The sequence below is a fragment of the Nocardioides sp. genome (assembly GCF_050246775.1).
Classification (GTDB): Bacteria; Actinomycetota; Actinomycetes; order Propionibacteriales; family Nocardioidaceae; genus Nocardioides.
Genome location: NZ_JBFWVK010000001.1, coordinates 586,393 through 642,441, shown reverse-complemented (window position 1 = coordinate 642,441; position 56,049 = coordinate 586,393). Strand labels below are relative to the sequence as shown.

The following is a 56,049-nucleotide window of genomic DNA, read 5'->3' as shown; positions in this document are numbered from 1 at the left end:
CCGACGTACACCGCGGTCGGGGTGATCTCGACGGCGTACGTCGTGTCGCCGCCGGTGTAGTTCACCCAGGACGGCACCAGCGTGGTGCCCGTGGAGGCGGTCTCGAAGCGAGCCGTGGTGTCGCAGGGGCCTTCGGAGCCGCCGTACGCGCCCGTGGTCGAGATGACGTAGAAGCTGCCGTCGGGGGAGAAGTCCACGTCGCGCATGTAGCTGTCGAAGGCCCGTGCTGCGCAGGGCGGGGTGTAGAAGGACGTCGCGTGGTTGGCCAACGAGGCTGCTGCGCCGCTCAGGTCGAGCATGAACACCTGGGCTCGGTTGCTGCCGTTGACCTGGGCGAAGTTGCCGACGGCGATGAGCCGGGTGCCGTTGGGGGTGATGTCGATCTTGCTGACCCGGGTGGCGCCGGAGTTGTGGACCCCGGTGATGCTGGCTCGCATGTAGGGCTGGAAGGCGCCGCTCGTGGGGTCGACGGTGGCCAGGACGGCCTGCGCCTGCCCACCGACCCGGGTGAAGGAGCCGGCGAGCCAGAGGCGCCCGCCGGCGAGGCGGAGGTCGCGGACCGCCCCGGAGACGGTGCCGGGGTTGAAGGCGCCGACGACCGCGCCGGTGGCCACATCGACGCGGGCGACCCGACTCCGGTTGACGCCGCCGATGGCGGTGAAGGCTCCCCCGACGTAGACCGAGGTGCCGTCACCGGTGGGCAGGACGACGTTGACCGCGCCGTTGGGGGCCGGGTTGAAGGTGGTGCTGATCTGTCCGGTGGTCGCGTTGAAGGCGAGTACGCCGCGCCGGGTGAGCACCGTCTGGCTGCCGTCGTTGCGCGCTTGGGTGAAGGTGCCGCCGAGGATGATCATGCTGCCGACCTGGACGACTGAGTTCACTCGGCCGTCGAGCACGTGCGGCGTGCCAGTCGCCGGGGTGGCGCTGACCAGTTGACCCTGTGGTGAGTTCACCGCCGTCACCGTGGGGCTGGTCGCGAGCAACAGCCCGCAGACGGCGAGGATGAGGGAGAGGACGATCCTGCAGGCATGACGCATGGGAGTCACCGACCAGAAGACGTGCACGACCCGGAGGCACGGGCTTTGCATTCGACAGTAGGTCTGCCCGATCGGGCATCACCATGGTCTAGTCGGGCCACGTCGCCCGGGTCAGGGGTCCACTGGGGGCGCTCCTCGGGTCAGACCTTGCGCAGCACCGCCGTGACCTTGCCGAGGATGCTGGCGTGGGTGCCGTCGATCGGGTCGTAGGCGGGGTTGTGGGGCATCAGCCACACCTGTCCGTCCTTCTTCTTGAACGTCTTCACGGTGGCTTCGCCGTCGAGCAGTGCAGCCACGATGTCGCCGTTCTCGGCGTGCTGCTGCTGCTTGATCACCACGTAGTCGCCGTTGCAGATGGCTGCGTCGATCATCGAGTCGCCGGACACCTCGAGCAGGAACAGGGTGCCCTCGCCGACCAGCTGCTTGGGCAGCGGGAAGATCTCACCGATCTGCTCCTCGGCCAGGATCGGACCACCGGCTGCGATCCGGCCCACCACGGGGACGTAGGTGGCCGCAGGCATCGCATCACCGACGCCCGTCTCGTCGAAACCGTGGTCGTCACTGGCCCCGATGGAGCGGCGCGCGGCCATCACCTCGGGCAGGAAGACCTCGATCGCGCGAGGACGGTTGGGGTCGCGACGGACGAACCCCTTCTCCTCCAGGACCCGCAACTGGTGCGACACGCTCGAGGAGCTGGTCAACCCCACCAGCTCGCCGATCTCGCGCATGCTCGGCGGGTAGCCGCGGTTCTCGATGTTGTCGCGGATGACGCTGAGGATGCGCTGCTGGCGCGGGGTCAGGCCAGTCGCGTCCGGCGGACCGTCGGGGAGCTCGCTGACCTTGGCCATCGGCGTCTTGGCTGCCGATGAGCCGCCCGTGATGGTCCCGTCACTGCCAGAAGTCGTCATGGCTGCACGCTAGACCGAATCGCCCGCCCGTTCAAACATCTGTTCGAACGGCGTGTCGTCCCCGGACGGGGGTCCAGGGGGGGGGTGGTTCATCAAGGTATGCAGCCGAACCTCCACTGACCGTGGTGAGTTGGACATGGGCAGTGGAGGTTCGTCGACATCCCATGATGAAACTGATCGGTCGTGGGGCTCGAGGGCCCGACACGCCCGTCGAACAGATGTTCGGGTGGTGCTTGATTTGTTCGAACACATGATCTAACTTCAAACATGTGTTCGATCGAACGTGTGATCGAGCGGTCACTGGATCCGATTGTCGGTGGTCGCCGATAGACATGTCTCGAGAGCAGATCCCCTTCCCCGGAGGTTCCGATGAGCAGCATGACGATCACCCCGCAGTTCCGCGCACCGACTTCGACCGTTCGCCTGACCCGTCGTGGTCGGCTGGTCGTTTTCCTCGTGTCTCTGGTGCTGGTGCTTGCCACGGCGTTCATCCTGCTCGGTGGCGCTTCGATGGCCACTGACAAGGCCGGGACCCCGGAGCCGACGACCCTCGTGATGGTGGGTGATGGTGACACCCTGTGGGACATCGCCTCGACCGTCGCGGCCGACGGTGAGACCCAGGCGATGGTGCAGCGCATCGAGAGCCTCAACCATCTCGACTCCTCCATGCTGATGGCGGGCCAGCAGTTGCTGGTGCCAGCGGAGTAGTCCCCAGACTCCTGCCGGTCGCTTCGACCCCGACCGGTGGGTGACAACTGAATACGCAGGGGAAGACGAGGACCGCAGAGCTTGGGGAAGCGCCTGCGGTCCTCGTTCCTATTTCATGGCTTCTATCGACGGTGCGTGGCGGGCGGCCTCACTCAGCAACAACTGTGCCGCTGTGTACGTCGCCATCACGAGACGCTCCATCCCAGGGGGCGGGTCCTCGATCAAGAACATCCGGGCGCCCAGGATGGCATCGGACAGCAGGAACAGCGCGGCTCCGGCCATTGCCAGCCTGCGGCTGTCGGCGCGCACTGCCGGTCCCAGGCGAATGGCGCTCACCAGGGTCGTGGTCAGGGTGGCGGAGTAGGCCACGACCGCGATGGCGAGCTTGGGGTCCTTGCGTGCGGCGGCCAGCGCGACCGCGGGGGTGCTGGCCGCCCAGATGCCGGCCACCAGCATCACGCCGCGTTCCTCGCGCAGTGCTCGCCGGGTCCGGCGCAGCCGATGGAAGCCCGTGATGTAGGCACCATGGCCGACGGCGAACGAACCAGCGCCTGCGAAGAACGCGGCCTCACCGTCCCTCAGCAGCGCCACGTCACCACCCCAGCCGAACGCCTGGGCGAGCAGCGTGGTGCGTCGCAGCGGCGACGGCCGCTCCGGTGCCGAGGTGAGAAGGGAGGCGGTGAGCAGCGGCATCAGCGCGGGTTTGGTGAGGCGGCGCAGGCGGTGGCTGCGCGGCGTACTCATTCCGGACAGCCAGGTGTCGGCCGCGGCCACGCCCACGTAGGCGGCGGTCAGCGCGCGAGAGGTGTGCTGCATTCCCGAAACGTAACCTGCCCGCTAATCTGCGGCTCGTGGCAGGCTATTCGGGCACCCCGTTGCCCCAGAAGATCGGCGTCAAGGATGGCCTGGTGGTCTTCCTCGACAACGCCCCTGAGTCCCTCGAGCTCACCGCGACCCATGCCCGGCTGCCGCGGCAGTTCGATGTCGCCCTGACCTTCCACACCTCCCGGGCGACGCTGACCCGCCGCCTTCCCCTGTTGATCGACCGGATGAGCACCACCGGGATGATCTGGGTGTGTTGGCCCAAGAAGGCCAGCAAGGTGCCCACCGATCTCAGTGACGACTTCGTGCGCGTGCACGGACTCTCGCTCGGCGTCGTCGACGTCAAGGTCGCCGCGATCGACGAGGTGTGGTCCGGGCTGAAGTTCGTACGGCGCCTCAAGGACCGGTAGCGGCGACCGGCTCACAGGAGGGTGCGACTGCTCCTGCCGGCCTGTGCATCGGTGCCGCCGTCAGGCTTGGGTGCCGCAGGGGAGTCCTCCTCCGTGCGCGGCTTCGTGCCGGCGAGGTAGCCGGCGATCGTGCCGAGCAGCGTGAACAGCGCACTCATGTTGGGGTTGTCGGCGGCCACGATGACGATGGCGATGAGAGCGATCGCGGACAGGGCGATGAGAGCCGAGACCTTGAGGTACGACGCGAAGACGAGGCCCCGGTCGGCCACCGTGCCCGGCGCGGGAGTCCTGCCCAAGCCGACGGTGAGCGCCATGGACACCAGGCCGAACACCAGGAACGCCAGGACCAGACCCGTGATGAACTTCCACATCGTGTCGCTGGCGGTGGAGGACTCGCTCGACGGGACCTTGAGGTCCTTCACGATCCACGAGACGGGCACGTTCTTGGTGGGTGCCCGGCTCAGGAAGATCGTGAAGCTGTCGTTCTTCGCGTCGATCTTCGTGCGCCGCACCAGGGGCGCCTTGGCGCCGGGCTCGGGTGCGACCGTGGTTGCGGCCACGCTGCTGGTGGAGGTCAGGTCGGCTGTCAACGTGACGGTCGCGCGTCGCTCCTGAGGGCCGACCGTGACGATGCCGGTGAGGGTCGTGGGTTCGTCGTCGGCCGTATCGCTCGTGAAGCTGCAGCCCGCGGTCGACGCCACGGCCGCGAGGACCAGCAACAGGGCGAACAGGCGCCAGGTCCTGTGTGATCCCGACGGTGCAGGTCCGAGTGGCTGCATCACATGCTCCTGACTGCCGCACTGAAGGTTGCGATGTTCCACAGTCCCGCAGGATGGGGGACCAGGTGCAATGACCCCATCGGGTGGCTTTTGGTGTCCAGCCCGATTCGTCCGACTCAGCGTTTGGCGCGTCGTCCGCCGGGCGGCGGTGGTGCGCCGGCGGGCCCGGGGTTCAGCACCCGCAGGAGGCGTACGACGAGCAGCAGGCCCACGAACAGGCAGGTGATCGCCCCCAGGGAGGCGACGCCGAGGAAGACCCAGGCGCCCGAGTCGCCGGCACGCGCCGTACGTCCGAAGTCGATGGCCGCCCAGACGAGGTAGCCCCAGGCGACCAGGCACAGGGTGGTGCCCAGGGCCAGCAGGAGGAGGCGTCGGTTGTTGCGCGGCAACTGGACTGCGGCGGAGCCACTGGGCTCGGCTCGGCGCGCTCCTGCGTGCTTGCCCGACCCCTCACTCATCACCCCATTGTGACCGATCCTCCGGACCACGCGTGACACCGGTGCGACACGCCCTCGGAGTGTTCTCGACACGCCCGGATTCACCACCCATCTGTGGCCTGACCTGCGGTTTTGTCGAGGTGCAGAAAAAGTCGGCCTCGTTTCCCCGATCTGCTTGCCAAGCCTTGTGGTGGGCACGTACGGTTACCACTACATCTAGTAGTTACACGGATGTAGTTATCCACATCTAGTTCACAGAGCAAGGGTGGAAGACTCACAGGTTGCTGGTTGTTATACACATCAGGGCCACAGTTATCCACAGGCACACCCCATAGCCGGAGGTGTCCTGGGGGGCCATTTGAGCGCGCGTGAGGAGGCGGCAACGATGCACTGCCCGTATTGCCGCAACACCGACACCCGCGTGCTCGACAGCCGGGTCTCCGACGATGGCGGCGCGATTCGCCGCCGCCGTACGTGTCCGGTGGACAACGGCGGCTGTGGGAAGCGGTTCAGCACCGTGGAGCAGATGCAGCTGACCGTGCTCAAGCGCTCCGGCGCGACCGAGCCGTTCACTCGCGAGAAGGCAATCTCGGGGGTTCGCAAGGCCTGCAAGGGTCGCCCGGTGACCGAGGATCAGCTCGCCTGCCTGGGGCAGGACGTGGAGGACGTGTTGCGCGCGGAGGGCTGGGCCGAGGTGCCTGCCCACGAGGTCGGGCTGGCGATCCTGGGCCCGCTGAGCGCGCTGGACGAGGTCGCCTATCTCCGCTTCGCGTCGGTCTACCGGGCCTTCGAGTCCGCCGAGGACTTCGAGACCGAGATCCGCAAGCTCCGCAACCCCGTCGAGGCCGAACTGTCGGTGCTCGATGACACGCTGGTCTCCACCAGCGGATAACCACAGACTGCCCGGCACGTAGTGGGGAAGCTGCGTGCCGGGCACACCACCCCTTCGGGGTCGAACCTTCCTCAGTTCGAAACGTCGTCGGTGCTCGAGTTCCTCGAGACCACCACAGCACAGCCCCACAGCCGGTTTGAAGTGAAAGAGGAGACATGACGGAAACGGTCGGTCAGCACACGGACCAGTCAGCAGACACCCAGGTCGGGGGTGGGCTCACGATCGAGCGCGTCTTCAGCACCGACGGCGTTCATCCCTATGACGAGATCACCTGGGAGCGACGCGACGTCGTCCAGACCAACTGGAAGACCGGCGAGACCGTCTTCGAGCAGCGCGGCGCCGAGTTCCCCGACTTCTGGTCGGTCAACGCCTCCACGATCGTGACGACGAAGTACTTCCGCGGGGCCGTCGGCACCGATGTGCGTGAGTGGAGCCTGAAGCAGCTCGTCGACCGGGTCGTGAAGACCTACACCAAGGCCGGTGTCGAGCACGGCTACTTCGCCACCGTTGCTGACGCCGAGGTCTTCGAGCACGAGCTCACCTGGCTGCTTGTGCACCAGTACTTCTCCTTCAACAGCCCGGTCTGGTTCAACGTCGGCACGCCGTCGCCGCAGCAGGTCAGCGCCTGCTTCATCCTTTCGGTCGACGACTCGATGGACTCGATCCTGAACTGGTACAAGGAAGAGGGCTTCATCTTCAAGGGCGGCTCCGGCGCCGGCCTCAACCTCTCGCGGATCCGTTCCTCGAAGGAGCTCCTCTCCTCCGGCGGCACGGCCAGCGGCCCGGTCTCCTTCATGCGCGGTGCGGACGCCTCCGCCGGGACCATCAAGTCCGGTGGGGCCACCCGCCGTGCGGCCAAGATGGTCGTGCTGGACGTCGACCACCCCGACATCGTCGAGTTCGTCGAGACCAAGGCCAAGGAAGAGGACAAGATCCGGGCCCTGCGTGACGCCGGGTTCGACATGGACCTCGGTGGCGCTGACATCACCTCCGTGCAATACCAGAACGCCAACAACTCGGTGCGGGTCACCGACGAGTTCATGCGGGCTGTCGAGGACGGCACGTCCTTCGGGCTGCGGGCGCGCGGGACCAACGAGGTCATCGAGACCGTCGACGCTCGGGAGCTGTTCACGAAGATCTCCGAGGCTGCGTGGGCGTGCGCCGACCCGGGCCTTCAGTACGACGACACGATCAACGACTGGCACACCAACCCGGAGACGGGCCGGATCACGGCGTCCAACCCGTGCTCGGAATACATGTCGCTGGACAACTCCTCGTGCAACCTGGCCTCGCTCAACCTGTTGAAGTTCCTCAAGGACGACAACACGTTCGACGCGCCGCTGTTCGCGAAGGCTGTCGAGTTCATCATCACCGCGATGGACATCTCGATCTGCTTCGCCGACTTCCCGACCGAGCCGATCGCCAAGACCACCCGTGACTACCGCCAGCTCGGCATCGGGTTCGCCAACCTGGGTGCGCTGCTGATGGCCACCGGCCTGGGCTACGACTCCGACGGTGGGCGGGCGATGGCTGCCTCGATCACCTCGTTGATGACCGGCCAGTCCTACAAGCGGTCGGCCGAGCTCGCCGCGATCGTCGGTCCCTACGCCGGCTACGCCCGCAACGCCGAGGCCCACAAGCGGGTCATGCGCAAGCACCAGGCTGCCAACGACACCGTGCGCACCCTGAGCAGCGACGACGCTGCCGTCCTGGCGCTGGCGACCGAGGTGTGGGCCGACGTGCAGGAGCTGGGCGCTGCCAACGGCTTCCGCAACGCCCAGGCATCGGTGCTGGCTCCGACCGGCACGATCGGCTTCATGATGGACTGCGACACGACCGGCATCGAGCCGGACTTCTCGCTGGTCAAGTTCAAGAAGCTCGTCGGTGGCGGATCCATGCAGATCGTCAACCAGACGATTCCGCGGGCCCTGGTCAAGCTGGGCTACCAGCCGGAGCAGGTCGAGGCGATCGTTGCCTTCATCGGCGAGAACGGCCACGTCATCGACGCGCCCGGTCTCAAGCTGGAGCACTACGAGATCTTCGACACCGCCATGGGCGCCCGCTCGCTGAAGCCGATGGGTCACGTGCGGATGATGGCCGCCTGCCAGCCGTTCCTGTCGGGTGCGATCTCGAAGACGGTCAACCTGCCGGAGTCGGCCACGGTCGAGGAGATCGAGGACATCTACCTGCAGTCGTGGAAGCTGGGCCTCAAGGCCACTGCGATCTACCGCGACAACTGCAAGGTGGGCCAGCCGCTGTCCTCGGGCAAGGGCGAGAACAAGGGCACCGACTCCAACGCCGCGGAGGCTGAGGCGGTCGAGACCAAGGTGATCGAGAAGGTCGTCTACGCCCCGACCCGCAAGCGGCTCCCGAAGTCGCGCCAGTCGCGCACCACGTCGTTCACGGTGGGCGGCGCCGAGGGTTACATGACCTCCGGTGCGCACGATGACGGCCAGCTCGGCGAGGTGTTCCTCAAGCTCGGCAAGCAGGGCTCGACCCTGGCGGGCGTGATGGACGCGTTCTCGATCGCGGTGAGCATCGGCCTGCAGTACGGCGTCCCGCTGGAGACCTACGTCTCGAAGTTCACCAACCTGCGCTTCGAGCCGGCTGGTCTGACTGATGACCCCGACGTGCGGATGAGCCAGTCGATCATGGACTACATCTTCCGCCGCCTGGCCCTCGACTACCTGCCCTTCGAGTCACGCGCCGGTCTGGGCATCTACTCGGCCAGTGAGCGTCAGCGTCACCTGGAGACGGGTTCGTATGAGCCCCTCGAGGTCAGCGAGGCGGAGTCGCTGAAGTCGGAGCCGATCACCGTCGAGCTGATCGACGACCTGGTGGCCGAGGCGACAGAGGTCGTCGAGGCCACGGAGGCCGGAGTGAAGGCCGCCCCGAAGCAGGTGCACACCAGCGCGGAGCTGATGGAGAAGATCACCGGCACCGCGGTCGACTCCCCGCTGTGCTTCACCTGTGGGACGAAGATGCGTCCGGCTGGTTCCTGCTACGTCTGCGAAGGCTGCGGGAGCACCAGCGGCTGCAGTTGATGTCGAATCTCACGGCCGTGTCACCGGATTCCCCAGTTCCTGTCACCGTCATCTCATAAGGGTGTCACTGGGATTCTCACGGACGCTGTCCCCGCTTCGGTGGGGCAGCGTCCGTGTGCGTGTGCGTGGGGGTCGGGAGCGAATCGCGGCGGCTGTTGTCGCGAGGGTGGGGTCTCGAGGGTTCGGCGTGCATCAGGCACGCGGCGCAAGACAGGTCTCGACAGCGGGGCGGCTCACCTGAGTTTCGATGCCCGGGGTCCCAGCCGCTGGATCTACGGACGCTTCGACCACGCGTGATCGAGGGACCAGGTCGCCTATCGGCATCGTCTTCGACGCGGGGAACGAGCGCTCCCTGCCCGGAGCCATAGCGTGAGTTAGCTGAGGGTGACCGACAGTGTCTGGGCGTCGTCTTCCTTGTGACTCGGTGATGCGCTTCTGTGGTGCCGTTCGACTCGACGGGACATCCACCGGAAGGCCCAGACATGGAGTCGACCGGAGCGGGATGCAGTCCTGCGGGAGTTCATGTGTCGTCCAATACCCGTTGTAGAACACAACCAATAACCTTTTGCAATGTGAGTCAATGATTCTGCCCTGAGGTATAGCGGTGCAATTCGACATTGCACTCTTGGGAACAAGCGGAGGTTTCGGACAAAAATGACTTACGCCGATAGCGCGAAGAGGGTTGACCTGCAGGTTTGCGTAATGCAAGGCTGCGGGCCGCACTTGGATCTAAGTGCGCTTTCGGATGAGTTGCGGGGGATACTCAAATGCAGACTCGAACACGAGAATTAGCCACATGTGCGGTCATTCTCGGTTCAATTGCGGTGGGCTTCGCAGCGCCGGCCTTCGCCGCAACCTGCCGGCGTTCGACTCGACCTGGGGCGAGGAGCGCATCAACTGCACTTCATACAACGACTCTGTCTACTCCGCCTCCAACCCGGTGACGGACGACTACCACTTCGACATCAACGGCATGGGATACGCGTGGTGCTCAGGTGGCACATGTGCCTACAACGTGACGACGGTCAATAGCGTCAAGATCTGGTGGTAGCCGCCAGGGCAAGGGTTCCCGTACGTCTAGGTCACGGCGGGTGAACAACTGCATGCTGAGTGCGCACGACCTGCGCTTCTCCTACGGCCGTCGCCGCAAGGTGGACGTGCTGACGGACTTCAGTTGGGGTGTTGCGGCCGGGAAGACCACACTTCTGCTCGGCCCCAACGGTGCAGGCAAGTCGACATTGCACAAACTGTTGAGCGGGTTTGAGCGGCCCCAGCGGGGCGCGGTAACGATCAACGGACGATCGGACCGCGAATCGCTGTACCGAAAGGTCGGGTGGATGCCGCAGGAGGTGCAGCCTGCGCGTGGGCTCACGGTTGCCGAGCAGGTCGAGTACGTCGCCTGGTTGGGCGGGGCGAGCTCTCGAGAGGCTCGGAGGCGGAGTGCGACGGCCCTGGAGGCGGTGGACCTGATGGACAAACATGATGTCCGAGCGGACCGGGTCTCTGGTGGGCAGCTGAGACGGGTCGGGCTGGCACAGGCTCTGGTCCGCAACGCTCCGGTCCTCCTCTTGGACGAGCCGACCGCCGGGCTCGATCCCGCGCAGGCGCTGAACTTCCTCTCACTACTCAGGGGTCTCGACTGTCCTGGCGGGATCGTGATCTCCACCCACCAGGTGTCCGACTTGGCCGAGGACGTCGACCGCATCACGGTCCTCGCTGACGGCGTGCTGCGCTTCGATGACGACGTTGCCGCGTTCCGGCAGTTGGGCGCCGGCACCGAGGGTGCCGGAAGTTCGCTGGCGCAGGTCTTCGCATCGATGATCGGCGGAGGGACCCATTGAGGCTCCTGGTCGCTGCGCGCCGGTCTGGTGTGCTGTGGTTCCTGCCGGTGCTGTTCGCTTTCGGCAGCCTGCATGCTGTGGACGCGTTGGCGACCCACAGCGGATATGCCGTCTCCGACATCGCCAGTTCGAGCTATGTCATCTACATCCTGTGCCCACTGTTGGCGGGCTACGCGGCCTTCTCCTCCAGGGAATGGGCTCGGTTCCATGCGCCGCTTCGGGCCAGTCGCAGTGGATTCAGGGTGGCGCTCAACGCCTGGGGGCCCCTCGCGTTCGGCGGACTCATCGTGGTCGTGAGCGTGGTCGTGCTGAGCGCATGGGTCGTTCCCCTGGACGCAATGACGTGGCTTGTTCTCATGCTCGACGCGGCCACGGTCCTCGCCTGCGTGCTCCTCGGCCTCGCCGCGGGCTGGGCGCTGCCGGTTGTCGTGGCGGCGCCAGTCGTGGCGATGGCGACCTTCGTGTGGATCTCCTACTTCCCTGCCACCGGCAACGAGTTCCTGCACTACCTGACCCCCACCCTGACAGGCTGCTGTGCTCAGTCGATCCAGCCATCCGCTGTGGCAGCCAGGTCGATCCTTCTGATCGCGACAACAGTGAGCGTCGGCGTCATCGTGATGTTGAGCCCCAGGCGCTGGAGCCGACGTCCGCGTTGGATAGTCGGCGTCACGGTCCTGCTCGTCGTGGGCACGGCATTCGGCCTGGCGGCAACTTCGTTGGAGCTGTCCGACGAGCACCTCCTGCTGACCACCGTCCAGCCACGCACAGGTGCCCTTACCTGCTCGACCACCGAGGAGGTCGAGGTGTGTGTCTGGCCTGACGGCAAGGCACAGGCGGCCGTGATCGCCGACATCGCCATCGACATGAACTCGCGCCTCTGGAAATGGGACTTTCCTGAGATCACCGAGGCGGGAAACGGACCACGGACAGGAGAACGAGTGATGGTCGAGTCCACGCCGACCATCAATTCAGCGACGGTGGGCTATTCACTCGCGAGGGGCTACGTGCGGCTCCACCTTGCGTGTGATCAGGGCGGTCGCCAGTTCATCGACCCACGGGTCGCGTTCCTCGCGATGGGAGCGGGGGGAGCAACGGCCAAGGACCTCACCGGCGAGTACAGCCCCGAAGACATAGCTGTTGCCTCTGGCTGGCTCGACCGCGCCGATGACGGCGCAGCTACCTCGAACTGGTTCTTCGATGACCACGACGCCGAGCAGTGCCGGTCCTCGTGATGAGCCTCTGGGCCAACCAGCGAAGGATCTGGATCCTGGTGATCACCGTCGGGCTGGTCGCCCCCGGTGCACTGTGGTTGCAGTCCCGGGCGTTCGTCATGCCGGCAATCATCGGATCCGGCGCCAGCGCCTTGTGGGCAACCTTCCTGCCACTGGTCTGGGCGGTGGCGGTAGCCGATGCGTTCAGCAGCAAGACGCAGGGGGCCGAAGCCCGCCCCGGGCCAAGGGTCGCAATCCTGGACCTGCTGCTGTTCCTGCTGGCGACCAGTACGGCGGCGACGGCAGCCTGTCTGGCCACCGGCGGGGAATCGGTGTCAGCGACCACAGCACACATCCTGATCATGTCCGGCCTGGCGGCCTCAGCGCTGATGGTCATCACCACGCCCTACGGACACACCGCATTCGCGGGCACCTACGTCCGGATCCTCCAACCCGACGGCAACACCACCTGGTCGCTGACCGTCGGCATCGCGCTGTGTGGCGGCGCATGCTTCTTGCTGTCGACTCGCCGAACCACCATCAACCTCGGCCAAACAGCCGGACTCGGCGGGTGACCCAGCCCTCGACCCGGCTTGCCTGTCCGTCCCACTCCACTGGGCACGTGGAAGGGCGGGACTCGACGGTCCTGCTGTGCTGAGTGGTGCGATGAGATTCCGAGTGACACCCGGATGACATTCGAGGCCCGCGTCAAAATGGTGTTCGGGACATTTACCCCACCCCAACAGTAGAGATTCCACCCACCTTCACGTGGCCGGTGGCACCCAAATCCGAGTTGTAAGTACGTTTGCACCTGCTCGCCCGGCCTTGGGCGCACTCGGGAGGCAAACAATCAAAGCCAATGTGACCGCCCTGGCCCGTAGCCGCTGGGATTGCGGTTGTCCCGCTTGGAGGATGTGGTGGCGCAGACGCAAACCAGGCGTGACGGCCAACGTGTCCAGCTGTTCTCGACAACGGGGTCAGCTGTCGCGGTGTGCACCTCGAAGCGTCCACATGCCTCCGAGCAGGATGAGGACGAGGGGGATGAGCGCGTCTCCCAGGCTTGGTGAGTCGACCATCAGCACGGCCCAGCGGTGGGGCTCTGCGGTGATGTTCTGCAGGCCGAAGATCCAGTTGGTGGCCACGAAGAGGAACGTCGCAACCACTGCTGTGTCGATGGAGCCAACGAGGGCCACGCCGATCGCGACTGCGGATCCCGCACACACGGCCCGCACCGGGTACGTGAGGTGGGTGTGGTTGAGTAAGGCAGAACCTGCGGCCGCGAGGGCGCAGAAGCCGACCGCCCAGCTCAAGCAGCACCCACGTCGCCAAATGATGGGCAAGGTTGTCGTGCGTTCCAGTGCTTCGAACCGGGGGTCGAGAACCAATGCAACGAGGCAGCCGGCCAGTCCCCACAGAGCACGTGTGGGTTCGGCCACAACATCGCGGAACGGGACGGGTGTGTGCAACGGCAGGGCGACATAGACGGCGACCAGGCCGAGAGCCCAGGCCATCACGAGGCCGAGGCGTCGAGTCCGCATCAGCATGACCAGGTCGCGGGCCGAGGTCAGCATGTGTTGTCTCGGGCCCATCGGGCGACTCGGAGCTCGTCCTGGTGGGGCCAGGGTGCGTCGAGGCCGTCTCCCACCAGGTTCTCCATTGCCGCGTCAAGGGAGTCGAGCTGGGCTGATGGCCAGGTGAGGCTGCACGGGTGGGTGCCGTACAGCACCTGGTAGACGACGTCTTGCTCAGTCATCGACGCGGCGACCCGGATCAGCTGTGGCCCGGACGAGGTTTCCGTGGGGTCGGGGACATCCAGACGTTGCTCGTACGGTCGCGGTACGGCGCCGGTGGCTGAGCGCCACCGCTCGTCGGCCTTGGTCAGCGACCCAAGCATCTCTTGAGCAGCCGCCTGGCTCTCGGGGAGCGCGCAGATCCGGGTCTCACTGTGCTGGGCGCAGACCAGGTCCACCGCGGGGTCCCGCTCGAAGCGCGCGGGTCCCATGCCCGAGACGAATAGAGCAGCAAGGGTGACGACGAAGGTCGCGCTACCGGCTGCGAGATACCCCCCTGCGCGAGAGTGCGGGCGGGCGGGGCGAGCACCCACGAGACATGCCACCGCCAGGAGGGTGAAGAAGCCGGTCTGACCCGCGAGTATGACTGGCCGTGCACGTACCCCCAGCAGGGGTGAGTCGATCCCGGCCAGGCTGACAAGGTTGGTGAACGGGCCACTCAGCAGCTGAAGCAGGGCGAAGTAGAGCGCGCAGCCCAGAGCGGGCCCGGTGAGACGGGAGGGCAGCCACGTCACGGCACTGAATCCCAAGGCCGACCCGGCCGCCATGCCGAGGACCGTCGGCACGGTTGGGCCGACGCGGAACGGCCCGACCGTGTCTCCTAGGTGGATCACGCTGAGCACTGCGACCCAACCCAGGTGGGTCAGGATCATGGTGCCGGCGACCATCGCAATCGGCATGACGGGCGTCCACAGGTCGCGGCTGGTCGCGCGAGTCTGGACGCGTAGCTCCACCCAGCGTCGCGAGTATCCAGCGCAGATCGCCGCCGCCACGATGAAGAAGATCACCCCGACACCGTTGACCACCTCGAAGTGGCTGACCCAGTTGACGCCCGTCGCTTGACGCTCCTCGGCGTAGGACACCCACTCGAGGACGAGCGTGACAGGGATCAGGATCACGACTCGGGACCGGACCAGCCATGACAGGCGAAGGAACCGCACCGGCCTAACCCACATCGTCGGTGCCGACGAACCGCAGGTAGGCGGCCTCAAGGGCCTCGGCTGACGACCCCCCGTCTGGATTGAGCTGATCTGTGAACTCTCGGATCGTCCCGGTGAAGGGAAGCCTGCCGTCGTGCATCACTACGATGTTGGTGGCGAGGTTGGTCACGTCCTCGAACACGTGGGTGCTGATCAGCGTGACGCTCGACGCGGGCCGCAGTCGCACAATTTCCCGGAACTGGTGTCGTTGCACCGGATCAAGCCCGGCAGTGGGCTCGTCCAGGATGAGCACCTCCGGCTGGTGCACGAGGGTCGTGGCCAGCATGGCGCGCTGGAACATCCCACCGGACAGCTCGCCCAGTCGGTTTTCGGCACGTCGAGACAGCCCTACCATCTCGATGCTGTTGCCCACGGCCTCGCTCCGCGCGTTGCGTGGCACCGCGCGCAGCCAGGCAAAGTAGGCCACGGCCTCACGCACGGTCATCCACTTGTGCCAATCTGGGCGTTGGGGGAGGAACCCCACAGCCCGCCGGTAGTGGCGCACGGTTCGTCGCGAGTCGACTGGTCGCCCGTCGAACTGGACCTTGCCACGCTGTGGCCGCAGGTCGGTCGCGAGCACCCTCAACAGAGAGGTCTTCCCAGCACCGTTTGGCCCGAGCACGCCGGTCACCCCTGGGGCGACCTCGACTGAGACGTCCGCCACCGCAATCGTGCGCCCGAAGGTGACACGCAGGTCCCGCACCCCGACTTGGGGCGCGGGACCTGCGTTGCTTGGGCTGTCGGTCACGGGTACTGATAACCGGCGTAGTTGCAGTTGTCGGGAGTGAAGGCGCCGTTGTGGTGGCAGACACCGGGCTTCGCGCGCCAGCGACCGATCTGAAGGTCGTCTTGGTGCAGGGTGCTGTTGCGCCATCCGTCGGCACTTCCGTACTTGTTCGTTTCGTCCTTCGCCACCGAGTAGTAAGCACAGTTGAGGCAGTCCTTGCCCTCCTCGTAGACCCGTGCGTACGTCGACCAGCCGTCAGCCGTAACGTCTCGGAACCGGATATCGGTCGAGATGTCGTTCAGGGTGTTCACCGGGTCGTAGGTCTTGCCTCCTGAGGCCTCGGAGACCTTGGTTCCGGACTCGACCACCTGGATCGCCCCGAAGGTGTCTGCGGCGTAGGCAGCTCCGGCCCCCGAGCTGAGCACTGTCAGCAACGCCACGAGTTTTAGTCCCTTTTTCAACGTATTCCCCCCGCAATTGATTAGGAATTCGCGAGCATAGCAGGACTAGGGTCCTGTGATTCTCTTCGCGGGACGATGAGAAATGCGAAAAGAGGCCTGTGCTCAAAGACGCGCTTATCAACGTGAAACACGCCAAAATAGAGCAAATGAGACATCGACACTTTGAGGCTCGGCAAGTTAAGAGTTCTTCAAACTGGGCAAATATTCTACGTGTAGTCCCGACCATGGCGATATTTCGCACCGATGACGTGGATTTGACCTACCCCAACCCAGCAAAGCCCAGCCATCCGTACCATCCCTTGACCAGCACCGGGCCCGAGCTGATCCTCAGGGACAGCACGGCGCGAACCGCTGAGCGTCGGGCGCGGTGTTCAGACCGGAGAGCTGGTCGATGAGGCGAGGTGCAGGTGCCGACGGCTGTCCTCCACGGCATGGCCGACCGCCTCATCGATGCCGGCGGCGCTTACGCCACAGCACTCGCCGTACCAGGTGCCGAGGCTTCACACCTACGCCGACATGGGGCACCAGCTGGTGACTTCGTTGTTCGAGGAGTACGTGCGGGTCAGCGCCCGTAACATCGCCATGGCGCGGTCGGACGCCTTCTCGCGGGCCTAAGGAGCCGATCGCACCCGTCGACCTCGAAAGGTGCGTCACGGTGCTTCCGTCAGCCCGACACCCCGGCCATTTCGCAGGGCGTGGCCGGAGGCTCATTCCGGGGCCCCTGGTCTCCTCCCGAAACGGAGCTGTGCTGCATCAAGTCGACACTGGCGGAGTTGGACTCCGAGTCGGTGGAGGAGGTGAAGGTGGCGGTTGGCCCACCGCTGGAGGCTCGCTCGAGCCGATGGTGTCCAGGCTGTGACGAGCGACCACGGGAGCGACGCTTCCGTGGTCGTTCGCCTTACGGCCGCAATGCCCCAAATGCATCACTTTTGTGTAAAACCTACGCAGACACGCCGATCCCTCCATATATTGACCATCGGGCCTACCCACGGGCCTGTCGCCTGCTGGCGTACCCACTCGAGTCCTTCCGGGGGATGAATGAGCAACCGTCGCCCTTCCCGCCACGGTCGGTCGAGGTCCTTGGCACTGTCAGCGTGGCCACTGCGCCGCAAGGTCGCCCTCGCCATCACCATCCCGCTGCTGCTCGCCGCGACCCTGGGTGGTCTGCAGGTACGCCGCGACCTCACCGAGGCCGCCAACTCCTCGACCAGCGCCCAGCAGGTCACCGTGCTCAGGCCGGCCGTCGCCTACCTGACCGCCGCCGAACGCGCCATGGTGGCCGCCCAGACCCCGACCGAGGCCAGCCAGGCTGAGCTCGCCAGCGCTCTCAAGGACGCCAAGGCCGCCGCCGCCGAACTCGCCAGCACCGAGGAGACCGCCGACCTGACGGCCGAGCAGCGCTACCAGATCGACGCGCTCCTCGACCTCAGCCGCGCCATCCGTGAGGGCGGCGCTGACTCCCTCAGCCCCGGCACCTGGCTTGCCCAGCTGCGCCAGCTGCAGTCCGGTGTCACGCAGCTCATCACCACCATCGTCAACGCCCAGATCGACCCCGAGCCTCGCCTGGAGCTGCTCGCCCAGACCCTCGGTGGCCGGTTCTCGCTCGCCATGCAGCAGGCGCTCGTGGTCACCGACCGAACCGGCGACACCGGGTCCCTCGACCTCTTCGCCGAGCTCGGCGTCGAGGGTGCCGCCATCGACCGTCTCGCCAGCGCCCTCGGCGACTCCGAGTCCACGATCGCCACCCTGCGCACCGACAACGCCCAGCGTTCGCGCACCGTCCGCACCGGTGGGGATGACCTCGGCGGCGCAGAGGCCTACGCGCCGTACGACGAACTCATCACCAGCCTCACCAACGGCATCGACACCCAGCTGGCCGCCTCCGCCAGTGACGCGCGAGCCCGCGCCATCACCAACGGCGGCATCACCGCGCTCGCCCTGCTCGCCGCCATCCTGTTGGCCCTGTTCGTCTCCCGCCTGCTCCTCACGCCGCTGCGCAAGGTCCGCGAGGGCACGCTCGCGGTGGCCAACGAGCAGCTTCCCGAGGCGATCGCCCGGATCCGCGCCGGCGAGGACCCCGGCAAGATCGAACCGATCGACGTCACCACCCACGAAGAGGTCGGCCAACTTGCCCGTGCCGTCGACGACATGCACCGCCAAGCCGTCCACCTCGCCTCCGGCGAGGCCAACCTGAGGGCCCAGGTCGGGGAGATGTTCGTGACCCTGTCACGGCGCAACACCTCCCTGATCAACCAGCAGCTCGGCCTCATCGAGAGGCTGGAGAGCGACGAGGAGGACCCTCGCCGTCTCGAGAGCCTCTTCCGACTCGACCACCTGGCCTCGCGGATGCGTCGTACGGCGGACAGCCTGCTGATCCTCGCCGACGCCCCGACCCTCGCCGTGGCCCAGGAGGACCTCACGGTGGCCGCGTCCCTGCAGGCGGCGACCGCTGGTGTGCAGGACTACCAGCGCGTGCGGGTCGGCTCGGCCAGCACCGTCCGGATCAGCGACGAGGCCGCCGCTGACGTCGTCCACCTGCTGACCGAGCTCGTCGACAACGCCCTGTCCTACTCCTCGCCCGAGACCACGGTGTCCATCGGGTCGATGATGACCACCGGCGGCGTCACCATCGAGATCGAGGATGCCGGGCTCGGCATCTCCCAGCTGTCCCTGGCCACCATCAACGAGTCGCTGCGCTCCGGTGGCGAGGTCACCCCCGACACTGCCCGCCGCATGGGTCTCTTCGTGGTCAGCCGCCTCGCCCGCAAGCACGGCATCACCGTCTCGCTGCGTCGCAACGAGCACAACGGCACGTCCGCGATGGTGCTGCTGCCCGACGCGATCCTCGACGTCGCGCAGCCCAGCCTCGTGCCGCCCACCCCGGTGGAGCCCCGTACGCCCCTCACCTCAGCGTCCGGCCTCCCCGTGCGTACGCCGAGTGCCGCACCACCGCCGGCACCCGAGCCGGACGTCCCGCCGACCCCGTTCACACCGAAGCCCACGTTCCCGGACGTGGCGCAGCCGGCCCCTGTCGCCGAAGCGGCACCGATGAGCCTCGAGGACCGGATCGCTGCCGCCCGTGGCCTGCCCCGGCGCCAGCCGGCGGCCACCCGGGAGAGCTTCCAGGCGATCACCTCGCCGATGGCCCCGCCCGCCGCCCCGGCGCCCGCGGCTCCGGCGCCGCCGGAGTCCGCTCCGGTGGAGAGCCCGCTCCCAGCACCCCTCCCGTTCCGACCCAAGGTCGAGGCTCCGGCCGCGGAGTCAGCTCTCGACTCGCCCCTGACGTCACCGCTCGACGCCCCCGTGGCCTCGCTGCCCGCCGACGACTCGTTCGACACCCCGATCTTCAAGGCGATGAGCTCGGCCTGGCTCAGCTCCAACGGCGGCGAAGCGCCCTGGAAGACCACCGAGATCGAAGCCGGCTGGGATCGGGCCGAACGCGTGGCCGAGTCCGAGCCTGAACTCCCGGTCACCCCGGCCGGCCTGCCCCGCCGCAGTCCCGGCACCCGCATCGTCCCCGGCGGGGTCACCAAGAAGGTCACGGCCACCGTCCGTGACCCCGAAGCGATTCGCCGGCGCCTGGCGGCCCACGCCGCCGGCGTCTCCCGCGGCCGCGCTGCCGCCGCCGATCAACACCCAACGGAAGGCCCCGCATGAACGAGCACGACGCCTTCGGAGACCAGGCGGTGGACCAGCCGCTGGATCACGATCGAGTCCTCGACTGGTTGGTCACCCGGTTCGTCAACGAGGTCAGCGACGCCGCCCACGCCATCCTGGTCTCTGCTGACGGGCTGCTCATGGCCGCCAGTTCCAGCATCCCGGGCGAGCGCGGCGAACAGCTCGCAGCCGTCTCCTCCGGGCTGGCCAGCCTGGCGGTCGGTGCCGCCCGCCTGTTCGACGGTGGGGCAGTGCTGCAGACCGTGGTGGAGATGGAGCAGGGCTACCTGATGTTGATGAGCGTCGGCGAGGGCTCGAACCTCGCCGTACTCACCCAGGCAGGCGCCGACATCGGTCAGGTCGGCTACGAGATGGCCCTCCTGGTCGAGCGGGTCGGTCGCATGGTCGCGGCCCAGCCCCGCGTCGTACCCGCTGCGGACGGCTGAGGGTGACGCGTCGTGACCGCAGCTGACGCCGCCGGGATGGACCCGGTCCCGACGGCTCGATTCGTCCGGCCCTACACGATCACCGCAGGCCGCACCAAGGCCTCCGTCCACCTCCCGGTGGAGGCGACCCTGCTGCGCGTCTCGGAGACCATCTCGGTCGAGTTGGCGCCCAATGCCCTGCAGGTCCTGGTGATCTGCGACCACCGTTCGGTGGCCGAGGTCTCGGCCCTGGTCAAGCAGCCGATCGGCGTCGTGCGGATCCTGCTCAGCGATCTCATCGAACAAGGCCTCGTCCAGGTGCAAGCCACCATCACCGAACGCTCGTCGAAGGACGAGCGCATCGAGCTCATCGAAAGGACTCTCCGTGGACTACGCACCTACTAGCGCCACGCGCAAGGCTGCGTCGACGAAGATCGTGATCGCCGGCGGCTTCGGCGTCGGCAAGACGACGCTGGTCGGATCGGTCTCGGAGATCGTCCCCCTGCGGACCGAGGCGCTGGTCACCAACGAGTCCACCGGCGTCGACGACCTCGCCGGTCTGCCGACCAAGTCCACGACCACGGTCGCCATGGACTTCGGCCGGCTGACCTTGGCCGAGGACCTTGTGCTCTACCTGTTCGGTACGCCGGGGCAGCGCCGCTTCTGGTTCATGTGGGACGACCTGTGCCTGGGCGCCATCGGCGCGATCGTGCTCGTCGACACCGCTCGTCTCGACGACTCCTTCTCGCCGCTGGACTACTTCGAGTCGAAGGGTCTGCCGTTCATCGTGGCCGTCAACCACTTCGACGGCACCGACCAGTTCACGCTCGACGAGGTGGCCAGCGCGCTGGCCCTGCCCGACGACGTACCCATCATCTCCATCGATGCTCGCGACCGGGAGTCCGCCAAGCGCGCGCTCGTCCGCGTCACCGAGTACGCCCTCCAACGACTCACCGAGTCCCTCTCCACGGCGGTTAACTGACATGTTGAAACTGGCAGGATCAGCCGCCGGGCTGGTCATCCTCTCCGCAGCCCTGGCCGGCTGCGGTTCAGCGGAGGGCACCCCGGCAGCGGCCCCCCTGAACCCGCAGTTCGTCACCGCGGGGTCACTGACGGTCTGCACCGACATGCCCTACGAGCCGTTCGAGTCGATGAAGGGCGGCAAGCCGATCGGCTTCGACATCGACCTGATCGACGCCGTCGCGGCCCGCCTCAAGGTGAAGCCCGTCATCGTCGACACCGACTTCGACGCCATCCAGTCCGGTGACTCGTTGAACTCCGCCGACTGTGACGTGGCGATCTCGGCCATGACCATCACCGGCGAGCGGGCGCGGGTGCTCGACTTCTCCAGCCCCTACTTCGACGCCTCGCAGGCCATGGTGGTCCCCAAGGACTCCGACGTGAAGACGCTCGAGGACCTCGACGGCAAGAAGATCGGCGTCCAGGGCGGCACGACCGGTGAGCTCTACGTCACCGACAACGCGCCCGGCGACGCCGAGATCGTGCCGTTCGAGGACGCCTCAGCCATGGATGTCGCCCTCAAGGGGGGTGAGGTCGACGCAGCCGTCTACGACAACACCGTCGTGGGTGACGTCGTGGCCCGCAACCCGGGCTTCCAGTTGGCCGCCGAGTTCGACACCGGCGAGCAGTACGGCATGGCCGTGAAGAAGAACGGCAGCGTCGACCTGCTGCGCACGATCAACGACGTGCTGGCCGACCTGAAGTCCCAAGGTGGGTACGACGAGATCTACAGCAAGTGGTTCGGGGTCGCGCCAGCCAACTGATGGTTGCGGGTGGTTCATGACGCGGGTGGTTCATGGCGCGGGTGGTTCATCAAGGTATGCAGGCCAACCGCCACTTCCCTCGGTGGATTGATCAAGGGAACTGCAGTTTCACCATGGCCCCATGGGGAAGCAGGGGCGCGAGGGGCTCAGCTGCGCGCTGCGCCCACGGGCTGACCAACAGCCTCCGCTGCCTCGGCCTCGGCCTGGGGGCCGGGCACGAGGTGGGTCTGTGCGCGGATCACCGGCACGAACACGGCCACGAGTGCGGCAAGCGCCGAGGTGACCGCCAACAGCCCGAAACCGTGGGTGTAGCCGGCCTCGATCGGGAGACCGTCGGCGCGGGCGCCTGCCGTAACGACGCTGGCGAGTACGGCGCCGCCGAGTGCGCCACCCACGGTCCGGATGTTGGCGTTCATGCCGCTGGCAACGCCGGTCTGGGTCTGCGGTACGGCGGCGACGACCAGGTTGGACATGGCTGCGAAGGCGAGACCGAAGGCGAGGCCCAGGATCGTCGTCTCCACGACGACCAGCCAGAGCTGGCTGTGCAGCACGGCGAGACCGAGGGTGCCGACAGCTGTCAGGGTCGCACCCGCCACGAGAAGCGGTTTCGAGCCGTAGCGGGCAGCCAGACGACCCGACAACACGCCGGCGATGAAGGTGGCGAGGGTTTGGGGCAGCAGGAGGAGCCCCGACTCCGTCACCGAGACTCCGAAGCCGTAGCCGGTCAGTTGCGGGGTCTGCAGGAAGGACGGCAGGAACGCGAACATCGAATACATGCCCATGCCGAACAGCAGCGCCACCAGGTTGACGGTCCACACAGTGGGGATGCGCATCATCTTCATGTCGACCAGGGGCTCGTCGCTGCGGGTCTCCGCGATCACCCACACCGGCAGGAACACGGCAGCAGCGGCGAACAGGCTCAGCACGCGCGCTGAGGACCAGCCCCAACTGTGGCCCTGACTGACGGCGAGGAGGAGGGCTACCAGCCACACCGACATCAGCACCGCGCTGCCGACGTTGATCCTGCCCGGGGTGCGCTCCGGCGACTCCGGCACCCACACGGCTGCGGCGATGGCGGCAACGAGGGTCATGACCATGGGGAGCCAGAAGAGCCAGTGATAGCTCAAGGCGTCCACCACGGGTCCGGCCAGCACGAGGCCCACACCGCCGCCGACGGCGAGCAGCGCGGCCGACGTACCCACTGCTCCGGCGACCTTGTCGCGCGGGAACTCGTCGCGGATGATGCCGAAGGTCAAGGGCAGTACGCCGCCGCCGATGCCTTGGACGGCTCGGGCTGCGATGAGTACGCCGATGCTGGGCGCGAGGGCCGCCATCAGCGAGCCGAGCGTGAGGGCGACGAGCGCGAAGACCAGCATGCGTTCCTTGCCGACCTTGTCGCCGATGCGTCCGATGATCGGGGTGAAGACTGACGCGGACAGCAGGTAGGCGGTGAGGACCCAGGTCACCGTCGCCTGGTCGGTGTCGAGCGCGGCCTGGATCGTGGGAAGGACCGGGGTGACCATCGACTGCAGCAGGGAGAACGAGGAGACACCGACGCAGAGGACCAGGAAGGTCACGCGGTAGTCGGTCCTGCGGTCAGTGCGTGCCATCGGGTCCCCATCGAGTCGTCGGGCTGAGCGGTCGCCGAACCACGCCATTGAGAGCCCGGGCAATGGTTGCAACCTTCAACGATGCCGATGCATTCCGAGCTGGACAGGGTTTGTGTGTGACGGTGCTCGCATCACCCGCGGTCGATTTTCACGTTCGGACTGCCCTCGCAGCCCCATTTGTGGTGGAACGTGACGTTCGTCCGAGCCTGTTTCCACAGGACGTGCATTCGGGTCTTCCCCACGAGCTCGCGGGCTCACTACCCTGCCGGTCTAGACCTCTGCTTGGAGGGGTCGGACTCGGGGGGAGGCATCTGGTGCGCGGGTTGGTCGGTTTGTTGTCAACGATTTTCTGTGTGGTGCTTTTGTCGGGCTGCGACGACGACACCGTTCAGTCGGCGCCCAACACCCCGGCGCCGACTCCGTCAGCGTCCGTTGATCGGCCGCCCGAAAAGGCGGCGTGGGAGAGGCACACGCGTGCCGGGGCCGAAGCCTTCGCGAGGCACTGGATCGATGTGTTCAATCACGCGATGACGACGGGGGACGCCGTTACTCTGGCGAAACTTGGGACGCATGCGTGCGAGAGCTGTCGCAACCTCACAAGGCACATTCATGGGATCTACGGCTCTGGCGGGCATGTCCGTTCAGACGGTTGGCGAGTCCTACAGGCCGTGGCGACGCTCGACGAGACGGATCGCGTGAGCGTTTCGTTGCGCGTGGCGCAGTCACCCGAATTGGTGGTTCGTCGTCATCCAAATCGACGGGAAAGGTTTAGTGGCGGTAAGAGGACCTTCGCAATGTCTCTGGCATGGCAGGACAGGTGGCAACTGGATCGGATGGACATCCAGTGAAGGCTGCCTGGATAGCAGCCAGGGTGGCGGGTGCCGCGATATTTGCCCTTGGGGCCGCTGCAGCCGCAAACGGCGCGGTGGATGATCCGACTGCGAGCGTCGGGAACAGCTCATTCAATGTGAGTTTTACCAACGCAGAAGAAGGCTTTACCTCTTCAGCGACCGGAGGTCCAGTCTCGGTTATTGCTCTCCAATCCAACTATGTTCCAGTCTGCGAACCCGGAGCCACGGGGATCTGCCACGGAACCGTGGCCTGTGGCGATGGCGGATTGATGTACCACGTCACCGCCCACTACTCCGACGGCAGCGAACGCTCCTGGGACCAGTGCCTCACCGACCCTCCACCCGCAGCGACACCCACGATCACGATGGCGATGATCCGCCGTGCGTTCGAGCAGGTGCCGCTGCCGGCGTCGGAGGTGACGATTCAGCCGCCGGGCGGGCAGACGCTGGTCAACCTCGCCACGATCTACTCGACGCACGCGGCCGAGTTCAGCACTGAGGTCACGGTGCTCGGCCAACGTGTGGAGCTCCGGATCCGCCCGGCGTCGTACACCTGGGATCCCGGGGACGGCTCCGCCCCTCTCACCACAGACTGGCCCGGCGTCCCCTATGACCCGGGGTTGGCGATGGACGGCTACATCAGCCACACCTACCGGGCCGCAGCCGAGGCCGTCCCGGTGCAGGTCGACACCACGTGGGCAGCTCAGTTCCGGATCAACGGACATGGAGCCTTCCAGGATGTCGACGGCACCGTCGCTATCGCCGGGCAGCCCGTCCAGCTCAAGGTCCGCGAAGCGCGCGGCGTACTCACGGGCGGGTGATCGCGGTGAGCACGAGGTACTCCCACTCCATCCGGCCGCCCCCGACGTCGTGACGACGAGCCAGGTCCGCAAGCTCGGCGTCGAGTGCCGCTACCTTCGCCGGATCGTCGGCGATGGCCCGGTACACCGCGATCGTCGGCCCATAGGTGGCCTTGAAGAAGTCCCGGAACGCCGCCCCGTCGGCAAAACTCCCCACAGTGAGCCGCTCCGTGCGTGCGGCGACGTCGGTCACCCGATCGCCGAGCAGACCGCGGACGTGCTCCTCACGACCCCACAGGGGCGGCGGCTGCACGCCCGCCGGCGGCGGCGGTGCGAACGGCTTCATGGTGGCGAACATCTGACCGATGAACCCTTCCGGCGTCCAGCTCAGCAGCCCGATCGTCCCGCCGGGGCGGCACACCCGCACCAACTCGTCGGCCGCCTCCTGATGGTGCGGCGCGAACATCACGCCCACACACGAGATCACCGCGTCGAAAGACGAGTCTACGAACGGCAACGCCTCCGCATCACCCTGTTCCCACTCCAGATCGATCCCTTGCGACTCCGCCTCGCGACGGCCCACCTCCAGTAGTTCCGGGGTCAGGTCCGAGGCGACGACGCTCGCACCGAGACGTGCCGCCGGCACGGACGCATTTCCCGACCCGGCAGCGACGTCGAGCACTCGGTCCCCGGCCCGCACGCCGGCTGCACTCACCAGCGTTGGGCCGAGTGCCGGGATGACATCGCTCGCCACGGCCGCATAGTCCCCGAGAGCCCACATCGCTCGATGCTTGGCCTTGAGGTCGGGGGCGATCGTTGCCTGGTGGTTCATGGTTGTTCTCCTGTGTCAGTTGGGAAGTCCAGCGTCGAACGCCCCGAGCCGCCGCTCCAGTTCCAGATCTGTACTGGCGATCACCCGCCGCCGTGGCGTCTACTGGAACGAACAGGCGAAGGAGGCCCTGATGTCGTCGTATGGCCAGTTCTGCCCGGTCGCCAAGGCCATGGAACTTCTCGACGAGCGTTGGACCCTGCTCGTGATCCGCGAACTGCTCGCCGGAAGCACCCACTTCAACGACCTGCGACGCGGCAACCCCAAGATGTCGCCCGCGCTGCTCTCGAAGCGGTTGCGCACCCTCGAGCGGGCCGGAGTCGTACGCCGTGAGCTCCACGACGGTCGCAGCAGCTACACCCTCACCCCTGCCGGCGAAGAGCTGCGCCCGGTCGTCGAAGGCCTCGGCGCGTGGGGCATCCGCTGGATCGGCTCACTCGGCGAGGAGGATCTCGACCCCCACCTGCTGCTGTGGGACATCCACCGGACCATCCCGCTCGAGGTCTGGCCGAGTGGGCGGACGGTCCTGGGCTTCGAGTTCGCCGACGTCGCACCCCGGATCGCCCGCTGGTGGCTGTGCGTCACCGACGGCGACGTCGACGTCTGTGACGCCGACCCGGGTTTCGACCTCTCCGCCACCGTGACCACTCGGCTGCGCACCATGATCCGGCTCTGGCGCGGGGACCTGCGCTGGCCCGGCGCACTGAAGGAGGACCTCGTCAGCATCTCCGGCGTCGCCGCACGCGACGTACCCCTGTGGCTCGGCCACATGAAGCTCGCGGCCGTTGAACGCCCCGCCTGACCCGGACCCGCGTGCCAGGCTCCTCGCCGAGCGCCAGCGGACCGTCGCGCGGCTCGCCCAACTCAACTCGGACTTCGACGGCATCGTGGAGGCATCTCGAGACACCAACGCCGACGACGAGCACGACCCCGAAGGGGCCACCATCGCTTTCGAACGCTCCCAGATCGACGCCCTCGTCCGTCAGGCCGAGCGCCAGGTCGAACAGATCGACCAGGCACTGAGGCGGTTGGACGCCGATGGGTACGGCATCTGCGAGGTGTGCGGTACGCCGATCCCGGTCGAGCGCCTGGAGGCCCGGCCCACCGCCCTACGCTGCATCGGCTGCGCGCGATGACACCCCTTCGACCTGTACATCTGCGACAGGTCGGCGGGATTGACAGGTACATCTGCGACCGGTCGATGTGCTCGGGATTCAGCGCGATTGGGCTGCTCGGCATACCGTTGTACCTTCGGGGCACTGCAGGCCCCGAGGAACGAAGGAAGCGTGCGGTCGGTCGAGCGCGCGTCAATCGATGGGACCCGCATTTGAACGGCAACACCACTCACCGGTTCAGCAACGCCGCCATCCTGGCCGTTGCCAACGTCGACGCCTCGCAGATCGTCACGTCTGCCGAGCTCGACGAGCGGCTCGCGCCGACCCTCAAGCGGGTGGGTCTGCGGCCCGGACTGCTCGAGCGCCTCGCCGGGATCAAGTCTCGCCGCTGGTGGGAGGAAGGCACCACGTTCGTCGACGGCGCCGCCACCGCGGCCGCCAAGGCGATCGGTGAGAGCGGTGTCGACCCCGCGAACATCGGCCTGATGGTCAACACCTCGGTCAGCCGGGTCCACCTCGAGCCCGCCACCGCAGTCGCCGTCCACCACGCCGTCGGCCTGCCCACCTCCTGCCAGAACTTCGACATCACCAACGCCTGCCTCGGATTCGTCAACGGCATGGAACTGGCGGCCTCCATGATCGACGGCGGCTTCGTCGACTACGCGCTCGTCGTCGACGGCGAGGATGCCCGTCCGGTGCAGGAAGCCACCATCGAGAAGCTCCTGCGCCCCGAGACCACGGCGCGTGACGTCCTGAGCCAGTTCGCCACCCTCACGCTGGGTTCCGGGGCGGCCGCCATGGTCCTGGGCCGTGCCGACCACCATCCCGAAGGACACCGGATCGTGGCCGGCGTCAGTCGCGCCGGCACCGAGCACCACGAGCTCTGCATCGGCGACAACGGCGTGATGGAGACCGACCTCAAAGGGCTGCTCGACGCGGGCCTGGCCCTGTCCACCGAGCTGTGGAACGAGGCGGCACCGGAGTTCGGCTGGGGCGCGGGCATGGACCGCTACATCATCCACCAGGTCTCGCAGGTGCACACCGACGCGCTGTGCAAGGCTCTCGAGATCGACCCCACGCTGGTCCCGCGCAGCTTCCCCGAACGCGGCAACATCGGACCTGTCTCGGTGCCGTTCACCCTGGCCACCCAGTCCGACACCCTCAGCGGAGGCGACCGGGTGCTCCTGATGGGCATCGGCTCGGGGCTCAACGCCTCCGTCCTCGAGCTGGTCTGGTGACCGAACCGACTGGTCTGGCCGGCCTGCCCGGACTGGATCCGGCATGGTCGCGGCAGGTCACCGTCACCGACGCCGGCGGCGTACCGCACACCTGGCACCTCCTCGACAACGGCGCCGAGCCCACCCACGGCACGCTGCTGTGCGTGCACGGCAACCCGACCTGGTCCTACCTGTGGCGCCGCCTGCTGGCCGGCGCACCCGAAGGCTGGCGGGTGATCGCGCCCGACCACCTCGGCATGGGGTGGTCCGAGCGTCTCGAGGACAAGCGCACCGTCGCGCAGCGCGTCCAGGACCTCGGTGACCTCACCGCGGCCCTCGGCGTCACCGGACCGGTGATCACCGTCGGTCACGACTGGGGCGGCGCCATCTCGCTCGGCTGGGCGCTCGCCCATCCCGAGCAGTTGCGAGGAGTCGTCCTCACCAACACCGCCGTCGCCCAGCCCGACGGCGATCGGGGCCCGGCCCTGATCCGGATGGCCCACGTGCCCGCTTTGCGGGAGTTCTCCTGTGTGCGCACCCCCCTCTTCGTGCGCGCCACCTCGGCGCTGTCGAGGCCGGCTCTGCCCCACGATGTCCGTGACGCGCTGGCCGCCCCCTACGCCACGGCGCTGCGCCGTCGCGCCGTCGGCGACTTCGTCGCCGACATCCCCTTCGCCGGCGCCCATCCCTCCCGCGAGGCCGTCGAGGCGATCGCCGAGGGCGTCCGCTCCCTCGACGTCCCGGCCCTGCTCCTGTGGGGGCCACGGGACCCCGTCTTCGGCGAGAAGTACCTCGCTGACCTCCGCGAGCGGCTGCCGCAAGCCCAGCTGCACCGCTACGAAGGCGCCAGCCACCTGGTCACCGAGGATGCTCCGCAGTACGTCGAAGCCATCACCGCCTGGCTGGGCGACCTTGCAGCACCCCCGGCCCGGCCGGACTCCGAGCCGGCGAGCACCGGGCGGCACCTGTGGTCCGCCCTCGAGGAGCGTTGCGACGACCCGGCCCCGGCTGTGGTCGAGGTCGGCGGCGCCACCGTGAGCTGGCGTGACCTCGACGAACGGGTCCGCGACCTGGCCGCCGGCCTGGCCGCGGTCGGCGTACGCCCCGGCCACCGGGTGGCGCTCCTGGTCGAACCGTCCGCAGACCTGACGGCGGCGGTGTACGCCGTCTGGCGGGCCGGCGCCGTCATCGTCGTCGCGGACAAGGGACTCGGCTTCACCGGGATGCGTCGCGCCCTGCGTGGTGCCGACGTCGACCACGTCATCGGCGCCGGACCGGGGCTGGCCGCAGCCCGCGCCATGCGCCTGCCCGGCAGCAGGATCGCCGCCCGACGTGCCAGCCGTGTCCTCGGCGCCATCCACGACCTGGCCTCGCTGACCGCACTGGGCCGCAGCGTGCCTCTCCCGGCAGAGCCCGAGGGCGACCAGGAGTGCGCCGTCGTGTTCACCTCCGGCGCCACCGGGCCGGCCAAGGGTGTCGTCTACCGGCATCGCCAGGTGTCGGCCCAGATGGAACTGATCCGCACCACCTACGCCGTGAAGCCCGACGACCGCCTGGTGGCCGCCTTCGCACCGTTCGCCCTGCTGGGTCCGGCGCTCGGCATCGGCTCGGCAGTGCCGGACATCGACGTGACTGCGCCGGGCACCCTCACCGCGGCAGCGCTCGGCGATGCCGCAGCGGCGATCGACGCGACGATCGTCTTCGCCTCACCCGCCGCCCTGCGCAACGTGGTGGCCACCGCCGCCGACCTCGACGCCACGCAGCGCCACGCGCTGGGTCGGGTCCGCCTGGTGATGTCCGCCGGCGCCCCGGTGCCCGTCAGCCTGCTCGAGGCGCTCCAGGACGTGCTGCCCACGGCTGAGGCGCACACGCCGTACGGCATGACCGAGGCACTCCCGGTCACCGATGTGTCCCTGGAGCAGATCCGCGCGGCCGGCACCGGTGCCGGTGTCTGCGTCGGGATGCCGCTGCCCGGCGTGAGCGTCGCCCTCAGCCCACTCGCTCCTGACGGTTCCTCGGACGGTCTGCTCTCGAGCGAAGCGGGCGTGACTGGCGAGATCTGTGTCAGCGCCGCCCACGTCAAGGACCGGTACGACGCCCTCTGGGCCACCGAGCGTGAGAGCTCCCGCGACCCCGGATGGCATCGGACCGGCGACGTGGGTCATCTCGACCTCGACGGCCGACTCTGGGTCGAGGGACGGCTGGTCCACGTCATCACGGCGCCGACCGGAGTCATCACCCCGGTCCCCGTCGAGCAGCGCATCGAGGGGCTCGACACGGTGCGTTCCGCAGCCGTCGTCGGGGTCGGACCGGTCGGCACCCAGGCCGTCGTCGTCGTGGTCGTGCCCGAGGCTGACGCGCCGCGCACGCTGCGCTCGGCCGACGCCTCACTGCGCAACGCGGTCCGGGCCCGAGCCGGGGTCGAGGTGAGTGCCGTACTCGTCACCCGAGCCCTGCCCGTCGACATCCGTCACGCCTCCAAGATCGACCGCCGTGAGGTCGCCCGACGAGCCGAGCGCGTGCTCGCCGGGTCACGCCACCTCCCGCGACGGTGAAGGTCCTCGTCACCGGTGCCAGCGGCATGCTGGGCCGGGTCACGGCACGGCAGCTGGCCGCACGTGGCGACGAGGTCACCGTGCTGCAACGCCGAAGCTCCGGGCTGGACCTGCGTGAGGTCCTGGGCGATGTGGCGGACCCTGCAGCGGTGGCCCGGGCCGTCCGGGGCCAGGACGCGGTCGTCCACCTGGCAGCCAAGGTCGACGTCGTCGGCCGGTGGGAGGCCTATGCGCACGCCAACATCGAGGGTACAGCGCAGGTCGTCGACGCCTCCCGGCGCGCCGGCGTAGCACGGCTGGTCCAGGTGTCCTCGCCGTCCGTGGCACATGCCGGACATGCCCTGGTGGGGGTAGGGGCCGGGGCGGCCGATCCGGAGCGTGCCCGCGGACACTACGCCCGCTCCAAGGCCGTCTCGGAGCTTCTGGCCCTGGCCGCTGACGGTCCCGACCTCGCGGTGCTCGCCCTGCGCCCGCACCTCGTGTGGGGCCCGGGCGACACCCAGCTCGTGGCCCGGATCGTCGCCCGGGCGAGAGCCGGCCGACTGCCGTTGCTGGGATCCGGCACGGCGTTGATCGACACCACCTACGTGGACAACGCGGCGGCCGCGCTGGTGGCGGGTGTCGAGGCCTGTTCCCCCGACGGTGTCCACGGCGAGGCGCTCGTCGTCTCCAACGGCGAGCCGCGGACCGTGGAGGAGATCCTCGGCTCGTTGTGCCGCGCGGCCGGGGTGCCCGAACCCACCCGGCGGGTGCCGGCCGGGGCGGGCTGGCTGGCCGGGGGAGTGGTGGAGGCGGTCTGGTCGCTCACCCGCCGCTCGGACACGCCGCCGCTGACCCGTTTCCTGGCCGAACAGCTCACCACGGCGCACTGGTTCGACCAGCGCCGCACCCGCGACCTGCTGGACTGGGCGCCCGAGGTCTCCCTCGACGAGGGCTTCGCCCTCCTCGGGGCGTCCTACCGGTCTCAGTCGTAGACCCGGATCTCCTCGCCGAGGGTGGCCCCGAGCTGGAGGTCGAGGTCGTCGCCGGACCAGAACCGGCCCGGGTCGTAGTAGTTCGTGGGTCGCCGTCCGTCGAGCAGGCCCATCTCGGCGTACGTCGCAGCCACCACCTCGGCGCAGTACGTCGTCTCCGCAGCCGCCGGGCGCCGTACCCGCCCGCGGATCCACCGTCCCGCCAACGCCACCGTGGCCGGGAACGGGGTGCCGTCGAGCCGGGCGATGCTCCGCAGCAGCCCCGCCTCCATCTCAGGAGTGATGGTCACCGAGAGCTGCCGCAACCACGCCTCCTGGGCGTAGCGACCGGTCCACTGGTCGACAGCGGCCCGCAGGTCGTGCAGCTGTACGCCGCGATGATGCTTGCCGGTCCACATGTCCATGAGTCCCTTGCCGAGCTCGGCGTGCCACATGAGCGGCGGCATGTCGTCGAGGACCACTGCCATGCCGACGTGGTTGACGGGCGCGTTGGTGAGCACCCGGATAGCCTGATCCGCAGCGGAGCGGCCACGGAACAGCCAGAGGTCGCCGGTCCGGGTCAGGTCGACGGCCTGGTCGAGGGTCAGTCCGTTGTCGGTCATGAGGAGGTCCTGTCGGTGAAGCTGTGGAAAGCACTGGGTCTGGCTGGGGTGGCTGGTGTTGCGGCCACCGGGGTCATCATTGCGCGAGATCAGCGCCAGCGGGCGCAACTGACCCCCGACGAGGTGCGTGAACGGCTGCATGCGAGGCTCGATGAGATGACCGCTGAGCAGGGCGATGCCTGAAGAGCCGCACACCGCGAAGATCGACGTCCTCACGGTGCTCGCCGGCGCCCTCGCCGCGATCACGTCAGCGCTGGTCCTCTCGACCCTCGGCGCGGCCGGCACCATCATCGGCGCGGCGCTCGGCAGCGTGACCGCCACCGTCGGGAGCGCGCTCTACTCCCAGGGGCTGGCACGCAGTCGCAACCGGGTGCTGCTGGCCCAACGCGCGGCGGCGCGTCGGCGACCAGGTGCGACGCGGACCGCTGAACCCGAGGCGGAGACGGCTCCCCTCGACGAGGCCCCCGACGACGAGGCCCGCGACGATGAGTCCCCGGTCGATGAGGCCCCCGTGCAACCGCCGGCGCCCGAGTGGGGCGAACGGCTGCGGGCACTGCCCTGGAAGTGGATCGCGGTCGTCGCAGGCGTGTTGTTCGTGCTGGTGATCGTGTTGATCACCGCCTTCGAGCTGATCTCGGGACGCAGCGTGGCATCGATCACCGGAGGAACCGACGACACCGGGGGAACGACGATCAGCCGGGTCACCGGAGGACGATCCGGCAACGACCCGAGCGAGCAGCCCAGCCCGTCGCCCTTCACGCCGGAGGACACCAGTTCGCCGAGCGATCCGGCGACCACGAGCGAGTCTGCCGAGCCCACCCCCGAGGACACCGAGAGCGTGGAGCCGACCCCTTCGGAGACGACCGAGCCGAGCGTGACGCCCAGCGAGTCGCCGACGCCGTGAAACCCGCCCGGCCCTGATCGCCGGACGATAGGCTCCGCCCCGTGCCTGATCCTCATGTGCGTGCCCGCGACAACGATCGGGACCAAGCGATCGAGTTGATCGAGGCGGCCTTCGTGGACGGCCAGATCACCCCTGAGGACCGCGACATCCGGGTGGGCAACGCCCTCACGGCGATCTCGCTGGGCGACCTCGAGGTCCTGACCCGGGACCTCCAGCGGCCTGCTGGCCAGGGCTTCCCAGGAGCGCCTGTGCCCCTTCCGCCCCAGCGCTCCGGTCGCTCCGGAGCGGGCCTGGTGCTGGTCATCCTCGCGGTGGGGCTGGGCGTCGTGCTGCTGCTCGGCGGGGCGGTCGTGGCGCTGGTGTCCGGGGGCGGCTCGACGACCGGGTCCGGGCAGTCCCAGGTGGCGGTCGATGAGCTCCCCGCTCCCGCCGCGGAGGCAGACACTTTCCAGATGACCCCAGCCGGCGTACGGCGATTCGTGGCCGACTACCAGGCGCGCTTCGGCACCGCCGACGTGCTGGCGGCCACGATGTACGCCGATGGCCGGATCCTCGTCGAGGTGCCCGCCCGCGGTCACCCCAACCGGCACGAGGACTGGACCTATCGGGGGGCCTTCACCCAGGACGGCGCTGCGACGACCAATGCCTTCCACGAACGGCCCATCGACCTGCGGACCCTCAACGTCCGGCGTCTCTTCGCCAACATCGAGCGCGCCGAGCGCACCCTCAAGGTGCCCGACGCCCGGTTCACCCACCTCGGGCTGAGCAACATCTGGTCCGACGACGTCCCCGCGGTCAACATCCACGTGGGCAACGAGTTCAACGAGAGCGGCTACCTCAAGACTGCCCTCGGTGGCCGGGTCATCCGGGCCTACGCCTACTCCGGCTGAGCAGTTCGCTCGTTCCGCCTCGGGCAGACGCTGGCGACGATACGTTGTGTCGGCTCACCACCCGACCTCCAGAACTCAGGACACCACCATGACCGACTCCAACCAGCCGCCCGTCTACACGCCGGACGCCGAGGCTGCCGCCTACCCGCCCTCGCCCACCGAGCAGACCCCCGCCGTACCGGCGGCGCCGTACGGCGCACAGGTGGCCCCCTACGGCCAGCCCATGGGAGAAGGCCCGATCGGCAAGGTGCGTAGCACCGGCGTGTGCATCCTGCTGGCCATCGTGACCTTCGGCATCTACTCGGCGTACTGGTACTACGTGACGCACGACGAGATGAAGCGCCACTCCGGCCAGGGCATCGGCGGACTGGTCGCGCTGCTGCTCTCCCTGTTCGTCGGCATCGTGATGCCCTACCTCACCTCCAGCGAGGTGGGCGGTCTCTACACGCGCCGCGGCCAGAGCGCACCGGTCAGTGGCCTGACCGGCCTGTGGTACTTCCCCGGCATCTTCATCCTGGTCGGACCGATCATCTGGTTCGTCAAGACCAACGGTGCGCTGAACGACTACTGGCGCTCGCAGGGTGCTGCTGCCTGAGTCACACCAGCCCCGGTGATCCCCGGCTGACCGGGGTTCTTCGCGGTTGTCAGCCGCTGCAAAGGCTGACAACCGAGAGTTCCCCCGGTCGACCGGGGATCCCCGCACCCCCGCCCGGATTCGTCCGTCCACCAACATCAGCAGCACAATGGGCAGACCTCGACAGTTCGCCAGGAGTGCCATGTCCGACATCACGCCCGCGCCACCCAAGCGGCGCAGTCACCTGATGGACCCCAACAATCCGGTCCGGGCCACCCAGACCTCGATGTCGCTGGGCCAGGTGCAGAAGTGGGTCATGTCAGTCCTGGCGGTGACCACGATCCTGCACATGTCGGCGGGGCTGATGCTTGCGGCGTACTTCATCGACGAGGGGCGCCAGGGCGCTCGGATCGGCCTGGTCGTGATCGCCGGTGCCTTCGCGGTCATCGCGGTCGCGGCCGGTCGAGCCATCCACCGGGCGCGGATCCTCAGCCCGTGGTTGTTGCTGGGCGTGATCCCGCCGCTGGTCGGTGCCTGGCTCATCTTCGGCTGAGGGGCTCCAGGCCCCGCCACGTAGGCTCGCGAGCATGAGCAAGCAACTGCTGGTCGGGATCGGGGCGCTGCTCATCGTGGTCGGGGGACTGTGGACCGGTCAAGGGATGGGCTGGATCGGTGGCAGCGTGATGACCGACGTGACCTTGTGGGCCATCGTCGGGCCGATCGTCGCCCTGGCAGGAGCGGCGATGATCGCGGCCGGCCTGCGCAGGAGAGGTTGAGCGGACTCAGCTCAGCAGGCCGTCGCGCAGGGCCGCGGCCAGGGTCGGCGACAACGGCAGTCGCGGGATCAGGGTCGCCTGGAACGCGTGGTAGGTGTCGGGCTTGCCAGCCCACACCACGGCACTGGGTCGGTTCTGGGCGTCCAGCTCGTGGTGCCAGGAGCCCTGCGCCTGGTCGATGAACACCTCCGCGAGGTGGTCCCACCAGGTCGCATACCAAGCGGCGTACGCCGGGTCCCCTGTGGCGGCGAACAGCGCGGCGGCCGTCGCGGTGGCCTCGGCCGCGACCCAGTGCATGCGCTCGCGCACGACCGGCTTTCCGTCCCAGTCGACGGTGTAGACGAACCCGTCGGCACCATCGACGGCCCACCCTTCGCGGATGGAGGCCTCGAACAGCGACACCGCGTCGTCGAGCAGCCACGACGGAGCGTCCTCGCCCAGTGCCGCACGCAGGTGCAACGCCAGCCGGGCCCACTCCAACCAGTGCCCGATCGTCGCACCGTAGGGCCGGAACGGGTCGGCCGGACTGTCGTGGTTGAAGGCCAGCAGCGGGTTCCATGCCTCGTCGAAGTGTTCGGGTAGCCGCCACGAGTGCGCCGGCCCGAGATCGTGCACCACCCTGGTCACGATCTGCAGGACCCGGTCCAGCAGGCGCCGGTCGCCGGTCGCGTCGGCGGCCGCCAGGAGGGCCTCGACGCAGTGCATGTTGGCGTTGACACCGCGATAGGGGTCCAGTGTCGTGAACGTCTCGTCCCACTCCTCGACGACCATGGCGTGCTCCTCGTCCCAGAAGTGGGTGAGCAGTACGTCGAGCGCCTCATCGAGCAGGTCGCGGCCTCCTGGGAGCCCGGCACAGGTCGCCGACGCGGCGGCGAGCACCACGAAGGCGTGGGGGTAGGCGGTCTTGGAGCGAGTGGTCGGCCCCTGCGCGTCGACCGCGGCGTACCAGCCGGGGTTCTGCGAGTCGCGGAACCGAACCTGGAGCGCCTGGAGGCCGTGGCCGGCCAGTGCCCCACTGCCGGGCCGACCGAGGAGGTGGCCGAGGGCGAAGACATGGGTCATCCGACAGGTGATCCACAGTTCCACCGGCCGATCGAGCTCCGGGCGGCCGACCTCGTCCAGCCAGGCGAACCCGCCCGCGGGATGCCGCGCTGCCCGGCTGAAGGCCAGCAGCCGATCACCTTCAGCCTCCAGCCAACGGCCGTGAGCGGGCGTCGACAGCCAGTGCATCAGTCGCCCAGCTTCGAGTAGCGATCGCCGACCTCGTAGGTCGCCACGGCCAGCGTCGAGTCGCTCTGCCCGTAGTAGACCAGCCACTTGTCCTCGAAGAACACGAGGCCCTCGACGAAGGTCACGTTGGAGACGAGCCCGTGAGTGTCCTCGTACGTCGACGGGGCGAGCCAGGGCTGGTTCATCTGCGCCAGGATCGTGGTGGGGTCGGCTGGGTCGAACAGCAGCTGGCCGCATGTGTAGTACACCGACCCGTCGGGGTTCTTCACCGCGGCGTTGTGCAGCATCAGGATGAGCCCGTTGTTGGTGATGATCGGTTGGGGCCCGACCTCGACGAGGAGCTCACCGAACGTGCCGGGAGTGGGCACCATCAGGGGTTCGTCGTTGGAGCACGGGGTCCAGTGCAGCAGGTCGTCGGACCAGGCGTGGTAGATCGAGCCCTCACCGAAGTACATCAGGTAGCGACCGTCGATCGGCACGGGCAAGATCGCACCGGCCTTGCTCCACGGGGCGTCCTGGCCGTTGCCGACCGGGAGGAAGGTGTTGAAGTCGGGGAACAACGGGCCGTGCTTGGTCCAGGTGTAGAGATCCGTCGACGTGGCCAGGCAGAGCAGCGCGGAGGTGCGGTCCCAGCCGGTGTAGGTGAGGTAGTAGGTCCCGTCGATCTCGGTCACCCTCGGGTCCTCGGCGCCGAACTCCTCGTAGGGTTCGGTCGGGGAGAGCACCGGATCGGGGTGCCGCTCGAAGTGGATGCCGTCGTCGCTGGTCGCGAGCCCGACGTGCGAGACCAGGTCCGCGGCGTGCGCGCGGTAGAGCAGGACGACCTTGCCGTCCTTGACCACCGCGGCCGGGTTGTAGACGTTCGCGGACTCCCAGGAGTCGCCCTGCGGGCTCAGGATCGGATTGTGCTCGTAGGGCCGGAAGGGGCCGAGGGGGAACTCTGCGTGGGCGTGGTGTTGAGACGTCATGGGATACCTCTGTCTGGTGAACGTATGTGGGTGGTCGGATTCAGCGGGTGACGAGCGCGAAGCCGCCAGCCGGGACCTGCACGGTGACCGTGCGGGACCTGCTGGAGCCGACGTGGACCATCCGGCCCTGCCCGTCGTACGTCGTGATGCGGGCCGGTCCGGTGCCGGCGACGCGCACCCGGGCCCGCTCGGGCCGTGCCGCCGCGCTGCGCAGCAGGGCCGTGCCGCCGCCGTTGCCGCGGAGGACCAGACGTGACACGAGTGGCTCGAGCATCACCGCGTCGAGGACGGCCGGGTCGCCGGCCTCGGTCCTCGTGGTAGCGGTCAGGGTGGTGGCTCCAGCGCCCAGCGTTCGTCCCAGGGTGATCGGGAGCAGAGCACCGGGGGCGGGGGAGTCGCCCTGGGCGCCGACGTCGCCCGACCTGACCGTGCCGAGAGCGCGGGGACCGGTGCGGAAGCGCGTGACCGCCGAGCTGTCGGGGTGCAGCTCGAGGACCGGCAGCACCAACGACGCACCGTGCTTCGGCAGGGTCAGCGTGACCGAGCCGCCGGCGTCGAGGGCCGCGTGACCGGTGCCGCCGAAGAGCGATTCGCCGGTCCACAGCGAGGGGGGTACGACGGAGGAGGCGGCCCCCGAGAGGGCCCCCTCTTCCGCCTGAACCGTGAGGGTGCCGCGGCGCGCCTGAACCGTCGCCGTCAGCGCCCGATCTGCCACGCCCGGGTGGGCATCGAGGGCGATCATCGAGAGCAGCCCGTGGATCGTGGACTCGGCTCCCGAGTTGGGGTTGACCACGCCGTCCGCGGAGATGCCGTCGAAGGTGCGTCCCGTGGCGGGGTCATACATGGCGACCCCGGCGGGGTTGGCGCCGAAATACCACGCCGCAACGATCCCGGCGAGGCCCCGAGCGGCGCCCCGCCCGGTGGCGTCAGCGGTCGCGAGCAGGGACTGCAGGCGCGCGTCGGCACCGTACGCGATCTGCGAGGCGTCGCCGCGGGTCGGCATCCGGCCGTTGTCGGGCCCACCGGAGGTCAGCAGCCAGGGGTCGAAGGTGAAGGAGTCGCTGATCGCGCGGCGCGCCAGTCGCGGCTGGTCGAGGGCCATCGAGGCCTGTGCCAGGGCAGCAGGCATCTGCGAGCCCCAGGCGTGCCACAACGACCGGGACAGTGCCCAAGGACGGACCGCCCCCAGCGGCCAGCTCCGGGCGTCGCCGCCACCCAGCTCAGCGATGCCACGGCTCAACTGGCCGAGGGCGCGACGAGCCGCGGGGGAGCCGCCCGCCTTCACGTAGGCAGCGAGGCCGAGCACGGCCTCGGCCGAGGCATCTGCTCCGTCGGCGATGAGCCAGGCCGGGGCGGGCTGGCCGTCGATGTCGAGGTGTTCGCCGTACTGGTCGAGGACCTGGCGGTCGAGGGCGGCCACGGACAGCTCGAGTCGTTGGCGCAGGAACCCGGCGAAGGCCGGGTCGGCGTTCCGGAAGGACGCATAGCCCTCACCCAGGGCCCAGATCGTGCGGGCCAACCAGTAGGAGGCGTCGCTGTCGGAGGGGTCGGGCAGCTCCACCGGATCGGCGCTGGGGTTCAGCGTGCCGTCGGGCTGCATCCACAGCACGACGTTGCCTGCGTCGGGTCCCGTTGCGGTCTGCAGGTAGGTGACGCCGCGCAGCATCTCGTACGCCGACTGCCGGCTCGAGGCCGTGCCGGTCGCCTTCCAGTGCCGGAGGTAGACGACGGCCGCCCGCGCCATGTCGTCGGCGTTGAAGGCTCCCTGACCCCAGGTGTCGGTGGCTGCGTCGTAGGACCCGCCACCGACGTGGCGGTAGCTGCCGTCGGGGTTGGGCTCGGCGTAGGTCCAGAGCGTGCCGACGGCCGGTTCGTCGTCGAGTCGATAGGTGGTGTGTCCCTCCTGGGTGGGAGGGGTCACCGGCACCGACAGCCAGTCGAGGTGCGAGAGGTTCGTGAGGTGAGCCCTGGCGGCGACGACGCCGACAGGGCTGGCGGTCGCCGCGGGGGCAGCCGCCGGAGCCACGACGGTGGCCGACGCAGCCGCCAGAGCGACGGTGGCGACAGCCGCGGTGCCGAGTTTCAAGGTGCGGGACATGGTGCTCCTCTGTGGAGGGTTGAGGGAGGTCATCCCTTGACTCCCGACCCGAGGTCGGAGGCGGTGAAGTGCTTCTGGAAGGCCAGGAACAGGGCGACGGCTGGTGCGGCCAGCACGACCGCGCCGGCGAGGATCGCTCCGAACGGGTTGGCCGCGCGACCGGCCCCGGTGTTGATGTAGTTGGCCAGGGAGACCGCGAGCGGCTGCATGTCGGCGTCCTTGGTCACCAGGAACGGCCACAGGAACTCGTTCCACGGCCCGATGAAGGTGAGCAGGGCGGCCGTGAGCAGGGCCGGACGGGCCAACGGCAGGGCGATCGACCACAGGATCCGGAACTCGCTGGCCCCGTCCAGCCTGGCCGCGGAGAACAGCTCCTCGGGCAGTTGGAGGAAGAACTGCCGGAAGATGAACACCGCGGTCGAGTTGATCGCGAACGGCGCGATCATGCCCAGGTAGGAGTCGGCCAGTCCGTAGGAGCGCACGATCATCACGTAGATCGGGATGATCAGGAGCTGGAACGGCACGATCTGGACCAGCAGCATCACTGCGAACAGGGTGCCCTGGCCGCGGAAGTGCAACCGGGCCAGCGCGTAGCCGGCGAGCACGCCGAACACCACGGTCCCCAGCAGGACGCCACCGGTGAAGATGCCGGAGTTGGCCAGCGAGCCGAGCAGATCGACGCGCGCGTTGATCTGAGCGTAGTTGTGGAAGGTCAGGCCACCGGTGGGGAACGCCCCGGCGATGGTGGTGTCAGGCTCGCGCTGCAGGGAGCCGACGATCATGTAGTAGAAGGGGAACAGGAACAGCAGGGCGCCCAGGAAGAGCACGATGCGGCGCAGCCAGGTGGTGAGCATCTCAGTCCCTTTCGAGGAGGCGGCGGCTGACGAGGGAGATGAGCAGGACGCCGATCACCAGCAGGACTCCGATGGCCGAGGCCACATCGGGATTGCCCTGTTCGATGCCGCGTTGGTACATCACCAGGACCGGTGACGCCGAGGCCCCGTTGGGGCCACCGCCGCTGGTGAGCAGGTAGGGCTCGGTGAACAGGTTGGCACCGGTGATGGTGGCCAGGATGATGACGAGCGTGGTGGCCGGGCGGACCCCGGGCCACGTGACGTTGCGGAAGGCCGACCATCGACCGGCCCCGTCGACCTGGGCCGACTCGTGCAGCTCCTTGGGCACGTTCTGCAGTGCCGCGAGGTAGAGCAGGATGAAGAAACCCATCTGCTTCCAGGTCACGAAGATCGCGATGACGGGCATCGCCAGCGTGCTGTTCACCAGCCAGGTGGGATCCGGAGCGAGCGGACCCAGCACCTGGTTGACCATGCCGTTCTGGCTGAACAGGAAGAGCCAGACCGACACCAGTGCGACGCTCGCGGTCACGTACGGCACGTAGTAGGCCATCCGCAGGAATGCTCGTCCCCGGATCGCCATGTTGAGGGCGCTGGCCAGGGCGAGGGACAGCGCCACGGTCAGCGGCACGTTGATGACCAGGAACTCCGCGACATTGACGAACGATCGGCGTACAGCCGGGTCGCCCAGCACGGTGGCGTAGTTCTCGAAGCCCACGAACGGCCGGTCGACCTGGGCGCCCGGGGCGGCGAAGAAGTAGTCGTGGAAGCTGATCCACACCGCCAGACCCAGCGGGTAGGCGAAGACGAGGGCGAGGAACACGGCGTACGGCGCCGCGAAGACCATGCCCACCGGTTGGCGGCCCAGGAGGGCCGCCCACCGGGATCGATCGGGACGGGCGAGCATCAGGACTGGCCGGCCAGCTCGTCGGCCTTGTCCGCGGCGGTGGCGAAGGCCTCGTCGACCGACGACTTCGCGAAGATCACCGAGGAGCTCCACTGGTCACGGAACTGCTGCCAGATCTCGATCGAGTTCGGCGTGTTCGGCACCTCGACGGTGCGCGAGGCCTGGTCGGCGAAGATCTCGTATTCGGGCTTCTTCTTGAAGTAGTCCGGGTACGTCGTGGTCAGGTCGGCGCGCAGTGGCATCTGCCCGGTCATCTCGAGCAGCTTGCCGTCCTGCTCCTCGCTGGTGGCGAACTTCAGGACGTCGAAGGCAGTTCCTTGGTTCTCGCAGGCCGAGTAGAGGCTGATGTTCTTGGCGTCCGAGAAGGTGTAGGTGTCCTCCGGGGCCGTGCCCTGCGAGGTCGGGACCGGTGCGACGCCCCAGTTGACCGAGTCGCCGTACACCGCGACGGCCCAGGGGCCGACCGTTGCCATGGCGGCCTTGCCGTCGGCGAACGAGTCGCCGCTGTAGGTCTCCTTGGGGGCCAAGCCGTCGGCGTACATGCTGGCCCACAGGTTGGCCACGCTCGTGCCCGCATCGGAGTTGAAGGTGGCCTTGCCGTCCTCGATGAGCTGCTGGCCTCCGGACTCCGCGGCGTACATCGGGTAGAAGTCGAACCAGGACTGGAAGAACTCGCTGCTGGGGGCGGGCCAGATCGCAGCCTGTGCCACGCCGCTGTCGACGATCTTCTTGCTGGTGGCCAGGAACTCGTCGTAGGTGGCCAACGGCGGGTTCTCCGGGTCGACGCCGGCCTTCTTCATCAGGTCCTTGTTGTAGAAGATCATCACGGGGTTGGACTTCCAGGGGATCTGGTAGAACTTTCCGTCCGGTGACTTGTACTGGTCGGCCACGTCGCCGCTGCGGGACTCGACGTAGTCGGTGCCTCCGTCGAAGTCGTCCAGCGCGACCAGTCCGCCCTGCTTCTGGAACTGCGGTACGGCGGCCGGGGAGGTGTTGAAGACCAGGCAGGGGGCGTTGCCGGCCGTGATGGCCGCACCGATGACCTCCTCGGAGGTCTTGCCGGCGGGGATCTCCTGAGCCGTGACCTTCTCGTCGGGGTGGTCGGCGTTCCACGCCGAGACCATCTGCTTGCCCCAGGCGATCTCCTCGGGGTTGTTCGAGAGCCAGACCTTGATGGGGCCGGTGCTCGAGGCGGCCTCGCCGGCGTCCCCGGACCCACCTCCGCAGGCGGCGGTCAGGCCGAGGGCGAGCATGGTCAGCGTTGCGGTCGCAACCTTCGATCTCATCTGTTTCTCCCATTCAGGTGCTGCAGTGGGTACGGCTGTGCGAGGGCACAGGCGTGTGGGTGCTGCGGTGAGTTGTTCGGTGGAGGGCGGGGCTAGCCCTGGAGGGGTGCGGCCGTCGAGCCGCGCACGACCAGCCGGGGGGGCTGGAGGTGGGTCTCGGTGGCCGGTCGGTCCTCGATCAGTTCGAGCAGCCGTTTGGCGGCGGCTCGTCCCCAACCGATGACATCGGTGCTGACGGTGGTGAGCGGTGGCTGCATGTGGGCGGCGAGCTCGGTGTCCTCGTAGCCGACGAGCGAGAGCTGTCGCGGCACCTCGATGCCGCGACCGACCGCGACGGCGAGACCTGCGATGGCCATGAGGTCGTTGGCGTAGACGATCGCGGTGGGCGGCGTGGCCAGGTCGAGGAGCTCGCGCGTGGCCTGGGAGCCGGCTTCGGCGGAGAAGTCGGTCTCGACACAGTCGCCCGCGGGAAGCCCTGCGTCGGTCAGGGCCTGCGCCCAGGCCCGTCGACGAGACTGCCCGTGCACCATGGCGCCCGGGCCGGCCACGTGGGCGATCCGGGTGTGACCCTGGGCGAGCAGGTGTTCGACCGCGGCAGCGACGCCGGGGCCGTCGTCGACACCGACGGCCGGCCAGAAGGCCTCCCCGAGGGCGGGGCCGACGATCACGGCGGGCAGCCCGAGCTCGGCCAGCAGTGCCGGTCGGGCGTCATCGACGTAGAGGTCGGTGACCAGGACGCCGTCGACGCGTCCCTCCCGCGCCAGGCGGCGATAGCTCTCCTGCTCCGTCTCGTGCTCCGGCACGACCTGGAGCAACAGGGCGTAGCCGTGGTGGGACAGCTCGCCCTCCAGTCCGGCGATGAAGGAGGGGAAGAAGGGGTCGGCACGCAGGGTCTCGGGTGGGCGCGCCATGACCAGGCCGACGGCGAGCGCCCGGGACACCGACAGGGCGCGGGCCCGGCGACTGGGGCTCCAGCCGAGCTCCCGCGCGGCGTTCAGGATCCGTTCGCGGGTCTCGGCCGAGATCCCCGGACGGTTGTTGAAGGCGAAGGAGACCGCACCCTTGGACACGCCCGCACGGCGAGCGACATCGTTGATGGTGGGCTTCGTCACACCCCCACCTAAACCGGTTTAGTCAGCGAAGTCAAGGGTCGGCTTCGCAAAGATGTGATGGGCGTCACCGTCCAGACATGCCACAGGCCGCCACCCGAAGGTGACGGCCTGGCTGCCATGGCTCACGGCGTACTGTTCAGGGACTCCTGGTGGTTGTCAGCCATCGCAAGGGCTGACAACCGCGGGTTTCACCGGCCGACCGGGGAAACCCGCAGGCGCCCAGCAGGCGCCCAGCAGGCGGCCGACCGGGGAAACCCGCAGGCGCCCAGCAGCCGCCCAGCAGCCCCCCAGCACGCGCGCGCCAGAACGCGCCCGCGAATCAGCGGGTGAAGACGTAGTACGACCGGACCATCGAGCCGTTCTTGAACAGGCGCACGAGGTGCTTGCCGGTGTGCTTGCGGAAGGACTGTGCCCAGTAGTCGTGGTTGTCGAAGCCCTGGGCGACGGAGAAGACGGTCTTGCGGTCGACGCGGATGACCCACTGGAGCTTCTTGTCGCGGATCACGTTGTCAGGGCGGGTGATGCTGTAGAGGTCGATCCGGGTGTGGCGCAGGGTGCGCTTGGCGCGGGAGTAGCCGGTGACGTCGGTCTTCACCTTCTCCGGCGTGCTGGTGAACTTGTAAGCGTCGGTGCCGTAGGACAGCCGGACGACCAGGGTCTCGTCGCCGGCCGCGACCGGGTCGGAGGCGAACCCGCCGAACTTCACGACCGCGTCGGGGAAGTCGGACTTCCACTCGGCGACCGTCTGGCCCGACGACGGGGCCGCGTCGAGCATGGCCTGGCTGGAGTCGTCGGTCGCGTACAGGTTGGTGCCACCGTCGGTCACCCCGACGAGCTCGCCGTCGACGTCGCCGTCGCCGTCGGCGTCGAGGACGTAGCGCTGGGTGATGGTGCCGTAGGAGGCGTAGTTGACCGCGCCGATGACGGCCAGCCGCTTGCCGACCGGGAAGTACTCCGCAACCGCACCCTGGGGTCCGCTGCTGTCGGAGGACAGGGCGACACCCTCGACCCGGAAGTCGGCGTGCCCGGCGCTGCCGGTGCCCGACAGGGACGCCACCAGATCGCCGGGACGGATCTTGATGGTGACCGCGGCCTGGGATGCGGTGGCAGGAGTGGTCGTGGCCGCGATCGCCATGGGGGCGATGAGGGCGGCGACGGCCACGGTGGCTGCGGTTCTGATGGTCAAGGTGTGCTCCGTATCGGATGGATCGTGGCGTACGACGGGCAGGCCGGCGTAGCGACGTGGACGCGTCGTCGCGCCATCCGATCGCTCATGATGTTTCCCGCCCCCCGGCGCTCGCGCCCAAGCGCGAGTCAATGACTTGAAGTGTAAACCGGCAATTCGGGCAAACGAACCACGCGTGGTCAATTCAGGCTCCTGGTCCAGCCCGCCGCGCGGCAGAACCACCCCATCGGGCCATGCCCTCTAGTCCGCTGAACCGTGCGACCGAGAGCCGGCGTTCAGTCGCAGTAGTCGCAGGCGCCGTTGGCGGGCAGTTCCATGTTGCACTTCGCGCAGGTCTTGCCCTCGTAGGGGCCGGCCTTCTTGGCGCGGTCCCGTCGGGTCTTCTCCTGCGCGGACAGGGTGCGGGTGCCGCCGCCGTCGGGGAGATCGGCGCCGAAGTGCCGGTAGCAGGCGAGCCGCTCCTCGGCGGCCTGCATGTCGCCGTCCTCGGGGGCCGCGCCTCGCAGTCGTGCCACGGTCGCGCTGTAGTTCGCACCCACACTGCCGGTCGCGTCGACGCACAGCGAGGTCAGCAGCGGCTCGCCACGCTTGTCGCACTCCACGGCGACCCGGGTCAGCACGTCGCCGAGCCAGTGGTTGGACAGCTGCTTGGTGGTGATCCCGGTCTGCTCCTGGACCGCGGCGGCGATCTGCTTGAAGGTGATCAGGTCGCGGTAGGTGCCGGCGGTGGTGACGAGGACATCGCGAGCGGCCACGGCCCAAGCCGTCCGGGCCTCTTCGGTTCCAACTTCGGGCTCGGTACGTTCGGTGGTGTCCATCTGTCCACGGTAGTCGACGGATGGACATCGGGCCCCAACGCCGAGACCCTGCGGGCTCTCCTAGGCTCCGCGGAGCTGGCTCTTGATCTCGGTCTTGAGCACCTTCCCGACCTTGGAGCGCGGCAGGTCGGGCCAGATCTCGATCTGCTTCGGCGTCTTGACGCTGCCGATCCGGGCCTTGACGAACTCTGTGAGCGTGGCCGCGTCGACCCTCCGGCCGGCCTGCGGCTGGAGGACCGCCACCACGCGCTCACCCCACTTCTCGTCCGGCAGGCCGATCACCGCACAGTCCTGGACGTCGGGGTGCTGCATGAGGGCCTGCTCGACCTCGGTGGAGTAGACGTTGAACCCACCGGTGATGATCATGTCCTTGGCCCGGTCGACGATGAACAGGTAGCCCTCCTCGTCGAGGTAGCCGATGTCGCCGGTGTGGTGCCAACCGTGCGCGGACGCCTCAGCAGTGGCCTCGGGGTCCTTGTAGTAGCCGGCCATCACCAACGAGCTGCGGATGGCGATCTCACCGCGCTGGCCGGTGGGGGCCTGGCCACCGTCGGAGTCAAGGATCGCGACGGTGACCAGGGGAGCGGGGCGCCCGGCTGAGGAGAGCCGGTGGCGGTGGATGCTGCCGTCGGCACGGAAGTGCGCGGACGGCGGCATCATCGAGATCATCATGGGTGCCTCGGTCTGTCCGAACAACTGGGCCATCACCGGTCCGATGCGCACCAGTGCCTCCTCCAGGCGGGTCGCCGACATCGGTGCGGCGCCGTACCAGAAGCACTGCAGGGAGGACAGGTCAGTGGCGTCCAGGGCGGGGTGGCCCAGCACCATGTAGATGAGCGTGGGCGGCAGGAACGTGTGGGTCACCCGGTGTCGCTCGACCAGTTCGAGGAAGCCGCCCACGTCCGGCGCCCGCATGATCAGGACCTCGCCCCCCAGGGCCAGCACCGGGAAGCAGAGAACCCCCGCGGCATGGGTGAGGGGAGCCAGGGCCAGGTAGGTCGGGCGGCCCTCGAACGGGTAGCCCATCAGCGTGAGCGACGTCATCGTCTCCAGGTTGCGCCGGGTCAGCATGACGCCCTTGGGAGTGCCCGTGGTGCCGCCGGTGCCCACGATCATCGCCACGTCGTCCACCGGGGGGATCTCCCAGTCGGCTCCGCCCCGGCCCAGGAACTCCTCCCACGACAGTGCCCACTCGACCTGGGCGTCGAGGCAGACCAGCGTGTGGACCTGTGGCAACTGGTCGCGGATCGAGTCCACGAGGGGCGCGAAGGCGGCCTGGAAGATCAGTGCCACGCAGTCGAAGAGGTGGAGCAGCTCGCGGTTCTCAGCCGCCTCGTTGCGTGGGTTGATCGGGCACCAGACCGCGGCAGCCCTGCTGATCCCGAAGACGCAGCTGAACGCCACCGGGTCGTTGGCCGACAGGATGGCGACCTTGTCGCCGGGCCGCACGCCCGAGGCGGCCAGGGAGCCGGCCACCTGCCCGGCCAGGGCCTGGACCTCCGCGTAGCTGAGGGAGACGCCGTCGGTGGTCAGGCAGGGCCGGTCCGGGCCGAGTGAGACGCCCTTGTCGAGGTAGTCGACCAGCCTCATGCGCTGACGGTCAGGTGCGGTTCCATCACCAAACCGAAGCTGCGCAGCACTCCGAGCAGCTCGCGGTGGCCGAAAGCCTGACACCCCGACGCGAACCCCGCTCGGCGCGGCGGTTGCTGGAGCAGGGAGTAGGCGGCGTAGGCCTGCAGCAGCCCGGTCTGCTTGTAGTTCTGGTTGCCGTGGATCACGCAGTGCGCTCGACCCAGCGGCCCGGAGGCGTAGACGGAGTCCATGGACCGGTTGACCCGGGGGTTCTCCCGAGGCGGCATCACGTTCATCACCTGGGCGGCCGTGGCCGCGAGTGCGGCGTACTTCTCGTCAGCCTCCATGCCGGCCGTGGCCTCGATGGCCGCCGCGACGATCTGCGGTACGCCGAGCATGAGCGCCTTGTTGAACACCCCGCCCAGGGCCTTGACGTTGGCCACCCGCGGATCGCGGGCGTACCACACCGGGTGCGAGGTGCCGCCCCACGGCAGGGCGAGAGCCAGCTCGTGCTGGCCGGGGATGGCCAGCTGGTAGTGGCCGGCCTCTGGGTCGAACGGCACGTAGCGGTTCTGCTCGAGGTAGTGGGCTCCGGACAGGGCGGCGTTGAACAGGATCGTCTGCGTGGAGGCGATCGTGGGACTCCCGCCCCAGAAGACGGCGATGTCGAGGGTGTCGAGGCCGGGGGTCTCGAGGCACACCTCGGCAGCGATCTCGCCGGTCGTGTACATCTGGGCGATGCTCGGGGCGAGCAGGAGCCCGGCGGCCTCGAAGTCGGCGCCGTACTTCTCGTCGCAGGTGATCAGCCAGTCCTGCTCACCGGTGGTGTCGAGGTAGTGCGCCCCGGCCGCGAGGCAGGCCTCCACGACCTCGGGCCCCCACTTGCTGAAGGGGCCGACGGTGTTGCAGACCACCGATGCGCCCCGGAACAGCTCGGTCAGGGACGCCAGGTCATGGGTCACCTCGACCACCTCGTGGTCGGCGGTCTCGATGCCGGCGACATTGCTGGACATCGCGGCGTTGAGCTTGTCCCCGTCCCGCCCGGCCGCGATGAAGGGGACGTTGTACTCCCGGAGGTATTCGCAGATCAGTCGCCCGGTGTAGCCGGAGGCGCCGTAGACGACGACAGGTTTGGTCGTCATGCTCACATCCCCATTCCGCCGTCGACCGGCAGACCTGCGCCGGTGACGAAGCGTGAGGCGTCGGAGGCGAGGAAGACCACGGCGTCAGCCATGTCGGAGACCTCGCCGAGGCGACCCGAGGGGGTCAGTTCGATGACCGCCCCGACAGCTTCCTCGGGGGAGGCGAAGAGCCCGATGGCGGCGACGTCGTTGGCCAGGCCGGCACCCATGGCCGTGGGCACGAGGCCCGGGAAGATGCAGTTGACGCGGACGCCGTAGCCGAGCTTGCCGGCCTCCATGGCGGCCACCTTGGTGAGGCGTTCGACGCCGGACTTGGTGGCGGAGTAGACCGAGATCCCCGGGAACGCGATGGTCGCGGCCACCGAGGCGATGTTGATGATGCTGCCGCCCCGGCCGGCGATCCCGCCGGGTCGCATGGCGCGCAGCCCGTTCTTGAGGCCCAGGGTGGTGCCCAGCAGGTTGACGTCGAGCATGGTGCGGACGTCCTTCGTCTCCACCTCGGTGATCAGGCTGGTGATCTCCACCCCCGCGTTGTTCACCAGGATGTCGAGCCCGCCGAGCTGCGCGACCGTGTCGGCCACGGCGCTGGCCCAGTTGTCGTCGTCGGTGACGTCGAGGCGGACGAACCCGTGTCCCGCCCCCAGCCCGGCAGCAGCGGCCCGACCCGCATCCTCCTGGACGTCGGCGATCATCACGGTGGCTCCGGCCGCGGCGAGCGCCTGGGCCATCCCTTCGCCGAGGCCCTGAGCCCCTCCGGTCACCAGGGCCTTGCGGCCGGTCAGGTCGAACACGCTCATCGGGTCTCCTTTGACATCGGTTGTGGCAACGGTCACACCCTGACCGTCCTCTTGACGACTGTCAAGACTTCCTCTTGTCAACTGTCAAGATTTGTCCCGGGTGAGGCTAGACTGCTGCGCGTGAATGCTTCGAGCACACCTGTCGCACCACCCAGGGGCAAGCCCCGGGGCCGCTCGGTGCGCAGCCGTGAGGAGAAGTACGACGAGCGCCGGACCCAGCTCGCAGAGTCGGCTCTCGCCACGCTGGGAGAGCTGGGCTACGCCCGCACGAGCCTGCGCGAGATCGCCCAGAACTCCGAGTTCACCCACGGCGTCGTGCACTACTACTTCGCCAGCAAGATCGAGCTGATCGTGCACTGCGTGCGCTACTACAAGGCCAAGTGCGTGACCCGTTACGACGACGTGGTCGCGCTGTCCACCACGGCTGAGGAGCTTGCCGAGCGCTTCGCCGACAAGCTCGTGGAGACCCTCGCCGACGAGGCCCCTATGCACCGGCTGTGGTACGACCTGCGCACCCAGAGCATGTTCGACGTCGAGCTGCGCGACGACGTGATGGAGATCGACAAGACGCTCGAGGCGATGATCTGGCGGGTCCTCACGCGCTACTCCGAGCTCGCCGGACGACCGGTCTGCTTCGACTCGCCCACTGCCTACGCCCTGCTCGACGGGGTCTTCGAGAAGGCTGTCCTGGCCCACCTCGCCGAGCGGCCCGAGGCTTTGGTGGACCTGCGTCGGCGCGCGCTCGGCGTCCTGCCGGTGCTCCTGGCTACCTGAGCCTCGTATCTGACCGCCGGGGCACCTCTCCTGAACAGGCGAGGTGATGTCGGTGGCAGTACGCAACGAGCAGGGCTCGCTCCAGGTGGTCCTGGCGGCGGCCGGGCACGGCAAGACCAGGTGGCTCGAGCTGGGTGCCGGGCCGGACACCGTCGTGGTCGACGACCTGCATCAGCTCGACGCCGACGACCAGCTCGCCGTCGCCCGACGGCTGGCCCTGCTGCCGAGCGAGGTCAGCCTGGTCCTGGCCAGTCGGGCCCCGGTGGACGCCCAGGTGACCGGGCTCGTCGGCCGCCCCGTCGTCGAGGTGGGGCCTGGTGAGCTCAGGCTGGACGTCGATGGGGTCGAGTCGGTGCTCCGCGACGCCCTGGGCGGTGCGGATCCTGACCTCGCCACCACGGTCCAGGAGGTCACCGCCGGCTGGCCGGCTCTCGTCGCGCTGGTGGGCGCCGACGCCGCCGCCGGACTGCGTGAGCGTGGCGCGCTCGTGGCCGCCTTCGCCAACAGCCGGGGGAGGGGTGCTGCGTTCCTGCACGGACAGGTGCTGCCCCATCTCTCCGCGAGCGCTGCGGAGCTGCTGCTGCGCCTGGGCGAGCTCGACCTGGTCGCCGAGGACCTGGCCCGGCGCGTGGGTGGCGAGCTCAGCGACCCCGCCGCCGCGCTCGCCGAGCTGCTCCGGGTCGGCGTCGTGGCGCCCGGGCCGGACGGACTGCGGGTCGTGCCCGTGCTGGCCGCGGTCCTGCGGGTCGACCGTGCACCCGACGTGGCGACCCTGCTGAGCGCGACTGACTGGTATCTCGAGCAGGGTCAGTGGGGTCCGGCTGCCGCTGCCCTGCATCGCGCAGGCCAGGTGGAGCGCTGCGCCGCCCTGGTCCTCGAGAGAGCTCCAGAGCTGCTCGGAGCCGGCTTCGCCCACGACCTGCTGCGGATGCTGCCGGACCTTCCGGGCTCCGACACCGACCCGGGTCTGCTCCTGGTGACGGCCGACGCGACCCGGATGATCGGCGACACCACGCAGGCTGAGCGCCTCTACGAGCGGATCATCGGCTCGGGGCGACCCCACGCCGCGCTCGCCTGGCGGGTGGCAGCCTTGCACTACTCGCGAGCCGAGTACGCCGCGGCGATCCGGGTGTGCGAGGAGCCGGACTCGATCGACCAGGTCGAGGAGCCGCGCCGCCTCGCGGTCCTGGCCAGCGCCCACTTCATGCTCGGCGACGGGGCACGGGCGAGCCTGGAGGCGGCCGCGGCGCTCGAGGCGGCCAAGGGCCTCGACGACGACCGGTTGTTGGCCGCGGCCCACCTGGCCTCCGCCCTCGCGAGCACCGGTGCGCGCCGCGACAACCACCTGGCAGCCGCCCTCCAGGCCGCCCGGCGCGCCGGTGACCTGGTGCTGGCGACCCGGGCGTTGCTCAACCAGGCTGACGGCCTCCTCACCCAGGCCGACCACGAGCACGCGGTCGACGTGGCGCGCGAGGCCGTCGCCGGAGCCCGCCGCGCGAGTCCGCCCGGGGCCCTGGTCTCGGCCCTCAACACCCTGGGCGAGGCACTCACCGGTCTGGGCAGGTTCGAGGAAGCCGATACCCAGTTCCGCCGATCCCTCGGGGTGTCGCGGCGCTGCGGCCTCTCGCGCACTGCAGGTGCCCTGCACGGCCTGGCCGAGCTGGCGTTCCAGGCCGGCCACCACGACCGCAGCCGCGCGGCGTACGCCGAGGTGGTCACGCTGGCCCGCGACACCGGCGAGCAACAGGTGCTGGTGCCGGCGCTGGCCCGGCTCGCCCTCCTGGGAGGGGACGGAGCTCCGCCCGAGGAGCTCGTCGACGAGGCGCTGCGCATCGCCGAGCCCGAGTTCAGGGTCACGCCACTGGTCGTGCGCAGCGTCCTTTCCCTCAACAAGGGGGACCGCGAGACGGCTCACGCCGACGTGCTCTCGGCGATCGGGCTGGCGCGCAGCGAGCATCAGCAGGCCTCGTTGGCCGAGGCGCTCGAACAGGCCTGCGCGGTGTTGCGCGCGCTCGGTGACGACGCTGCGGCTGCGACCGCGCTCGACGAGGCATGGGGCATCTGGGAGCGCGGAGGGGGCGTGGTGGCCGCGGACCGGGTCGGCGCGGCGCGAGCAGAGCTGAGCGCCGTGGGCGTGCGGATCCGAGTGCTGGGCGCCTTCGAGGTGCTCGTCGACGGGGAACCGGTGCCCGTACCGGCCTGGCGTTCGCGGCAGGCCCGGTCCCTGCTCAAGATCCTGGTGGCCCGGCGCGGCAGGGCCATCAGCCGCGGCGAGCTCTGCGAGCTGCTGTGGCCCGATGACGATCCAGAACGCACCGGTCATCGACTCTCGGTGCTGATCTCTGCGGTGCGCGCAGTGCTGGACCCGGTGAAGCGCTGGCCACCGGACCACTACGTGGTCGCCGACCTCATGGGGCTTCGAGTCGACCTCGATCGGGTCGGGGTCGACCTCGAACGGTTCGTCGCCGATGCTGAACGGGCAGCGGTCCTGGCCGACATGGGTGACGCACCGGCTGCCCGCGCGGTCCTGGCCGACCTCGTGACGGCCTACCGGGGTGATGCCTTCGAGGACGAGCCCTACGAGGAGTGGGCTCGTGGCCCCCGCGAGGAACTCCGCGCGGTGTGGCTGCGATGCCTGCGACTCTCGGCCACGCTGAGCGGTCGCAGCGGGGACATCGACCACGCGGTCACCTGCCTGGTGCGGCTGCTGAACGCCGACGGCTACGACGAGGTCACCCACCGCACGCTGGTCGCGCTGCTGGTCAGGGCAGGTCGCCACGGTGAGGCTCGCCGGGCCTTCGAGCGCTGGGCGTCGGCCATGCGTGACATCGATGCGGCGCCACCACCGCCCTCGGTGCTCGGCGCACTGATCTCGTGCTGACGCCACGCTGAGCCGTCGTTGGTGTCCTGGCGGGGTCACCAGGTCGGTGGCGGTGCGTCGAGTCGACGCACAGACCTCAAGGAGCAGACATGAGCATTTCCAAGACACTCGCATCCCTCGTCGGAGCCGGCGCCATCGCCGGCTGCATGGCCCTGACCGGCGTACCCTCGGCGACCGCCGTCGCCGCCTGCACCACGCCTGGACAGCTGATCGTCGGCACGCCGGGACCCGACGTGCTGAACGGCACGGCCGGCGCCGACACCATCCTCGGCCTCGGCGGCAACGACATCATTCGAGGCGGTGGCGGCAACGACCGGATCGTGGCCGGCAACGGCGACGACCTGGTCCTCGGCGGGGCGTGCGACGACAACGTCCTGGCCGGTGATGGCAACGACGCGGTCTTCGGCAACGACGGGGACGACACCGTCGACACCGGCGACGGTGCAGACACCGCGACCGGCAACGACGGCGACGACCGGGTCTCCGGCGGCAACGGTCCTGACCTGCTCGGTGGCGGCGCGGGCCGCGACCGGCTGTGGGGCAACGCCGGCGCCGACGACCTCGACGGTGGACCGGGGTTCGACCGTGGCAACGGCGGAGCCGGCGTGGACACCTTCGCCAACGTGGAGGTCGTCATCCCGTGAGGCTCGCGCACCGGGGAAGTGACCGGGACGGCGACCACCGCGAGGTGGCCGCCGTCCCGGCTCGTACTGACGTGGCAATGACGTCGCCACGGCACCGTGGTCCACGCCGCGCGGTCCGCGGCATCAACGGGGGATCGCCGTCCGGGCGCTCCGCATAACAAGGAGAAACAACATGAACATCAAGCAGCTCTCACTGACCGGATCCTTCCTGCTCTGCGCCGGCGCGAGCCTCGCACTGGCCCCGACGACGGCCGGTGCTGTCAGCCCGGGATGCACCACTGCAGGGGTGACGATCATCGGCACCTCGGGCAACGACGTCCTCAAGGGTGGACCGGGCGACGACGTCATCCTCGGGCGTGGCGGCGACGACCGGATCTTCGGCGGTGGTGGCAACGACTCCATCGACGGTGGCCCGGGCCGCGACACCATCGACGGCGGCACCGGCAACGACTGCCTCAACGGTGGTCCCGGCAACGACCGACTGCTGGGCGGTGGTGGCAAGGACCTGGTCTACGGGGGGACCGGCGACGACCGGCTCTTCGGGGGCGGTGCCAACGACATCCTGCGCGGCGGGCCCGGCAACGACGTGGACGACGGGCAGGCCGGCGCCGACGACTGCTCCACGACCGATGCCTGGGCGAAGACCAAGTATCGGATGGTCGGCGGAAACCTGGTCTACGTCTGCGGCTGAGTCAGATCACCTCATCGAAGGGGAGTGGCACCAGCATCTGGTCGTTGGCCAGGTGCACCACGTCGCAGGGGACCTGCTCGGCGCGACAGGCCGCGCGCAGCGCCCTGGCCCACTGCCGGTCCTCGGGCTGCACGTCGTCGCTGCCCGGGCGGGAGCGGAGGAAGGCGATCCGGCCGCCGGGACCGAGCACATCGCGTTGCAGCCCGGCCAGGAAGGTGCCGAGCCCGGCAACCTCGTGCTCGCCCGGCGGTTCGAGGGCATCGGGGATCTCGATCAGGTGGGGGATCGGTCGGTCGTCGGCCCCGATGAGCATCACCCAGACCTGGTGGAGGCCGAAGCCGAGCGGCTCCATCAGGTGTCGCCAGGTCCTCTCGAGATCCTGCTGGGTGCGCACGGTCGGTCGGAAGGTTTCGCTGTTCATGCCCTCGACCCTGCTGGCCATCAGGACCGGGCGCGAACGGCTCTCCACAGGCACCTCGATCCGGGCCGCTTTCCGTCCACAGGTGACAGGGTGGGGGCATGGCCCTCCTGCGGTACGCCGCTCTCGTCACCGTCACCGCCGTGATCCTTGCGGCGGCCGCTCCCACCGTGGCCGCAGCCCCCGAGCCCGAGGTCACCGGCTATCTCCTCGGTGGAGCACCCAACCGGCTGATCGACCGCAATGCGGCCGGTCTCGACGAGGTGGGCATCGACGGCGTCCTGCTCCGGGCCGGAGGACGCCAGGTCGACCTGCCGTCCGCCGACGCCGTACGACTGCTGCGCCACGCACACCGCCAGGGCCTGCGTGCCGAGCTCCTGCTCAGCAACTACAGCGATCTCCTCGGTGACTTCGACCCGGTCGCCGCCGCGCGGTTGCTTCGCCACCCGGCCAACGTGGACCGGGTCGCGGGCCGGCTGGCCCGCGTGGCCCGGGTCCAGGGCTGGGACGGCATCACCGTCGACCTGGAGTCCCTGGCCCGCAAGGACGGCCGCGGCCTCGTGCGGTTGGTCCGCCAGCTCCAGACTCGGATGCCGGCGGACAGGACGGTGTCGATCGACCTGATGGCCTCCACCACGTCGGCAGGGTTCCGTGATCGTGGCTATCTGCTCGCCGCCCTCGGGCGCTCGGCCGACGTGGTCGCGGTGATGACCTACGACAACCACGGTCCCACGTGGTCGGGTCCCGGTCCCATCGGCGGCCTGAGATGGCAGCGCCGCGTCCTGGTGCCGCTCCTCGCCGCGGTGCCGCGCACCAAGCTCGACCTGGGGATCGCCGGCTACGCCTACACCTGGCCCAGACACGGCACCGGACGGGTCTTGTCGGTGGCCGGCGCGCGCCGGGTCGTGGCCGCCGACGGTGCCGTCGCGCACTGGCGACCCGGACCGGCGGAGTGGACCGCCACCCTGAGCAACGGCACTGTCCTGTGGTGGTCGGACCGGCGCTCGTTCGCGGCCCGGCTGGACCTCGCGACGAAGCGGCACCTGCACGGGGTTGCCCTCTGG

At 68.7% G+C, this 56,049-nt stretch carries 57 protein-coding genes (2 of these 57 cut by a window edge); 32 read left to right on the top strand and 25 right to left on the bottom strand.

The features are described from left to right. Positions 1-1,037, bottom strand: the 5' portion of a protein-coding gene (locus AB7I40_RS03135; RefSeq protein ID WP_428343587.1) for a hypothetical protein. It extends 904 nt beyond the left edge of the window; 1,037 of the gene's 1,941 nt are visible here — the first part of the coding sequence; the start codon lies at positions 1,035-1,037; the stop codon falls past the left edge of the window. A 140-nt stretch (positions 1,038-1,177) separates the two neighbouring features. After that, positions 1,178-1,945 carry a transcriptional repressor LexA gene (gene lexA, locus AB7I40_RS03130; RefSeq protein ID WP_428343586.1) on the bottom strand — a complete coding sequence of 256 codons (768 nt, stop codon included), beginning with the start codon at positions 1,943-1,945 and terminating at the stop codon, positions 1,178-1,180. A gap of 369 nt (positions 1,946-2,314) precedes the next feature. Here lexA and AB7I40_RS03125 point away from each other — a divergent pair, with 369 nt between their 5' ends. After that, positions 2,315-2,653 (top strand): LysM peptidoglycan-binding domain-containing protein, encoded by a 339-nt coding sequence (locus tag AB7I40_RS03125; protein WP_428343585.1) that lies wholly within the window; start codon positions 2,315-2,317, stop codon positions 2,651-2,653. Between the two features lie 108 nt (positions 2,654-2,761). On the opposite strand, the gene AB7I40_RS03120 is transcribed toward AB7I40_RS03125, so the two are convergent. Beyond that, a complete protein-coding gene (locus AB7I40_RS03120) occupies positions 2,762-3,469 on the bottom strand; it encodes a lysoplasmalogenase (RefSeq protein WP_428343584.1) in 708 nt (235 codons plus the stop codon). A gap of 35 nt (positions 3,470-3,504) precedes the next feature. Here AB7I40_RS03120 and AB7I40_RS03115 point away from each other — a divergent pair, with 35 nt between their 5' ends. Then, positions 3,505-3,885, top strand: a complete 381-nt coding sequence (locus AB7I40_RS03115) for a DUF3052 domain-containing protein (protein WP_428343583.1) — start codon at positions 3,505-3,507, stop codon at positions 3,883-3,885. Positions 3,886-3,896: 11 nt separating this feature from the next. On the opposite strand, the gene AB7I40_RS03110 is transcribed toward AB7I40_RS03115, so the two are convergent. Further along, positions 3,897-4,664: a hypothetical protein gene (locus tag AB7I40_RS03110; protein ID WP_428343582.1), complete on the bottom strand. Its 768-nt coding sequence runs from the start codon at positions 4,662-4,664 to the stop codon at positions 3,897-3,899. 116 nt (positions 4,665-4,780) lie between these two features. Continuing rightward, entirely contained in the window at positions 4,781-5,122 is a 342-nt protein-coding gene (locus AB7I40_RS03105) for a hypothetical protein (RefSeq protein ID WP_428343581.1), read from the bottom strand. A gap of 364 nt (positions 5,123-5,486) precedes the next feature. Between AB7I40_RS03105 and nrdR the strand changes: the two genes are divergently transcribed. From nrdR to AB7I40_RS03075, 6 genes are all read left to right on the top strand, one after another. Then, positions 5,487-5,993: a transcriptional regulator NrdR gene (gene nrdR / locus AB7I40_RS03100; RefSeq protein WP_428343580.1), complete on the top strand. Its 507-nt coding sequence runs from the start codon at positions 5,487-5,489 to the stop codon at positions 5,991-5,993. Between the two features lie 155 nt (positions 5,994-6,148). After that, a complete protein-coding gene (locus tag AB7I40_RS03095; protein ID WP_428343579.1) occupies positions 6,149-9,037 on the top strand; it encodes a vitamin B12-dependent ribonucleotide reductase in 2,889 nt (962 codons plus the stop codon). Positions 9,038-9,833: 796 nt separating this feature from the next. Beyond that, positions 9,834-10,088, top strand: a complete 255-nt coding sequence (locus AB7I40_RS03090; protein WP_428343578.1) for a hypothetical protein — start codon at positions 9,834-9,836, stop codon at positions 10,086-10,088. A gap of 40 nt (positions 10,089-10,128) precedes the next feature. Beyond that, positions 10,129-10,878, top strand: a complete 750-nt coding sequence (locus AB7I40_RS03085; RefSeq protein WP_428343577.1) for an ABC transporter ATP-binding protein — start codon at positions 10,129-10,131, stop codon at positions 10,876-10,878. Next, complete coding sequence (locus tag AB7I40_RS03080) at positions 10,875-12,110, top strand: hypothetical protein (RefSeq protein ID WP_428343576.1); 1,236 nt, start codon at positions 10,875-10,877, stop codon at positions 12,108-12,110. Before AB7I40_RS03085 ends, AB7I40_RS03080 begins: the two co-directional genes overlap by 4 nt. Then, positions 12,110-12,664, top strand: coding sequence for a hypothetical protein (locus AB7I40_RS03075; protein WP_428343575.1), 555 nt, complete (start codon positions 12,110-12,112; stop codon positions 12,662-12,664). Before AB7I40_RS03080 ends, AB7I40_RS03075 begins: the two co-directional genes overlap by 1 nt. Before the next feature lie 402 nt (positions 12,665-13,066). Here AB7I40_RS03075 and AB7I40_RS03070 read toward each other — a convergent pair whose 3' ends face one another. From AB7I40_RS03070 to AB7I40_RS03055, 4 genes are read right to left on the bottom strand one after another with little or no spacing between them, the layout of a single operon-like run. Next, positions 13,067-13,678 carry a hypothetical protein gene (locus AB7I40_RS03070; RefSeq protein WP_428343574.1) on the bottom strand — a complete coding sequence of 204 codons (612 nt, stop codon included), beginning with the start codon at positions 13,676-13,678 and terminating at the stop codon, positions 13,067-13,069. Next, on the bottom strand, positions 13,654-14,778 hold the full coding sequence (locus tag AB7I40_RS03065; protein WP_428343573.1) for a hypothetical protein: 1,125 nt from the start codon (positions 14,776-14,778) through the stop codon (positions 13,654-13,656). The genes AB7I40_RS03070 and AB7I40_RS03065 overlap by 25 nt, the downstream gene beginning before the upstream one ends. 46 nt (positions 14,779-14,824) lie before the next feature. Continuing rightward, positions 14,825-15,607 carry an ABC transporter ATP-binding protein gene (locus AB7I40_RS03060; RefSeq protein ID WP_428347913.1) on the bottom strand — a complete coding sequence of 261 codons (783 nt, stop codon included), beginning with the start codon at positions 15,605-15,607 and terminating at the stop codon, positions 14,825-14,827. After that, positions 15,604-16,026: a hypothetical protein gene (locus AB7I40_RS03055; protein WP_428343572.1), complete on the bottom strand. Its 423-nt coding sequence runs from the start codon at positions 16,024-16,026 to the stop codon at positions 15,604-15,606. The genes AB7I40_RS03060 and AB7I40_RS03055 overlap by 4 nt, the downstream gene beginning before the upstream one ends. Positions 16,027-16,536: 510 nt before the next feature. Between AB7I40_RS03055 and AB7I40_RS03050 the strand changes: the two genes are divergently transcribed. From AB7I40_RS03050 to AB7I40_RS03025, 6 genes are all read left to right on the top strand, one after another. Continuing rightward, positions 16,537-16,662, top strand: coding sequence for a hypothetical protein (locus tag AB7I40_RS03050; RefSeq protein ID WP_428343571.1), 126 nt, complete (start codon positions 16,537-16,539; stop codon positions 16,660-16,662). Between the two features lie 465 nt (positions 16,663-17,127). Then, positions 17,128-19,704 (top strand): sensor histidine kinase, encoded by a 2,577-nt coding sequence (locus tag AB7I40_RS03045; protein WP_428343570.1) that lies wholly within the window; start codon positions 17,128-17,130, stop codon positions 19,702-19,704. Beyond that, positions 19,701-20,150, top strand: coding sequence for a roadblock/LC7 domain-containing protein (locus AB7I40_RS03040; protein ID WP_428343569.1), 450 nt, complete (start codon positions 19,701-19,703; stop codon positions 20,148-20,150). Before AB7I40_RS03045 ends, AB7I40_RS03040 begins: the two co-directional genes overlap by 4 nt. Before the next feature lie 12 nt (positions 20,151-20,162). Beyond that, positions 20,163-20,534 (top strand): DUF742 domain-containing protein, encoded by a 372-nt coding sequence (locus AB7I40_RS03035; RefSeq protein WP_428343568.1) that lies wholly within the window; start codon positions 20,163-20,165, stop codon positions 20,532-20,534. Next, positions 20,515-21,111: a GTP-binding protein gene (locus AB7I40_RS03030; protein WP_428343567.1), complete on the top strand. Its 597-nt coding sequence runs from the start codon at positions 20,515-20,517 to the stop codon at positions 21,109-21,111. Before AB7I40_RS03035 ends, AB7I40_RS03030 begins: the two co-directional genes overlap by 20 nt. A 1-nt stretch (position 21,112) precedes the next feature. Then, complete coding sequence (locus AB7I40_RS03025; protein ID WP_428343566.1) at positions 21,113-21,913, top strand: transporter substrate-binding domain-containing protein; 801 nt, start codon at positions 21,113-21,115, stop codon at positions 21,911-21,913. 146 nt (positions 21,914-22,059) lie between these two features. Here the strand turns inward: AB7I40_RS03025 and AB7I40_RS03020 are convergent, their stop codons facing one another. Then, the gene (locus AB7I40_RS03020) at positions 22,060-23,523 is read right to left on the bottom strand and encodes an MFS transporter (RefSeq protein ID WP_428343565.1); all 1,464 of its coding nucleotides are present in this window, start codon (positions 23,521-23,523) and stop codon (positions 22,060-22,062) included. A 62-nt stretch (positions 23,524-23,585) separates the two neighbouring features. On the opposite strand from AB7I40_RS03020, the gene AB7I40_RS03015 reads away from it, so the two are divergent. Together AB7I40_RS03015 and AB7I40_RS03010 are read left to right on the top strand one after the other, a co-directional pair. Continuing rightward, positions 23,586-24,371, top strand: a complete 786-nt coding sequence (locus AB7I40_RS03015) for a DUF6318 family protein (RefSeq protein ID WP_428343564.1) — start codon at positions 23,586-23,588, stop codon at positions 24,369-24,371. 272 nt (positions 24,372-24,643) lie between these two features. Then, complete coding sequence (locus tag AB7I40_RS03010) at positions 24,644-25,195, top strand: hypothetical protein (protein WP_428343563.1); 552 nt, start codon at positions 24,644-24,646, stop codon at positions 25,193-25,195. Here the strand turns inward: AB7I40_RS03010 and AB7I40_RS03005 are convergent. Then, positions 25,182-26,006: a methyltransferase domain-containing protein gene (locus AB7I40_RS03005; protein WP_428343562.1), complete on the bottom strand. Its 825-nt coding sequence runs from the start codon at positions 26,004-26,006 to the stop codon at positions 25,182-25,184. The genes AB7I40_RS03010 and AB7I40_RS03005 overlap by 14 nt on opposite strands. A 130-nt stretch (positions 26,007-26,136) precedes the next feature. Between AB7I40_RS03005 and AB7I40_RS03000 the strand changes: the two genes are divergently transcribed. The 5 genes from AB7I40_RS03000 (at position 26,137) to AB7I40_RS02980 (ending at position 31,864) form a co-directional block, all read left to right on the top strand. Continuing rightward, the gene (locus AB7I40_RS03000) at positions 26,137-26,805 is read left to right on the top strand and encodes a winged helix-turn-helix transcriptional regulator (protein ID WP_428343561.1); all 669 of its coding nucleotides are present in this window, start codon (positions 26,137-26,139) and stop codon (positions 26,803-26,805) included. Further along, the gene (locus AB7I40_RS02995; RefSeq protein WP_428343560.1) at positions 26,789-27,139 is read left to right on the top strand and encodes a TraR/DksA family transcriptional regulator; all 351 of its coding nucleotides are present in this window, start codon (positions 26,789-26,791) and stop codon (positions 27,137-27,139) included. The genes AB7I40_RS03000 and AB7I40_RS02995 overlap by 17 nt, the downstream gene beginning before the upstream one ends. Positions 27,140-27,330: 191 nt before the next feature. Next, positions 27,331-28,356: a 3-oxoacyl-ACP synthase III gene (locus AB7I40_RS02990; protein ID WP_428343559.1), complete on the top strand. Its 1,026-nt coding sequence runs from the start codon at positions 27,331-27,333 to the stop codon at positions 28,354-28,356. Next, positions 28,353-30,890, top strand: coding sequence for an alpha/beta fold hydrolase (locus AB7I40_RS02985; protein ID WP_428343558.1), 2,538 nt, complete (start codon positions 28,353-28,355; stop codon positions 30,888-30,890). The genes AB7I40_RS02990 and AB7I40_RS02985 overlap by 4 nt, the downstream gene beginning before the upstream one ends. Beyond that, entirely contained in the window at positions 30,887-31,864 is a 978-nt protein-coding gene (locus tag AB7I40_RS02980; RefSeq protein WP_428343557.1) for an NAD-dependent epimerase/dehydratase family protein, read from the top strand. Before AB7I40_RS02985 ends, AB7I40_RS02980 begins: the two co-directional genes overlap by 4 nt. On the opposite strand, the gene AB7I40_RS02975 is transcribed toward AB7I40_RS02980, so the two are convergent. Next, positions 31,855-32,466, bottom strand: a complete 612-nt coding sequence (locus AB7I40_RS02975; protein ID WP_428343556.1) for a hypothetical protein — start codon at positions 32,464-32,466, stop codon at positions 31,855-31,857. The genes AB7I40_RS02980 and AB7I40_RS02975 overlap by 10 nt on opposite strands. A 15-nt stretch (positions 32,467-32,481) precedes the next feature. On the opposite strand from AB7I40_RS02975, the gene AB7I40_RS02970 reads away from it, so the two are divergent. The 6 genes from AB7I40_RS02970 to AB7I40_RS02945 all read left to right on the top strand — a co-directional run bounded on the left by AB7I40_RS02970 (position 32,482) and on the right by AB7I40_RS02945 (position 35,610). Further along, on the top strand, positions 32,482-32,649 hold the full coding sequence (locus tag AB7I40_RS02970; RefSeq protein ID WP_428343555.1) for a hypothetical protein: 168 nt from the start codon (positions 32,482-32,484) through the stop codon (positions 32,647-32,649). Continuing rightward, positions 32,642-33,370 (top strand): hypothetical protein, encoded by a 729-nt coding sequence (locus tag AB7I40_RS02965; protein WP_428343554.1) that lies wholly within the window; start codon positions 32,642-32,644, stop codon positions 33,368-33,370. The genes AB7I40_RS02970 and AB7I40_RS02965 overlap by 8 nt, the downstream gene beginning before the upstream one ends. 41 nt (positions 33,371-33,411) lie before the next feature. Continuing rightward, positions 33,412-34,260 carry a DUF1707 SHOCT-like domain-containing protein gene (locus tag AB7I40_RS02960; protein WP_428343553.1) on the top strand — a complete coding sequence of 283 codons (849 nt, stop codon included), beginning with the start codon at positions 33,412-33,414 and terminating at the stop codon, positions 34,258-34,260. Between the two features lie 88 nt (positions 34,261-34,348). Beyond that, positions 34,349-34,855, top strand: a complete 507-nt coding sequence (locus AB7I40_RS02955; protein ID WP_428343552.1) for a DUF4234 domain-containing protein — start codon at positions 34,349-34,351, stop codon at positions 34,853-34,855. Positions 34,856-35,036: 181 nt separating this feature from the next. After that, a complete protein-coding gene (locus AB7I40_RS02950; protein WP_428343551.1) occupies positions 35,037-35,387 on the top strand; it encodes a hypothetical protein in 351 nt (116 codons plus the stop codon). A 34-nt stretch (positions 35,388-35,421) separates the two neighbouring features. Next, entirely contained in the window at positions 35,422-35,610 is a 189-nt protein-coding gene (locus AB7I40_RS02945; protein ID WP_428343550.1) for a hypothetical protein, read from the top strand. A 6-nt stretch (positions 35,611-35,616) separates the two neighbouring features. On the opposite strand, the gene AB7I40_RS02940 is transcribed toward AB7I40_RS02945, so the two are convergent. The 12 genes from AB7I40_RS02940 to AB7I40_RS02885 all read right to left on the bottom strand — a co-directional run bounded on the left by AB7I40_RS02940 (position 35,617) and on the right by AB7I40_RS02885 (position 49,577). Further along, positions 35,617-36,840, bottom strand: coding sequence for an AGE family epimerase/isomerase (locus AB7I40_RS02940; RefSeq protein ID WP_428343549.1), 1,224 nt, complete (start codon positions 36,838-36,840; stop codon positions 35,617-35,619). Further along, on the bottom strand, positions 36,840-37,808 hold the full coding sequence (locus AB7I40_RS02935; protein WP_428343548.1) for a glycoside hydrolase family 130 protein: 969 nt from the start codon (positions 37,806-37,808) through the stop codon (positions 36,840-36,842). The genes AB7I40_RS02940 and AB7I40_RS02935 overlap by 1 nt, the downstream gene beginning before the upstream one ends. Positions 37,809-37,848: 40 nt before the next feature. Further along, positions 37,849-39,906: a hypothetical protein gene (locus AB7I40_RS02930; RefSeq protein ID WP_428343547.1), complete on the bottom strand. Its 2,058-nt coding sequence runs from the start codon at positions 39,904-39,906 to the stop codon at positions 37,849-37,851. Positions 39,907-39,935: 29 nt separating this feature from the next. After that, entirely contained in the window at positions 39,936-40,760 is an 825-nt protein-coding gene (locus AB7I40_RS02925; RefSeq protein ID WP_428343546.1) for a carbohydrate ABC transporter permease, read from the bottom strand. 1 nt (position 40,761) lies between these two features. After that, positions 40,762-41,664: a carbohydrate ABC transporter permease gene (locus tag AB7I40_RS02920; RefSeq protein WP_428343545.1), complete on the bottom strand. Its 903-nt coding sequence runs from the start codon at positions 41,662-41,664 to the stop codon at positions 40,762-40,764. Further along, on the bottom strand, positions 41,664-42,950 hold the full coding sequence (locus tag AB7I40_RS02915) for an ABC transporter substrate-binding protein (RefSeq protein ID WP_428343544.1): 1,287 nt from the start codon (positions 42,948-42,950) through the stop codon (positions 41,664-41,666). Before AB7I40_RS02915 ends, AB7I40_RS02920 begins: the two co-directional genes overlap by 1 nt. Before the next feature lie 92 nt (positions 42,951-43,042). Further along, positions 43,043-44,062, bottom strand: a complete 1,020-nt coding sequence (locus tag AB7I40_RS02910) for a LacI family DNA-binding transcriptional regulator (protein ID WP_428343543.1) — start codon at positions 44,060-44,062, stop codon at positions 43,043-43,045. A gap of 319 nt (positions 44,063-44,381) precedes the next feature. Continuing rightward, positions 44,382-45,248, bottom strand: coding sequence for a hypothetical protein (locus tag AB7I40_RS02905; protein ID WP_428343542.1), 867 nt, complete (start codon positions 45,246-45,248; stop codon positions 44,382-44,384). Between the two features lie 275 nt (positions 45,249-45,523). Beyond that, positions 45,524-46,066 carry a hypothetical protein gene (locus tag AB7I40_RS02900; protein ID WP_428343541.1) on the bottom strand — a complete coding sequence of 181 codons (543 nt, stop codon included), beginning with the start codon at positions 46,064-46,066 and terminating at the stop codon, positions 45,524-45,526. A 60-nt stretch (positions 46,067-46,126) separates the two neighbouring features. Continuing rightward, on the bottom strand, positions 46,127-47,656 hold the full coding sequence (locus AB7I40_RS02895) for an acyl-CoA synthetase (RefSeq protein ID WP_428343540.1): 1,530 nt from the start codon (positions 47,654-47,656) through the stop codon (positions 46,127-46,129). Then, positions 47,653-48,780 (bottom strand): DUF5938 domain-containing protein, encoded by a 1,128-nt coding sequence (locus AB7I40_RS02890; RefSeq protein ID WP_428343539.1) that lies wholly within the window; start codon positions 48,778-48,780, stop codon positions 47,653-47,655. The genes AB7I40_RS02895 and AB7I40_RS02890 overlap by 4 nt, the downstream gene beginning before the upstream one ends. 2 nt (positions 48,781-48,782) lie before the next feature. After that, the gene (locus AB7I40_RS02885) at positions 48,783-49,577 is read right to left on the bottom strand and encodes an SDR family NAD(P)-dependent oxidoreductase (protein WP_428343538.1); all 795 of its coding nucleotides are present in this window, start codon (positions 49,575-49,577) and stop codon (positions 48,783-48,785) included. Between the two features lie 120 nt (positions 49,578-49,697). On the opposite strand from AB7I40_RS02885, the gene AB7I40_RS02880 reads away from it, so the two are divergent. The 4 genes from AB7I40_RS02880 (at position 49,698) to AB7I40_RS02865 (ending at position 54,567) form a co-directional block, all read left to right on the top strand. Next, positions 49,698-50,351 (top strand): TetR/AcrR family transcriptional regulator, encoded by a 654-nt coding sequence (locus tag AB7I40_RS02880; protein WP_428343537.1) that lies wholly within the window; start codon positions 49,698-49,700, stop codon positions 50,349-50,351. A gap of 52 nt (positions 50,352-50,403) precedes the next feature. After that, a complete protein-coding gene (locus AB7I40_RS02875; protein WP_428343536.1) occupies positions 50,404-53,232 on the top strand; it encodes a BTAD domain-containing putative transcriptional regulator in 2,829 nt (942 codons plus the stop codon). A gap of 89 nt (positions 53,233-53,321) precedes the next feature. Further along, a complete protein-coding gene (locus AB7I40_RS02870) occupies positions 53,322-53,876 on the top strand; it encodes a calcium-binding protein (RefSeq protein WP_428343535.1) in 555 nt (184 codons plus the stop codon). 172 nt (positions 53,877-54,048) lie between these two features. Then, positions 54,049-54,567, top strand: a complete 519-nt coding sequence (locus tag AB7I40_RS02865; protein WP_428343534.1) for a calcium-binding protein — start codon at positions 54,049-54,051, stop codon at positions 54,565-54,567. 1 nt (position 54,568) lies between these two features. On the opposite strand, the gene AB7I40_RS02860 is transcribed toward AB7I40_RS02865, so the two are convergent. Then, entirely contained in the window at positions 54,569-54,988 is a 420-nt protein-coding gene (locus AB7I40_RS02860) for a hypothetical protein (protein ID WP_428343533.1), read from the bottom strand. Between the two features lie 98 nt (positions 54,989-55,086). Between AB7I40_RS02860 and AB7I40_RS02855 the strand changes: the two genes are divergently transcribed. After that, positions 55,087-56,049: the 5' portion of a glycosyl hydrolase family 18 protein gene (locus AB7I40_RS02855; protein WP_428343532.1), read on the top strand. It continues 30 nt past the right edge of the window; the window shows 963 of its 993 coding nt (coding positions 1-963); its start codon is at positions 55,087-55,089; its stop codon lies off the right edge, out of view.

Coding starts and splice junctions, on each gene's coding strand:
- lexA (WP_428343586.1), bottom strand. CDS start 1,945: ATGACGACTTCTGGCAGTGACGGGACCATCACGGGCGGCTCATCGGCA.
- AB7I40_RS03125 (WP_428343585.1), top strand. CDS start 2,315: ATGAGCAGCATGACGATCACCCCGCAGTTCCGCGCACCGACTTCGACC.
- AB7I40_RS03120 (WP_428343584.1), bottom strand. CDS start 3,469: ATGCAGCACACCTCTCGCGCGCTGACCGCCGCCTACGTGGGCGTGGCC.
- AB7I40_RS03110 (WP_428343582.1), bottom strand. CDS start 4,664: ATGCAGCCACTCGGACCTGCACCGTCGGGATCACACAGGACCTGGCGC.
- AB7I40_RS03105 (WP_428343581.1), bottom strand. CDS start 5,122: ATGAGTGAGGGGTCGGGCAAGCACGCAGGAGCGCGCCGAGCCGAGCCC.
- nrdR (WP_428343580.1), top strand. CDS start 5,487: ATGCACTGCCCGTATTGCCGCAACACCGACACCCGCGTGCTCGACAGC.
- AB7I40_RS03095 (WP_428343579.1), top strand. CDS start 6,149: ATGACGGAAACGGTCGGTCAGCACACGGACCAGTCAGCAGACACCCAG.
- AB7I40_RS03090 (WP_428343578.1), top strand. CDS start 9,834: ATGTGCGGTCATTCTCGGTTCAATTGCGGTGGGCTTCGCAGCGCCGGC.
- AB7I40_RS03075 (WP_428343575.1), top strand. CDS start 12,110: ATGAGCCTCTGGGCCAACCAGCGAAGGATCTGGATCCTGGTGATCACC.
- AB7I40_RS03070 (WP_428343574.1), bottom strand. CDS start 13,678: ATGGGCCCGAGACAACACATGCTGACCTCGGCCCGCGACCTGGTCATG.
- AB7I40_RS03040 (WP_428343569.1), top strand. CDS start 19,701: ATGAACGAGCACGACGCCTTCGGAGACCAGGCGGTGGACCAGCCGCTG.
- AB7I40_RS03025 (WP_428343566.1), top strand. CDS start 21,113: ATGTTGAAACTGGCAGGATCAGCCGCCGGGCTGGTCATCCTCTCCGCA.
- AB7I40_RS03020 (WP_428343565.1), bottom strand. CDS start 23,523: ATGGCACGCACTGACCGCAGGACCGACTACCGCGTGACCTTCCTGGTC.
- AB7I40_RS03015 (WP_428343564.1), top strand. CDS start 23,586: ATGGTTGCAACCTTCAACGATGCCGATGCATTCCGAGCTGGACAGGGT.
- AB7I40_RS03010 (WP_428343563.1), top strand. CDS start 24,644: ATGTACCACGTCACCGCCCACTACTCCGACGGCAGCGAACGCTCCTGG.
- AB7I40_RS03005 (WP_428343562.1), bottom strand. CDS start 26,006: ATGAACCACCAGGCAACGATCGCCCCCGACCTCAAGGCCAAGCATCGA.
- AB7I40_RS03000 (WP_428343561.1), top strand. CDS start 26,137: ATGTCGTCGTATGGCCAGTTCTGCCCGGTCGCCAAGGCCATGGAACTT.
- AB7I40_RS02975 (WP_428343556.1), bottom strand. CDS start 32,466: ATGACCGACAACGGACTGACCCTCGACCAGGCCGTCGACCTGACCCGG.
- AB7I40_RS02965 (WP_428343554.1), top strand. CDS start 32,642: ATGCCTGAAGAGCCGCACACCGCGAAGATCGACGTCCTCACGGTGCTC.
- AB7I40_RS02955 (WP_428343552.1), top strand. CDS start 34,349: ATGACCGACTCCAACCAGCCGCCCGTCTACACGCCGGACGCCGAGGCT.
- AB7I40_RS02950 (WP_428343551.1), top strand. CDS start 35,037: ATGTCCGACATCACGCCCGCGCCACCCAAGCGGCGCAGTCACCTGATG.
- AB7I40_RS02945 (WP_428343550.1), top strand. CDS start 35,422: ATGAGCAAGCAACTGCTGGTCGGGATCGGGGCGCTGCTCATCGTGGTC.
- AB7I40_RS02940 (WP_428343549.1), bottom strand. CDS start 36,840: ATGCACTGGCTGTCGACGCCCGCTCACGGCCGTTGGCTGGAGGCTGAA.
- AB7I40_RS02935 (WP_428343548.1), bottom strand. CDS start 37,808: ATGACGTCTCAACACCACGCCCACGCAGAGTTCCCCCTCGGCCCCTTC.
- AB7I40_RS02930 (WP_428343547.1), bottom strand. CDS start 39,906: ATGTCCCGCACCTTGAAACTCGGCACCGCGGCTGTCGCCACCGTCGCT.
- AB7I40_RS02925 (WP_428343546.1), bottom strand. CDS start 40,760: ATGCTCACCACCTGGCTGCGCCGCATCGTGCTCTTCCTGGGCGCCCTG.
- AB7I40_RS02920 (WP_428343545.1), bottom strand. CDS start 41,664: ATGCTCGCCCGTCCCGATCGATCCCGGTGGGCGGCCCTCCTGGGCCGC.
- AB7I40_RS02915 (WP_428343544.1), bottom strand. CDS start 42,950: ATGAGATCGAAGGTTGCGACCGCAACGCTGACCATGCTCGCCCTCGGC.
- AB7I40_RS02900 (WP_428343541.1), bottom strand. CDS start 46,066: ATGGACACCACCGAACGTACCGAGCCCGAAGTTGGAACCGAAGAGGCC.
- AB7I40_RS02895 (WP_428343540.1), bottom strand. CDS start 47,656: ATGAGGCTGGTCGACTACCTCGACAAGGGCGTCTCACTCGGCCCGGAC.
- AB7I40_RS02890 (WP_428343539.1), bottom strand. CDS start 48,780: ATGACGACCAAACCTGTCGTCGTCTACGGCGCCTCCGGCTACACCGGG.
- AB7I40_RS02885 (WP_428343538.1), bottom strand. CDS start 49,577: ATGAGCGTGTTCGACCTGACCGGCCGCAAGGCCCTGGTGACCGGAGGG.
- AB7I40_RS02870 (WP_428343535.1), top strand. CDS start 53,322: ATGAGCATTTCCAAGACACTCGCATCCCTCGTCGGAGCCGGCGCCATC.
- AB7I40_RS02865 (WP_428343534.1), top strand. CDS start 54,049: ATGAACATCAAGCAGCTCTCACTGACCGGATCCTTCCTGCTCTGCGCC.
- AB7I40_RS02860 (WP_428343533.1), bottom strand. CDS start 54,988: ATGAACAGCGAAACCTTCCGACCGACCGTGCGCACCCAGCAGGATCTC.